48 protein-coding genes and 2 pseudogenes (2 of these 50 cut by a window edge) are annotated in these 56,168 nt (G+C 74.2%); 16 read left to right on the top strand and 34 right to left on the bottom strand.

Annotated features, from left to right (window positions below; genetic code table 11):
* A protein-coding gene (locus ABZ497_RS12525; protein WP_359804561.1) for a hypothetical protein crosses the window boundary here: on the top strand, positions 1-43 show its 3' end. It extends 389 nt beyond the left edge of the window; only the last 43 of its 432 coding nucleotides appear in the window; the start codon falls outside the window, past its left edge; it ends in the stop codon at positions 41-43.
* Here ABZ497_RS12525 and ABZ497_RS12520 read toward each other — a convergent pair.
* Positions 9-845, bottom strand: coding sequence for an S-methyl-5'-thioadenosine phosphorylase (locus ABZ497_RS12520; RefSeq protein ID WP_359804613.1), 837 nt, complete (start codon positions 843-845; stop codon positions 9-11). The genes ABZ497_RS12525 and ABZ497_RS12520 overlap by 35 nt on opposite strands.
* Before the next feature lie 340 nt (positions 846-1,185).
* Between ABZ497_RS12520 and ABZ497_RS12515 the strand changes: the two genes are divergently transcribed.
* Positions 1,186-1,791 (top strand): GDSL-type esterase/lipase family protein, encoded by a 606-nt coding sequence (locus ABZ497_RS12515; RefSeq protein ID WP_359804560.1) that lies wholly within the window; start codon positions 1,186-1,188, stop codon positions 1,789-1,791.
* Positions 1,792-1,824: 33 nt separating this feature from the next.
* Here the strand turns inward: ABZ497_RS12515 and ABZ497_RS12510 are convergent, their stop codons facing one another.
* From ABZ497_RS12510 to ABZ497_RS12500, 3 genes are all read right to left on the bottom strand, one after another.
* A complete protein-coding gene (locus tag ABZ497_RS12510; protein ID WP_359804559.1) occupies positions 1,825-2,253 on the bottom strand; it encodes a DoxX family protein in 429 nt (142 codons plus the stop codon).
* Between the two features lie 195 nt (positions 2,254-2,448).
* Entirely contained in the window at positions 2,449-3,210 is a 762-nt protein-coding gene (locus tag ABZ497_RS12505; protein WP_359804558.1) for a hypothetical protein, read from the bottom strand.
* A 16-nt stretch (positions 3,211-3,226) separates the two neighbouring features.
* On the bottom strand, positions 3,227-4,651 hold the full coding sequence (locus tag ABZ497_RS12500) for a hypothetical protein (RefSeq protein ID WP_359804557.1): 1,425 nt from the start codon (positions 4,649-4,651) through the stop codon (positions 3,227-3,229).
* Between the two features lie 367 nt (positions 4,652-5,018).
* Here ABZ497_RS12500 and ABZ497_RS12495 point away from each other — a divergent pair, with 367 nt between their 5' ends.
* Together ABZ497_RS12495 and ABZ497_RS12490 are read left to right on the top strand one after the other, a co-directional pair.
* Positions 5,019-5,657 (top strand): ATP-dependent Clp protease proteolytic subunit, encoded by a 639-nt coding sequence (locus tag ABZ497_RS12495; protein WP_352294006.1) that lies wholly within the window; start codon positions 5,019-5,021, stop codon positions 5,655-5,657.
* Between the two features lies 1 nt (position 5,658).
* Positions 5,659-6,261 carry an ATP-dependent Clp protease proteolytic subunit gene (locus ABZ497_RS12490; RefSeq protein ID WP_352294008.1) on the top strand — a complete coding sequence of 201 codons (603 nt, stop codon included), beginning with the start codon at positions 5,659-5,661 and terminating at the stop codon, positions 6,259-6,261.
* A 103-nt stretch (positions 6,262-6,364) separates the two neighbouring features.
* Here ABZ497_RS12490 and ABZ497_RS12485 read toward each other — a convergent pair whose 3' ends face one another.
* From ABZ497_RS12485 to ABZ497_RS12475, 3 genes are all read right to left on the bottom strand, one after another.
* Positions 6,365-6,853 carry a helix-turn-helix transcriptional regulator gene (locus tag ABZ497_RS12485; protein ID WP_359804556.1) on the bottom strand — a complete coding sequence of 163 codons (489 nt, stop codon included), beginning with the start codon at positions 6,851-6,853 and terminating at the stop codon, positions 6,365-6,367.
* 253 nt (positions 6,854-7,106) lie between these two features.
* Positions 7,107-8,087: a zinc-binding dehydrogenase gene (locus tag ABZ497_RS12480; protein ID WP_359804555.1), complete on the bottom strand. Its 981-nt coding sequence runs from the start codon at positions 8,085-8,087 to the stop codon at positions 7,107-7,109.
* 87 nt (positions 8,088-8,174) lie between these two features.
* Positions 8,175-8,759, bottom strand: a complete 585-nt coding sequence (locus ABZ497_RS12475; RefSeq protein ID WP_359804554.1) for a helix-turn-helix domain-containing protein — start codon at positions 8,757-8,759, stop codon at positions 8,175-8,177.
* 313 nt (positions 8,760-9,072) lie between these two features.
* Between ABZ497_RS12475 and ABZ497_RS12470 the strand changes: the two genes are divergently transcribed.
* A complete protein-coding gene (locus ABZ497_RS12470) occupies positions 9,073-10,221 on the top strand; it encodes a beta-propeller fold lactonase family protein (protein ID WP_359804553.1) in 1,149 nt (382 codons plus the stop codon).
* A gap of 89 nt (positions 10,222-10,310) precedes the next feature.
* Here the strand turns inward: ABZ497_RS12470 and ABZ497_RS12465 are convergent, their stop codons facing one another.
* The 3 genes from ABZ497_RS12465 to ABZ497_RS12455 form a co-directional block, all read right to left on the bottom strand.
* Positions 10,311-12,164, bottom strand: coding sequence for a S8 family serine peptidase (locus tag ABZ497_RS12465; protein ID WP_359804552.1), 1,854 nt, complete (start codon positions 12,162-12,164; stop codon positions 10,311-10,313).
* Positions 12,165-12,387: 223 nt separating this feature from the next.
* A complete protein-coding gene (locus ABZ497_RS12460; RefSeq protein WP_359804551.1) occupies positions 12,388-13,140 on the bottom strand; it encodes an alpha/beta fold hydrolase in 753 nt (250 codons plus the stop codon).
* 124 nt (positions 13,141-13,264) lie between these two features.
* Positions 13,265-13,948: an AAA family ATPase gene (locus ABZ497_RS12455; protein ID WP_359804550.1), complete on the bottom strand. Its 684-nt coding sequence runs from the start codon at positions 13,946-13,948 to the stop codon at positions 13,265-13,267.
* 178 nt (positions 13,949-14,126) lie between these two features.
* Between ABZ497_RS12455 and ABZ497_RS12450 the strand changes: the two genes are divergently transcribed.
* From ABZ497_RS12450 to ABZ497_RS12430, 5 genes are all read left to right on the top strand, one after another.
* The gene (locus tag ABZ497_RS12450; protein ID WP_359804549.1) at positions 14,127-15,773 is read left to right on the top strand and encodes an AMP-binding protein; all 1,647 of its coding nucleotides are present in this window, start codon (positions 14,127-14,129) and stop codon (positions 15,771-15,773) included.
* Between the two features lie 241 nt (positions 15,774-16,014).
* Positions 16,015-16,200: a hypothetical protein gene (locus ABZ497_RS12445; protein ID WP_359804548.1), complete on the top strand. Its 186-nt coding sequence runs from the start codon at positions 16,015-16,017 to the stop codon at positions 16,198-16,200.
* A 97-nt stretch (positions 16,201-16,297) separates the two neighbouring features.
* On the top strand, positions 16,298-17,359 hold the full coding sequence (locus ABZ497_RS12440; RefSeq protein ID WP_359804547.1) for a TIGR04222 domain-containing membrane protein: 1,062 nt from the start codon (positions 16,298-16,300) through the stop codon (positions 17,357-17,359).
* A 183-nt stretch (positions 17,360-17,542) separates the two neighbouring features.
* Positions 17,543-18,352 carry an aldolase gene (locus ABZ497_RS12435; protein ID WP_359804546.1) on the top strand — a complete coding sequence of 270 codons (810 nt, stop codon included), beginning with the start codon at positions 17,543-17,545 and terminating at the stop codon, positions 18,350-18,352.
* Position 18,353: 1 nt separating this feature from the next.
* Positions 18,354-19,241 carry a dihydrodipicolinate synthase family protein gene (locus ABZ497_RS12430; protein ID WP_359804545.1) on the top strand — a complete coding sequence of 296 codons (888 nt, stop codon included), beginning with the start codon at positions 18,354-18,356 and terminating at the stop codon, positions 19,239-19,241.
* Positions 19,242-19,248: 7 nt separating this feature from the next.
* Here the strand turns inward: ABZ497_RS12430 and ABZ497_RS12425 are convergent, their stop codons facing one another.
* From ABZ497_RS12425 to ABZ497_RS12410, 4 genes are all read right to left on the bottom strand, one after another.
* Positions 19,249-19,812, bottom strand: coding sequence for an XRE family transcriptional regulator (locus tag ABZ497_RS12425; protein WP_359804544.1), 564 nt, complete (start codon positions 19,810-19,812; stop codon positions 19,249-19,251).
* A 124-nt stretch (positions 19,813-19,936) separates the two neighbouring features.
* Positions 19,937-20,872, bottom strand: coding sequence for an ABC transporter ATP-binding protein (locus ABZ497_RS12420; RefSeq protein ID WP_359804611.1), 936 nt, complete (start codon positions 20,870-20,872; stop codon positions 19,937-19,939).
* A 214-nt stretch (positions 20,873-21,086) separates the two neighbouring features.
* Positions 21,087-23,960: a hypothetical protein gene (locus ABZ497_RS12415; protein ID WP_359804543.1), complete on the bottom strand. Its 2,874-nt coding sequence runs from the start codon at positions 23,958-23,960 to the stop codon at positions 21,087-21,089.
* The gene (locus ABZ497_RS12410) at positions 23,957-27,229 is read right to left on the bottom strand and encodes an FtsX-like permease family protein (RefSeq protein ID WP_359804542.1); all 3,273 of its coding nucleotides are present in this window, start codon (positions 27,227-27,229) and stop codon (positions 23,957-23,959) included. Before ABZ497_RS12410 ends, ABZ497_RS12415 begins: the two co-directional genes overlap by 4 nt.
* A 356-nt stretch (positions 27,230-27,585) precedes the next feature.
* On the opposite strand from ABZ497_RS12410, the gene ABZ497_RS12405 reads away from it, so the two are divergent.
* Positions 27,586-28,296, top strand: coding sequence for an ABC transporter ATP-binding protein (locus ABZ497_RS12405; protein ID WP_329485883.1), 711 nt, complete (start codon positions 27,586-27,588; stop codon positions 28,294-28,296).
* Between the two features lie 115 nt (positions 28,297-28,411).
* On the opposite strand, the gene ABZ497_RS12400 is transcribed toward ABZ497_RS12405, so the two are convergent.
* The 3 genes and pseudogenes from ABZ497_RS12400 to ABZ497_RS12390 form a co-directional block, all read right to left on the bottom strand.
* Positions 28,412-28,687 (bottom strand): hypothetical protein, encoded by a 276-nt coding sequence (locus tag ABZ497_RS12400; protein ID WP_329485884.1) that lies wholly within the window; start codon positions 28,685-28,687, stop codon positions 28,412-28,414.
* 597 nt (positions 28,688-29,284) lie between these two features.
* A pseudogene (locus tag ABZ497_RS12395) lies at positions 29,285-29,461 on the bottom strand (LUD domain-containing protein); the annotation flags it as partial.
* A gap of 60 nt (positions 29,462-29,521) precedes the next feature.
* Entirely contained in the window at positions 29,522-30,064 is a 543-nt protein-coding gene (locus tag ABZ497_RS12390; RefSeq protein WP_359804541.1) for an EF-hand domain-containing protein, read from the bottom strand.
* Between the two features lie 260 nt (positions 30,065-30,324).
* On the opposite strand from ABZ497_RS12390, the gene ABZ497_RS12385 reads away from it, so the two are divergent.
* Positions 30,325-31,689, top strand: a complete 1,365-nt coding sequence (locus tag ABZ497_RS12385) for a hypothetical protein (RefSeq protein WP_359804540.1) — start codon at positions 30,325-30,327, stop codon at positions 31,687-31,689.
* A gap of 29 nt (positions 31,690-31,718) precedes the next feature.
* On the opposite strand, the gene rho is transcribed toward ABZ497_RS12385, so the two are convergent.
* Both rho and ABZ497_RS12375 read right to left on the bottom strand, forming a co-directional pair.
* On the bottom strand, positions 31,719-32,996 hold the full coding sequence (gene rho, locus ABZ497_RS12380; RefSeq protein WP_359804609.1) for a transcription termination factor Rho: 1,278 nt from the start codon (positions 32,994-32,996) through the stop codon (positions 31,719-31,721).
* Positions 32,997-32,999: 3 nt separating this feature from the next.
* Positions 33,000-33,506: pseudogene (locus ABZ497_RS12375) on the bottom strand (hypothetical protein); the annotation flags it as partial.
* 225 nt (positions 33,507-33,731) lie between these two features.
* On the opposite strand from ABZ497_RS12375, the gene ABZ497_RS12370 reads away from it, so the two are divergent.
* From ABZ497_RS12370 to ABZ497_RS12360, 3 genes are all read left to right on the top strand, one after another.
* Positions 33,732-34,991 (top strand): phospholipase D-like domain-containing protein, encoded by a 1,260-nt coding sequence (locus ABZ497_RS12370; protein WP_359804539.1) that lies wholly within the window; start codon positions 33,732-33,734, stop codon positions 34,989-34,991.
* A gap of 320 nt (positions 34,992-35,311) precedes the next feature.
* On the top strand, positions 35,312-35,812 hold the full coding sequence (locus ABZ497_RS12365) for a hypothetical protein (protein WP_359804538.1): 501 nt from the start codon (positions 35,312-35,314) through the stop codon (positions 35,810-35,812).
* A complete protein-coding gene (locus ABZ497_RS12360) occupies positions 35,809-40,866 on the top strand; it encodes a tetratricopeptide repeat protein (protein ID WP_359804537.1) in 5,058 nt (1,685 codons plus the stop codon). The genes ABZ497_RS12365 and ABZ497_RS12360 overlap by 4 nt, the downstream gene beginning before the upstream one ends.
* Before the next feature lie 84 nt (positions 40,867-40,950).
* Here the strand turns inward: ABZ497_RS12360 and ABZ497_RS12355 are convergent, their stop codons facing one another.
* From ABZ497_RS12355 to ABZ497_RS12345, 3 genes are all read right to left on the bottom strand, one after another.
* A complete protein-coding gene (locus tag ABZ497_RS12355; protein ID WP_359804536.1) occupies positions 40,951-42,006 on the bottom strand; it encodes an alpha-L-glutamate ligase in 1,056 nt (351 codons plus the stop codon).
* Between the two features lie 206 nt (positions 42,007-42,212).
* Positions 42,213-44,090, bottom strand: coding sequence for an asparagine synthase (glutamine-hydrolyzing) (gene asnB, locus ABZ497_RS12350; RefSeq protein WP_359804535.1), 1,878 nt, complete (start codon positions 44,088-44,090; stop codon positions 42,213-42,215).
* Between the two features lie 36 nt (positions 44,091-44,126).
* Positions 44,127-45,386 carry an MFS transporter gene (locus ABZ497_RS12345; RefSeq protein WP_359804534.1) on the bottom strand — a complete coding sequence of 420 codons (1,260 nt, stop codon included), beginning with the start codon at positions 45,384-45,386 and terminating at the stop codon, positions 44,127-44,129.
* Positions 45,387-45,477: 91 nt separating this feature from the next.
* Here ABZ497_RS12345 and ABZ497_RS12340 point away from each other — a divergent pair, with 91 nt between their 5' ends.
* A complete protein-coding gene (locus ABZ497_RS12340) occupies positions 45,478-46,017 on the top strand; it encodes a TetR family transcriptional regulator (RefSeq protein WP_359804533.1) in 540 nt (179 codons plus the stop codon).
* Between the two features lie 144 nt (positions 46,018-46,161).
* On the opposite strand, the gene ABZ497_RS12335 is transcribed toward ABZ497_RS12340, so the two are convergent.
* From ABZ497_RS12335 to ABZ497_RS12280, 12 genes are all read right to left on the bottom strand, one after another.
* On the bottom strand, positions 46,162-46,584 hold the full coding sequence (locus ABZ497_RS12335; protein WP_359804532.1) for a holo-ACP synthase: 423 nt from the start codon (positions 46,582-46,584) through the stop codon (positions 46,162-46,164).
* 85 nt (positions 46,585-46,669) lie between these two features.
* Entirely contained in the window at positions 46,670-47,830 is a 1,161-nt protein-coding gene (locus ABZ497_RS12330) for an acyl-CoA dehydrogenase family protein (protein ID WP_329485897.1), read from the bottom strand.
* Positions 47,823-48,464: a hypothetical protein gene (locus ABZ497_RS12325; RefSeq protein ID WP_359804531.1), complete on the bottom strand. Its 642-nt coding sequence runs from the start codon at positions 48,462-48,464 to the stop codon at positions 47,823-47,825. The genes ABZ497_RS12330 and ABZ497_RS12325 overlap by 8 nt, the downstream gene beginning before the upstream one ends.
* The gene (locus ABZ497_RS12320) at positions 48,464-49,309 is read right to left on the bottom strand and encodes a hypothetical protein (protein WP_359804530.1); all 846 of its coding nucleotides are present in this window, start codon (positions 49,307-49,309) and stop codon (positions 48,464-48,466) included. Before ABZ497_RS12320 ends, ABZ497_RS12325 begins: the two co-directional genes overlap by 1 nt.
* 11 nt (positions 49,310-49,320) lie before the next feature.
* Entirely contained in the window at positions 49,321-49,575 is a 255-nt protein-coding gene (locus tag ABZ497_RS12315; protein WP_329485900.1) for a phosphopantetheine-binding protein, read from the bottom strand.
* Between the two features lie 187 nt (positions 49,576-49,762).
* The gene (locus ABZ497_RS12310) at positions 49,763-51,037 is read right to left on the bottom strand and encodes a type III PLP-dependent enzyme (RefSeq protein WP_329485901.1); all 1,275 of its coding nucleotides are present in this window, start codon (positions 51,035-51,037) and stop codon (positions 49,763-49,765) included.
* A complete protein-coding gene (locus tag ABZ497_RS12305; protein WP_359804529.1) occupies positions 51,034-52,401 on the bottom strand; it encodes an ATP-grasp domain-containing protein in 1,368 nt (455 codons plus the stop codon). The genes ABZ497_RS12310 and ABZ497_RS12305 overlap by 4 nt, the downstream gene beginning before the upstream one ends.
* Positions 52,398-53,357: a 3-oxoacyl-[acyl-carrier-protein] synthase III C-terminal domain-containing protein gene (locus tag ABZ497_RS12300; RefSeq protein ID WP_359804528.1), complete on the bottom strand. Its 960-nt coding sequence runs from the start codon at positions 53,355-53,357 to the stop codon at positions 52,398-52,400. The genes ABZ497_RS12305 and ABZ497_RS12300 overlap by 4 nt, the downstream gene beginning before the upstream one ends.
* A gap of 58 nt (positions 53,358-53,415) precedes the next feature.
* Complete coding sequence (locus tag ABZ497_RS12295; protein WP_359804527.1) at positions 53,416-54,243, bottom strand: SAM-dependent methyltransferase; 828 nt, start codon at positions 54,241-54,243, stop codon at positions 53,416-53,418.
* A gap of 12 nt (positions 54,244-54,255) precedes the next feature.
* Positions 54,256-54,504 carry a phosphopantetheine-binding protein gene (locus tag ABZ497_RS12290; RefSeq protein WP_329485905.1) on the bottom strand — a complete coding sequence of 83 codons (249 nt, stop codon included), beginning with the start codon at positions 54,502-54,504 and terminating at the stop codon, positions 54,256-54,258.
* Between the two features lie 178 nt (positions 54,505-54,682).
* Positions 54,683-55,528, bottom strand: coding sequence for a hypothetical protein (locus ABZ497_RS12285; RefSeq protein ID WP_359804526.1), 846 nt, complete (start codon positions 55,526-55,528; stop codon positions 54,683-54,685).
* A protein-coding gene (locus tag ABZ497_RS12280) for a diiron oxygenase (RefSeq protein WP_359804525.1) crosses the window boundary here: on the bottom strand, positions 55,528-56,168 show its 3' portion. The gene runs 226 nt beyond the window's last position; only the last 641 of its 867 coding nucleotides appear in the window; its start codon lies off the right edge, out of view; its stop codon occupies positions 55,528-55,530. Before ABZ497_RS12280 ends, ABZ497_RS12285 begins: the two co-directional genes overlap by 1 nt.

Below are 56,168 nucleotides of genomic sequence, written 5' to 3'. Positions count from 1 at the left end.
CCGGCCGGTCAGTCGCCCGGTACGCCGGGAAGACCGGTCGTGAGGCCGTCCAGTGCGTGACCGCACGGGCAGGCGCGCTCGGTGGGCAGCAGGCCGATCGTCTTGAACAGCACCGTGCGCAGCCGCTCGACGTTGCGCGCGAAGACGGCGAGCACCTCCGCGTGGGTGACCCCCTCGCCGCTCTCCACCCCCGCGTCGAGGTCGGTGACCAGGGCCACCGAGGTGTAGCAGAGGCCGAGTTCGCGCGCCAGGACGGCCTCCGGGTGGCCGGTCATCCCGACCACCGACCAGCCGTTGGCGGTGAACCACCGGGACTCGGCGCGGGTCGAGAAGCGGGGGCCCTCGATCACCACCAGGGTGCCGCCGTCCACGGGCTCCCAGGCGGCGCCGGCCGCCGCCGAGAGCGTGGCCCGGCGCCCCTCGGGGCAGTACGGGTCCGCCATCGACACGTGCACCACCTCGGGCACCGAGCCGTCCGGCAGCGGCAGTCCGTCGTAGTAGGTCTGCGCCCGGCCGCTGGTCCGGTCCACGAACTGGTCCGGCACCAGCAGCGTCCCCGGTCCGTACTCGGGCCGCAGCCCGCCCACCGCGCAGGGCCCGAGCACCTGGCGGACGCCGAGCGAGCGCAGCGCCCAGAGGTTGGCCCGGTAGTTGATCCGGTGCGGCGGGAGGCGGTGGCCGCGGCCGTGCCGGGGCAGGAAGGCGACCCGGCGGCCGGCCACCTCGCCGACGAACAGCGCGTCGCTCGGCTCGCCGTACGGGGTACGGGTCCGCACCTCGACCATGTCGTCCAGCAGCTCGTAGAGCCCGGAGCCGCCGATCACCCCCACATCCGCGCGGGGCATGATGATCTGATCGTCCGTCACTGAATCCACCTCTCTCACCTGACTGTGCCGCCACTGTAGGAGCCGGCGCCGGGAGATCCCGCGCGGACGGCCTTACGATCCGCGAACGGCTGCCGGGCGGACCGCGTGAGTGGCGTCGCCGCCCGGTAAGGACGCGCCTCCTCGGGCCCGCGACGGGCGGTTGCTCTTGCGCCCTCCTGCCCTGCTGCCCTGCGCCCTCCTGCCCTGCTCCCTGCTGCCCTGGCTCCGGACCCCTCGGGAACGCCAGCCCATATGATCAACTTCTCGGGGCACCGGCCGAGGGCCGCCGCCCGTACATCGAATACAGGGGGATGATCACATGGTCGAACTGTCCACCGGACCGATGACCTGGGTGATGGCCGGCGACAGCATCACCCAGGCCGTCCTGCACACGCACGGCGCCCGCGGGTGGGTGGAGCACGTGCACGAACGCGTCGGCTGGCAGCTCGACCGGCTGACCGACATCGTGGTCAACACCGGGGTGTCCGCCTGGCGCGCCACCGACGTCCTCGGCGCGTACGACCACCTCATCGGCCGGTTCGCCCCCGACGTGCTGTCCATCTCGCTGGGCACCAACGACGCCCGCGCCGGGCTCGACGGACTCGCCGAGTTCCACGCGTCGATGCGCGCGATCATCGCCAGGACCGACGGTGCCCAGATCGTGCTGCACACGCCCCTCGTGGTCAGCCGGGCCGGACGCGCCGCCCGCGCCGAACTGCCCGCCTACTGCCAGGCGGTGCGCGAGATCGCCGCGGACACCGGGGCCCTGCTGGTCGACCACGAGGCCTACTGGCTCGCCCACTTCCCCGACAGCGACCCGATCGCCTGGCTCGACGACCCGGCGCACCCCAACGCCGTCGGCCACCGGCACATGGCCGACCTCACGCTCCGCACCCTGGGCCTGGGCGAACTCACCGAGCTGTGACGGCCCCGGGCCACCGGGCCACCGGGCGGCCGGTCACGGCCGGTGGGCGAGCAGCCCGACCGTCCCGGCGCGCCGGTTCCAGGCGATGACGGCCAGCGGCACCATGAAGACGAACGGCGTCCCGGCGTTCTCGCCGTGCATCGCGGTGAGCTGGGTGACGAACGCGAACGCCAGGAAGACGATCAGCGCCATGGCGGCCGGCCCGGCCAGGCGGCGGACCAGCAGGCCGACCGCGCCGGCCAGTTCCACCAGCCCGGTCAGGTACATGAACCAGTGGCCCGCACCGATCGCGTCGAAGACCTCCGTCGCGGCGGGCAGTGCGAGCAGCTTCGGGAGCGCGCTGGCCAGGGCGAAGAAGAGGGCGAGCAGCACCCGCAAAGCCAGGACCACACCGGCCATGGCCCTGCTGGACCTCGCGGTGGTCGTCACGTCAGGGGCGGTGAGGGTGGTGATGTCGGACATGTCCGGTCTCCCCGGGTAGCGGGCGATGCTTTCCCAGCTTTGACCGCCGCCACCGCCCGAACTCATCGGTCCCGGAAGAACTGTTTCGTCCGCCGCCCCGGCAGCCCGCTCATGCCCCCTGACGACCCCGGCGACGAGGACGACCGGCTCCGTGCGGCGCGCGCCCGGGCCGTGGCGGCGTCGCCGGAGTGCGGGTCAGACGAACGGGAAGTACCGCGTGAAGGCCTGCGGAGTGACGGCGAGGAAGCCGTCGAAGGGCGCGTCCAGCTGCTGGATCAGCAGGATGGTGAACGCGATCAGCCCGGTCAGACCCATCACCATCACCACGTGGGTGGCGCTGCGCTTGATGCCGAACAGGAACATGAACGCCACCGTGAGTGTGCCGCCGATGACCAGCCCGACCCAGAGCACCGTGGAGAGGCTGCTCATCGCCGACGCCTCCCGGCCCCGGCGGGCGTCGTCGAGGGTGGTGAGGACGGCGAGCATCTCCTGCGAGGCGTTCTGCTGCGTGGGCGTGTCGTCCTGCGAGGAGGCCTGACTGACCGTCCGCAGCTGGTTCAGCAGCCCCCAGCCGTCCGGGCCGAGCGGCTCGCGCGCCGCCATCCGCGGCCACTCGGCGTGCACGACCTGGACGGCGTAGGCGGTGGCCGTGGTGCGCAGCGCGTCGCGGCGGTCCGGCGGCAGGAGGTCGGCGAGCAGGTAGGTCTGGTGGAGCGCACCGGCCTCGTCCTGGGAGTGGTTGAGGGCGCCGCTGTGGATCTCCCAGACCGAGACCATCGAGAGGCCGAGCACCAGCGCGTACAGGACGCCGACCATCATCGCGATGTACTCGGCGACGTCCTCGCGCGGCTCGGCGTCCTCGGGGACGGGGAAGAAGCGCCCCTTCAACAGGACGATGGCGGCGGCCACCAGGGCGACGCCCAGGACGACGGCGAGTGTCTGCAACAGGTTCGACACGGTGGTTCCCGGGGTTTCAGCGGCGGAAGCGGGAGAGCGCCGCGACCGCGGCGGCGGCGGGCAGCAGGACGACCAGCAGGACGGAGGCGACCGGCAGGGCGTCCGGCGAGCGCCCACCCGGGCCCGGGGTGCGACCGGACCCGGCGGCGTGGTGCGGGCCGACCGGGGTGGCGGTGGCGGTGGGGGTGGCGACCTCCACCGAGGGGTTGCCGGTGGCCGCGGGCGACGGGGACGGCTCCGGGGAGGGGGCGGGGACGGTCGGAGCGGAGGGCGCGGGGGTCGCCGCGAGCGCCGCAGGCACCGGGACATCGGCGGGCAGGGCGGGCAGGGCGGGCACCGCAGGCACGGCGGGCGGCTCGGGGGGTGGCGCGGGAGCCCGCGCGGGGGCGGGGGCCGGGGCGGGAGCAGGAGCAGGGGCGGGAGCGGGAGCGGGAGCCGCCGGGGCGGCCGGGGCCGGCACCGCGGCTCCGGGCCCGGGCGGCGGCACGGCGGGGGCATCCGCCGGGGCCGGCTCGCCCGGTGGGGTCGTGCCGGGCGGCGGTACGGCCGGCGCCCCCGGCACCGTGGTCCCGCCCGGTGTGGTCCCGGGCGGGACCACGGGCCCGGGGGCGGTGCCCGGCGGGTTCTCCGGCGGGTTCTGAGACGGGTTCTCCGGCGGGTACTCCGACGGTCCGGCGGCCAGCGTGACGTCCGTCCCGGCGCGCGCGACCAGCAGCGGCGGCGGCACCGGCTCACCGCACGCGCCGACCGTGGTGATGCCGTCCGAGCCCGTCACCTCGGCCGCGCTGCGGTACGTGCCGGGCGGCCGCCGGAGCACCGCCGCGCACCGCACCGTCCGGCCGGGCCCGAGTGCCACCGGCGCCGCCGGGCCGTCGCCGCAGTCGATCCCGTCCGGCACCAGCACGTCACGCAGCCGCAGGTCGTACAACGGCCGGTCACCCAGGTCGGCCACCGTGTAGCGGAGGTCGGCGGTGCCGGATCCGGGCGCACCGGGGGCGGCGTCGACCGCCAGGCCGAGCGCGCTGACCACGCCGGTGTAGCCGGACGGGGCGGTGGCCGCCACCTCCCTGTCGGAGTGTCCGGACCGGCCGCGCGCGGTGGCGGTGGGGTCGTGGACACCGGCCTCGGCGGTGAGCCGGAGCGTGCAGACGACGGTGGCGCCGACCGCCAGCGGTCCGGCTTCGGGGCAGGGCACCGGCCGTCCGGCGTCGGTCACCCGGATCGCCCGCAGGCCGGTCTCCCCGGCGTTGGTGAGCCGGTACTCCTTCACCACGGCCGTGCCGCCCCGGACGGCGGGGCCGGGCGGTCCGGTGACGGTCACGGTGTTCACCCGGACGGCGAGCGCCAGCCCGGCGCAGTCCCCGTCCCCGGCAGGTGTCGCCGCCAGGCTCGGCAGTGCCAGCAGGAGGAGGAGCAGGAGCCGACCGCCGTGGCCACCCATCCGTGCCCCCTCGGTATCCGACGATCCGCCAACCCGTTCATCCTTGGGTCCGACCATCCTCGGAACCGGTCCGGAACACGCGGCCCCCGTCCGACACGCCGCCCGATTCACCCGCCCGGCGCTGCGGGGCGCCCGGGACCGCTCCGCCCTCGGCCGGCGCGGCCGCCGTCCGCCGCACGCCCGCCCCGCGCCCGCACGCCGCCTGAACCGGAGGCGAGCGGGAGGGCGCGGTACCCGGCCGGCGAGCGCGGGCCGTCCCGTCGGCTCTGCCCTCGGCGAATCTGCGGCGGGCAGAGAATCGCCCTGCGGGGATCCTCCGGGGGCAAGAGTGGGGTCGACGGCATCCCGCATCGACAAGGAGATCCCGATGACTCCCCTCACCACGGCCCCGCCCCGCGCGGACGAGGGCTCCCGGCCGCCCACCCGCTTCGACGACCACCTCGCGGCCCAACTGCTCGCCCAGCGGATCGTCCTCCTCGGCACGGAGGTCGACGACGTGTCGGCCAACCGGGTCTGCGCCCAGCTGCTGCTGCTGTCGGCGGAGGACCCGCGCACCGACATCTGCCTCTACATCAACAGCCCCGGCGGCTCGGTCACCGCGGGCCTCGCCATCTACGACACCATGCGGCTCATCCCGAACGACGTCTCCACCCTGGCGATGGGGTTCGCCGCCAGCATGGGCCAGTTCCTGCTCACCGTCGGGACGCCCGGCAAGCGGTTCGCGCTGCCGAACGCGCGGATCATGATGCACCAGCCCTCGGCGGGCATCGGCGGCACCGCCGCGGACATCGAGATCCAGGCGGAGAACCTCCAGTTCACCAAGAAGGCCATCGAGCGGATCATCGCCGAGCACACCGGGCAGAGCGAGGAGACGATCACCCGGGACGGCGACCGGGACCGCTGGTTCACGGCCGAACAGGCCCGGGAGTACGGGATGGTGGACCGGGTCCTGGAGTCGCTCGCCGACGTCCGCCCGGCCTCCTCGCGGCCGCGGATGGGGCTCTGACATGGGGTCGTACACGGTTCCCTACGTCATCGAGCGCACCGCACAGGGCGAGCGGTCCTACGACGTCTTCAGCCGGCTGCTGAACGAGCGGATCATCTTCCTCGGCACCGAGATCGACGACGGCTTCGCCAACGTCGTCATCGCCCAGCTCCTGCACCTGGAGTCGGAGAACCCGGAGCGCGAGATCTCGCTCTACCTCAACTCGCCGGGCGGGTCCTTCACTTCACTGATGGCGATCTACGACACGATGACCTTCGTGCAGGCGCCGATCTCCACGTTCTGCGTCGGGCAGGCCGCGTCGACGGCGGCGGTGCTGCTGGCCGGCGGAGACCCCGGACGGCGGTTCGTGCTCCAGCACGCACGGGTCCTGCTCGGCCAGCCGGCCAGCGGCGGCCGGCAGGGGACCGTCTCCGACCTCAGCCTCGCGGCCAAGGAGATGGTCCGCATCCGCTCCCAGGTCGAGGAGGTCCTCGCCCGGCACACCCGTCACGACGTGGCGACGCTGCGGGCGGACATGGACCGGGACAAGGTGCTCAGCGCCGAGGAGGCCGTCTCCTACGGGCTCGCCGACGAGGTGCTGAGCCGGCGGAACGCGCTCGTCTGACCCCGCCCGGGGCCGTGGGCGCGGGCCGGTCGGACGGCGAGCGCACGGCGGCCGGCCCGGCGGCGTGTGCCGCCGGGCCGGTCCGCGCGACGCGCGGTCGCGGTCAGGCCGCGAGGCAGAGACCGTCATGGCGCGACGGGGACGACACCCGCCCCCGGCCCACCGAGCCGTGACCCACCGAGCCGTGCGCCACCCGGCCGCGCCCGCCCCGGGCCAGCCCGCCCCGGGCCAGCCCGCCCCGGGCCAGCTCGTCCTGGGCGAGCGAGAGCAGGTCGGCGAGGCCGAGGCCCAGGGAGCGGGCGGCGGCCGCGAGCACCTCGGAGGAGGCCTCCTTCCGTCCGCGCTCCAGCTCCGACAGGTACGGCACCGAGATCCGGGCCGCCTCCGCGACGTCCTTCAACGTCCGCTCCTGGGCCAGCCGCTCGCGCCGCAGCGCGTCGCCGACGAGGTCGCGCCACAGGGGTTCCCGGGGCACGGGGGTCGGGGGGACCCCCGCCGGCCGCTGCGGGGGGCGGGCGGCCGCACCGGGGCCGGGTGAGACCGGCGGGCGCAGCGGGATGACGCGGGCTTCGTTCGGCGTAGGAGTGCTCACACCTTCAGCCTAGGGATCCCGGGCGCCGTGGGAAGGGCACGGCGTTCTGCCCTGGGTGAAGCCGCGGGGAACCGCGACCGGGCCGCGGCTCCCGCCCGTTGTCCGGGGCGTGTTCGATCGGCCGTCGACCGCTGAGGCGCCGCGCCGGCGTGGCGGGCCGCCCCGGCGCCGGACCCGCCGGCGGGTCAGCTCCTCGGGGGTGCGTCCGGCCCGCGGTGGCGGCCGGCCCGCCCGGCTCCGGGCCGGGGCCGCGTCAGTCGACGACGACGACCATCTTCCCCAGGGCCTGCCCCGCCTCCATCACCCGATGGGCCTCGACGATCTCACCGAAGCTGAAGACCCGGGTCGGGCGGCCCTTCAGGACGCCCGCCTCGACCTCGGCGCAGATCGCCTCCAGGGGCACGTCGGCGAGCGGGAACGCCGGTGTGCCCAGGACGAAGGCGCTGCCGAAGAAGCTGAGCCCGACCGCACCGGGCAGGTCGGCCATCGGGTCGAAGTCGGCCACCGGTGCGAAGCCGCCGAGGAAGCCGACCTGGCAGACCCGGCCCCGTGGGCGGACCGCGGCCAGCGAATCGCGCAGCACGCTGTTGCCGACGATGTCGAGCAGGGCGTCGACGACGAGGCCCCGGCGGCCGACCTCCGCGGCCAGGTTTCCGTCGTCGATGAGCACGTCGACGGCCCCGAGGTCCTTGAGCAGGGGCCCGTGATCCGGGTTGCGCGTGGTGGCCAGCACGTCGGCGCCGTGCCGGACGGCGAGGTTGACGGCGGCCTGGCCGAGCGAGGAGGTCGCGCCCCGGACCAGCAGCGTCTCCCCCGGCCGGAGGGCGAGGTTGCCGTGCAGGGCGCTGTGGGCCGTGGCGTACACCTCGGGCACGGCGGCCAGATCGGCCCAGGAGAGCCCGGACTCCACGGCCACCACATGGGTGGCCGGGACGGTCACCAGCTCGGCGTAGCTGCCGTTGCGGGTCCGCCCCATCCCGCCGAGGATCGCCACCACCCGGGTGCCGACGGGGAGTTCGCCCGAGGGGTCGGCCTCGACGAGGCCGGCGCACTCGATCCCGGGGACGGCCGCCACCGGGCCCCAGGCCCCGCTGCGCATGTACGCCTCGGCGTGGTTGAGACCGAACGCCTTGACCCGGACGAGGACCTCGCCGTCGGCGGGTACCGGGTCGGGCAGTTCGGTGACGGCGAGCACCTCGGGGCCGCCGTGGGCGGAGATGACGATGGCCTTCATGTCCGAACCTCATTCTTGAGTAGTCATTCAACTATGGGGCCGAAAAAGAGGGCCACCGCGTACGGTGGCCCGGGAACGCCGCGCCCGTCAGGAGAGCGCGACGAAGGCGCTGTCGACGACGGCCCGCAGGACCGCCGCGTCGGGGTTGGCCTTGCCGACGACCATCAGCCCCTGGCAGGTCGCCACCAGCAGCTTGGCGCTGCCGGCCGCGTCGAGCGAGCTCCTGACCTCGCCCCGGCGGACGGCGTTCTCCAGGGCGTGGGTCATGCAGCGCTCCAGGCGCGCCAGGTGGCCGCGCACGACGGCCGCCGCCTCGTCGTCCTCCGCGGCCTTCTCGATGGCGGTGTTGACCAGGAGGCAGCCCTGCCGCCCCTCGGGGCTGAGCAGGTCGCGGACCAGCCCGTCGAAGTAGCCGCGCACCTGCGCCACGGAGGCGCCCGGCGCCTCCAGCTCCCCGAGCTTCTGCGGGACGACCAGCTTCGAATAGCGCTCCAGGGACTTCACGAAGAGCGCGTGCTTGCCCCCGGGGAACGCGCTGTAGATGCTGCCGGGCTTGACCCCGGTCGCCTTCACCAGATCCTCGATGGAGGTCGCCCGGTAGCCGCGCTCCCAGAACCGCCGCATCGCCTGGTCGAGGACGGCGTCGGGGTCGAACTCACGTGGCCTGGGCATGGGGAAAACATACCTGAGCGCTCATTCAAGAACAAGCCCCGCACCACCCGCCGCGCGCGGTGGTCCCGCGGCGCGGCGAGGCCGAACCCGGCAATTCCGTGGTTCCCGACAAACCGTCACCTATCTTGTCAGCGCAGGGCAGTGCCCGGGGCAGCAGCGGGCGAACCGTCGTCGGTCCGCCTCGCGAGGACGCCCGGCGCAGCCCTCGTCCACGTCGTCTCGGCTCGCGGCCACGGTGCCCGGTTCCGGCTCGACCGCAGACGCGGGACCTCCCGTGAGACGTCGCTCCCGATCCGCAAGGAGGCAGTACACCGTGCAGAGAACCACACGTCTCGCCCTGGCCGTCGCGACCGCGCTCGCGACGGCCGTCGCCGGTGCCCCGGCCGTCGCCGCCTCGACCCCCGAGGCCGACCCGCACACCCGAGGCGGCCACCACGCCGTCTTCGTCCAGACCGACGACCCGGCGGGCAACCGGATCATCGCCTACCGGCGCGCGGACGACGGCCGGCTCACCCCGGCGGGCAGCTACGACACCCAGGGGCTCGGCGGCGTGCTGGACGGGTCGGTCGCCGACCACCTCGCCTCGCAGGGGTCCCTCACCTACGACCCGGAGCACGCCCTGCTGTACGCCGTGAACGCCGGGAGCGACACCGTCTCGGTCTTCTCCGTGGACGGCGACCGCCTCGCGCTGCGGCAGGTGGTCGGCTCCGGCGGACGCTTCCCGGTGAGCGTCGCCGTGCACGACGACGCGGTGTTCGTGCTCAACGCCCTGGACGGCGGCTCGGTCCAGGGCTTCACCGTCCACGACGGCCGCCTGCACGAGCGGGCCGACTGGAACCGCTGCCTGGGGCTCGACCCGAACGCCGCGCCGCAGTTCACCAACACCCCCGGCCAGGTGGGCTTCACCGGCGAGGGCGACCAGCTGGTGGTCACCACCAAGGCCAACGGCAGCAACCTGCTGGTGTTCGGCCTCGACCGTTCCGGCACCCCGGCCGACTCCCCCGTGGTGACGCACCTGCCCGGCGCCGTGCCCTTCGCCTTCGTCCCCCACGGCCGGCACGGCCTCCAGCTGGCCGAGGCGGGCACCAACGCCGTGGCCACCTTCGCCGTCCACCCGGACGGCACCGCCTCGCAGCAGGCCTTCGCGACCACCGGCCAGTCGGCGACCTGCTGGATCGTCGCCGTCCGCGACCTGCTGTACGCCTCGAACGCGGGCAGCTCGACCCTCAGCGGCTTCCGGACGGCCGACCACGGGCGGCAGTTGACCGCGCTGGGCAACACGCCCACCCACCCCGGCACCGTCGACGCGGCGGTGTCCTCGGACGGGCGCTACCTCTACGCCCAGACGGGGGTCGACGGCGTCGTGGACGAGTTCGCGATCGACCCCGACGGCTCGCTCACCGCGCTGGGCTCGCAGACCGTGCCCCAGGGGGTCGACGGCGAGGGCATCGTCGCCTTCTGACGGGCGCGCCGGCGGCTCCCGGAACGCCTGTGCTCCGCCGCCCGGTGGGCGGCGGAGCACAGGGCTGTCGGGCGGGACCGGACGCGGGATCAGAAGGTGAGGTTCCAGGCGTCGATCGTGCCGGTGTCGCCGGAGGCGCCGTCCTTGACCCGGAGCTTCCAGGTGCCGTTCGCCGCGCTCGCGGAGGCGTTCACGGTGTACGTCTTGGCGACGTTGTCGGCACTGTCGCCGTTCGCGAAGTCCTCCAGCAGGTAGACCGTGCCGTTCGGGGCGACCAGGGAGATCACCAGGTCACCGCGGTAGGTGTGCTTGATGTCCACGCCGACCTTGAGGGCGGCGGGGGCGTTGCCGGTCACGCCGGTGACGGCGATCGGGCTGTCCACCGTGGCGTTGTCGGCGATCGCCGCGTCGGTCAGGTTCTCGAAGTACGTGCCGGTCGGCGGCGTGGTGGTGCCGCCGACCGCCTTCAGCGCGTCGACCTGGCCCTCGCCGAAGAAGGCGTTGTTCGCGGTGGTGCCGGTGCAGCGGCCGTCCGAGCCGGGGCAGGCCACGTCGTTGGCCTGGGTGGCGAGGCGGGCCCGGATGCCGGCCGGGGTGAGCGTCGGGTCGGCACTGGCGATCAGCGCGGCCACGCCGGTGACGTGCGGGGAGGCCATCGAGGTGCCGCTCTTGGTCCCGTACTTGCCGCCGGGCAGGGTCGAGTAGACGCCGTTGGCGCCGTCGCCGCCGGGGGCCGCGACGTCGATGACGCCCCTGCCGAAGTTGGAGTAGGAGGCCTTGGCGCTGCCGCTGCCCATGGCGGCGACGGTGACCACGCCGGGGAGCTCGGTCGGGATGTCCAGGCAGGCGTTGCTGATGGTCCGGGTGACCGGCGTCGAGTCGTTCGGGCTCTCGCTGTCGGTCGTCTTGTTGGCCAGGTCGTAGTCGGAGTTGCCGGCCGCGGCGACCTGGAGCGAGCCCTTGCCCTCGGCGTACTCCTGGGCGCGCTTGACGCCCTCGATGATGGCCGCCTGGTCGACGTTGTCCGGGCAGTTGAACTGCCACGGGTCGGTGTAGTAGCTGTTGTTGGTCACCTTGAAGCCGTGGTCACCGGCCCAGACGAAGCCGCAGACGGTGTTCTCGGCGTAGAAGAGGGTGCTGGTCGGTTCGGCTATCCGGACCGAGGCTATCTTCACGCCCGGGGCGACGCCGACGACGCCCTTGCCGTTCTTGGCCGCCGCTATGGTGCCCGCGACGTGGGTGCCGTGGGTGTCGACGTCCCGCCAGGCGCCGGTGCGGGTGTCCGCCTTGCCGTAGGCGCAGGAGGCCGAGTCGGCGGCGTCGAAGTTCGGCGCGAGGTCCTGGTGCTGGTCGTCCACCCCGGTGTCGAGGACGCCGACCTTGACGGTGGCGGAGCCGGTGCTGACGGCCCACGCCTGGTCGGCCTTGATCTGGGTCATGTCCCAGCGGTTCGACTCGGTGAGGGTGGTGGCCGCCTGGGCCGGGTTGGCGGGAAGCGCGGGGTTGTAGGCGTCGGCCGGCACGTCGGAGGTGCGGGTCGCGCCGACCTGCTGGACACCGGCGGCGCCGCGCACCGCGGTCGCGAAACCGGCCGAGGTGGAGTGGGCCACGATCACGCCGATCGCGTCGTAGCTCGCGAAGACCGTGCCGCCGTTGGCGGTGACGGCGCTCCTGGCGGCCGCGGTGTCGGCGGGTGCGCTGATCACCAGGTAGGCGCGCGTCCCGGCGGCCCAGCCGGCGGCGACCTGCGGGGCGGTGGCGGCGGCGGGCGCCGCGGCGGCGGTCGGCACACCGGCGGCGGCGGGCACCCCGGCGGCCGTGGGGGCGGCGGCCGCGAGGGGGGCGGCGGTGGCCGTCACGCCGGGGACGGCGAGCGCCAGGGCCGAGAGGACGGCGAGCGCGGCGGCCGGGCGACCGAGCCGCCGGGATATCAGGGGTGACACGTGTGTCCTCCGATCGGCCCGTGCGTGAGGGGTTCGCACGGAGTTTGAACGCAACATGCCAGATCAGTGAGCACTTGGGGAAGGCTTTACGCGTGACGGCTTGTCACAAGCGTGTCAACTTTTGATGTCGCCCCGGGGCCGCCGCCCGCGCCCGCGTCGCCCGGCGCCCCCGCCGCCGAGCTCGTTCGCGCACGAGCCCGACTCCCCCCGCCCCCGCGGCCGTTCACCCCCGGAGCCGCGCGGTCACCACCTCCAGCACCGCGTCCCGCTGTTCGGCCAAGTAGAAGTGGCCGCCCGGGAACACCTCCAGCTCGAAGGCGCCGGTGGTGTGGCGGGCCCAGCCGCCGGCCTCGTCCAGCGAGACCCGCGGGTCCGCGTCCCCGGTCAGCGCGGTCACCGGCGGCGACACCACGGCGTCCGGCGCGCACCGGTACGTCTCGATCGCGGTGTAGTCGCTGCGCAGCGCCGGCAGGATGACGGCCCGCAGCTCCGGGTCGGCGAGGACCCGTGCGTCGGTGCCGCCGAGCTCGGACACCTCCGCGAGCAGCTCGTCGTCCGGGAGCCGGTACACCGCCGACTCCCGGGGCCGGGAGGGCGCGCGGCTGCCGGAGACGAACAGGTGGGCCGGGCCGGCCGCGCCGTCCGCTTCGAAGCGGCGCGCCACCTCGAAGCAGACGGCCGCGCCCATGCTGTGTCCGAAGAAGGTCAGCGGCAGGTCGGTCCAGGGCAGCAGCGCCTCGTACACCCGGTCGGCGAGACCGGTGACGGAGTCGATCCCGGGCTCGCCGAAGCGGTCCTGCCGGCCGGGGTACTGGACGGCGAGCACGTCGGCGTACGGCGCGAGGGCGGTCGCGTAGTCGAGGAAGTAGCTCGCCGACCCGCCCGCGTGCGGGAAGCAGACGACCCGGGCGGGCGCCGTGTCGTGGGAGTGGAACCGGCGGAACCACGGGCTCTCGGTGGCGGTACTGCGGGCCATGCGGGACGACCTCCCTGAAGACGGGTCAGCTGCTGCGCTACCTCCCCAGTGTCCCCTGCCGCCCCGCCGCGCACCACGGGCCACCCGGCACCCGCGACCGGCCCGTCGCCGCGGCGGAGCCGCGCTACCGGGCCGGCTCGGCCGGGCCGAAGCGGACGGCCTCCGCGCGTTCCCGGGAGACCCGGTCCAGCAGCAGCACCGAGGCGGCCTCCGGGGTGGGCGTGCCGGCCGCGCCCGCGGCGTGCCGGGTGAAGGCCGCCAGCAGCCGGTCGAGGCCCCGGCGGTGGCGGGCGAAGGCCCGGCGCGGGGCCCAGCGCCCGCGCTCCCGCTGACCGGCGAGCGCGGTGACGGCGCCGACGTCCAGCAGGACGAGGTGCAGTTCACGGCCCTGACGGGCGGCGACGCCGGACAGCCAGCGGCGCATCCAGGCCCGGCTGCCGCAGTCGTGCACCAGCAGCGGACCGCCCCGGCGGACGGAGGCGCGCAGCAGGCGGAAGTGCTCGATCCGGGCCCACGGCCGGTAGACCGCGTACGGCAGGGCGGCCGGCATCACCGCCGCGCAGGCCTCGTGCACGGCCCGGGGGTCGACGGTGGCGGCCGCCCCGCTCCGGTCCGACCAGCGGCGCAGCAGGGTGCTCTTGCCGCTGCCGGGGAGTCCGGAGACCACCACGACCGCGCCCGGCGGGTAGCGGACGGTGAAGGACTCACCGTCCGCGCCCCTGAGATCGACCAGGCCCCGCGGTTCCATCGCTGTCTGCGCCCCCTGCCGTACCGCGGTCCGCCCGCCCGGCGTGGTCGGCCTGTCCATGGTGCTCACTCATCCCCGTCGGTGCCCGACCTGGAACGATAACAACACCGACCGCCCTCCGGACCGCACGGTCCCCGGCCCGGCCCCCCGGCCGCTCCCCCGACCCGGCCGCCGGACGGCGGGGTGATGTGATGGACTGTCAGATCCTACGCGGGTATCGGGAGTCGGGAGACGGCGCGTGACGAGGACGCGGACGGCGCGGACGGCGGGGCCGGCGCGGCCGGCGGGGCCGGCGGGGCCGGCGGGGCCGGCGGCGGGCACCGGGAGGGCCACGCACACCGGGCTGGTCCTCGACGGGCTGGCCCGCGATCCGGCCCGGGTCGCGCTGCGGTACGGCGAGTCGTCGCTGACGGCGCAGGAGTGCCTGGACGACGTGCACCGGTTCGCCCACGCGCTGGCCGCCACCGGTCTCGGGCGCGGCGACGGCGTCACCGTGCTGGCCGGGAACCGGCCGGAGGCGGTGCTGGTGCGCCTGGCGGCGAACCTGATCGGCTGCCGGGTCGCGATGCTGCCCACCGACCGGTCGGTGGGGGACCAGGTCGCGATGGCCGAGGAGGCGCGGACCGCCGCCTTCGTCTTCGCCCCGGAGCGGTTCACCGCGGCCGCGCGCCAGCTCGCCGGGGCGCTCCCCGCCGCGCTGCCGCTGGCCCTCGGCCCCACCCCGGTCGGGGCGGACCTCACCGCCCTGGCCGCGCCGCTCCCGCCCGTCCCGCCGGCACCCCGCTGGCGGCCGGACGACGTGATGGCGATCCGGTTCACCGGCGGCTCGACCGGCCGGCCGAAGGGGGTGCTGCGCCGCTTCGCCCGGCCGCCCCGGCCGGAGCTGGTGGCGGCGTCCACCTTCCTGCTCTGCACGGCCCTGTGCCACGGCGGCGGCACCACGGCCGACCTGGCCCTCGCGGCGGGCGGCACGGTGGTGCTCCAGGACGGCTTCGAGGCCGAGGCGGTCCTGGCGGCCGTCGAGCGGTACCGGGTGTCACGGGTGTACCTGCCGCCGCACCTGCTCTACCGGGTGCTCGACCACCCCGCACTCGCCCGGACCGACACCGGCAGCCTGCGCCGGGTGACGTACACCGGGTCCCCGGCCGCCCCGGAACGGCTGGCGGAGGCGACCCGCCGGATCGGCCGGGTGCTGCACCAGACGTACAGCCTGACGGAGTGCGGGCCGGTCACCCGGCTCACCCCGGACGAGCACCTCGATCCGAGGCTGCTGACCACCGCCGGGCGGCCGCTCCCGGACACCGAGGTCCGGATCGTGGACGAGGCGGGCGCGCCACTGCCGGCCGGCCGGACCGGGGAGATCTGCGTGCGGACGCCGACGGTGATGTCCGGCTACTGGCGTGATCCGGCGCTGACGGCCCGGGTGCTGCGCGGCGGCTGGCTGCACACCGGGGACCTGGGCAGCCTGGACGCGGCCGGGTACCTGACGGTGGCCGGGCGGCTGGGGCCGATGGCGATCGTGGACGCGCACAACGTCTTCCCGCGCGATGTCGAGCGGCCGCTGCTGGCGCATCCGGCGGTGCGGGAGGCGGTGATGTTCGCGACCACCGGCCCGGACCGGCTGGAGCGGGTGCACGCCGCGGTCACCACCCGGCCCGGGGCGGGGGTGACGGCGCGGCAGCTGCACCGGTGGGCGCGGGAGCGCGGCGGTCCGCACGGTGATCCGTCGACGATCCTGGTGCTGCCGGAGCTGCCGCTGAGCGCGACCGGGAAGCCGGACTTCGACGCCCTGCGGACCCTGCTGGCGCAGGCGGGACCGGAGGAGGGACGGGAGGCCCCGGGGGCGGACGACGGGGTGACGGGCGGCGGGGCCGCGGGCGGCTGACGGGGTCGCGGGGGCGGGGTCACGGGCGGCGAGGCCGCGGGGGGCTGACGGGGGCGCGCAAAGGCTCCGGGGGCGCGTGGCGAGGAACACCGCGCGCCGCCGACGCTTCGAGTGCCCGCGCGTGCTCCCGGTGCTGCGGCGGATGTCCCACGGAACCGCCCGTGGACACTCGATCCTACGGCGCGTCCTGCCGATATCCCCGGCACAACTCCCGTCGCACCGCCCACCGGAGGCATCTGCCGTGACCTGGCTCCGCGTCCTCACCGCGCTCGGCATCCTCGCCGTGGCGGCCAGCGCCGTACTCGTCTTCGCGCTCTGCACCGCCGCCGCCCGGGGCGACCGCGGCAGGCGCGGCGAGCCGGAGCGGGACCTCCGCTCCGAGGCCGAGCGCAGCGGGCTGATCCGACGCATCGGCGACGACGGCTGACCTCGCCTCGCCACTTCCAAAGCCCTTGCCCGGCAGACCAGTTGGCAGGACCCTCAAGCCATGGGCGCGCGCGGCGCCGCGGCAGGGGGGCCGAGCGATGGGGTGGGACGCGTACTTCTGGATCTCGGCCGGGCTGACGCTCGCGGCCTGGCTCGTCGGCCTGGGTGGCGCGATCGCGAGGGACCACGCGGTCGAGCGGGCGGTCCGCCTCGACCGGCAACTGCCGCTGCTCGACGTGGCCTTCCTGGCCGGCGGCCCCGGCCGGGTGGTGGACACCGCCCTGGTCGCCCTGGAGGGCGGGGGACGGCTGGTGGTCTCCCGGGCGGGGCAGGTCACCCTGACCGGCACCGGCACCACCGCCGACGACCCGGTCGAGCAGGCCGTGATCGACGCCACCGGCCCGCTGCGGCGCGCGGAACTCGCCACCCTGCGGGCCGAGGTCGCCCGGAGCGCCGCCGTCCAGAGCATCGGCGACCGACTGGAGGCGGATCGGCTGCTGATCAGCCGCAAGCTGCGGCGCCGCTACGCCCGCAGCCGGCTGGTGCTGCTGGCCGCACCGCTCGGCCCGCTCCCGGTGGCGGCCGTAGCGGGCGCGGTCGTCCTCCTCGACGGCTCCGCGCACCGGCCGAACTGGCCGGGCATGCTGATCGTGACGGGGGCCGCGGTGCAGATGACGGTGATCGTCCGACTGGTCGACCCCGGAGGCGACCGGGTACCGCGCTGGGTGCGCCACAAGCTCCGCGAGATCGGCGCCTCGACCAGCCGCTCGACCCAGTTCAACCGCGAGTACGTCGTTCCGGAGGTCCTGTTGGCCACGGGCCTGACGGTGCTGGGCGCGGTCGCGGTCAACGGGGTGCTGTCGGTGAAGGACGAGGCGCTGCAGACGGCCCTGGTGGCCGCTGCCGCCCAGCAGGCGGCCGTGCCGGGCCAGATGGCGTCCGGCACCGGCCGGCAGGGCGGCGACGGCGGGGCCGGTGTCGGCGGATGGTGCGGCGCCTCCGGCGGCGACGCGGGCTCGGGGCACGGGTGCGGGGCGTCCGCCTGCGGCGGGTCCTCGGGGTGCGGCGGCTCCTCCGGCTGCGGGGGGGAGCGGCTGCGGAGGCTGTGGCGGCTGCGGGGGCGGCATCTGACGTCGCGTCGAGCGGCCGGAAGCGGGTAGCGGGTAGCGGGTAGCTGCTTCGGGCCCACCCGTAGCGGGCACGCTATCGACGCCAGGACACAAGGTGTCCTAGGGTGAACGATGTGTCCTCGCCCGTCGCTCCCGGCGGGCGGCACGGCGGCCACGCCTGCCCAACGGCCGCGCCGTGCCCGGGCGTTCCCCTACGAAGGAGAAGCACAGCCGATGGCAGAGACCCTCACGGCCACCAAGGCGGAGCTGGTGGACCTCGCCCACCGCAGAATGCAGAGCGCCATCCCCGACAACGGCTGGACCACCCGGCAGAAGCTCGCGCTCACCTGCCGGATCCTGTTCGACGCCGGACACGACTCCGGCCTGGCCGGCCAGATCACCGCCCGCGCCGAGGAACCCGGCACCTACTACACCCAGCGGCTCGGCCTGGGCTTCGACGAGATCACCGAGTCCAACCTGCTGCTGGTGGACGAGGACCTCAACGTCCTGGCGGGCGAGGGGATGGCCAACCCCGCCAACCGCTTCCACAGCTGGGTCTACCGGGCCCGCCCGGACGTCGAGTGCATCATCCACACCCACCCGCTGCACATCTCCGCGCTGTCGATGCTGGAGAAGCCGCTGATCGTCTCGCACATGGACCTCTGCCCGCTCTACGACGACTGCGCGTTCCTGGAGAAGTGGCCCGGCATCCCGGTCGGCAACGAGGAGGGCGAGATCATCACGGCCGCGCTCGGCGACAAGCGCGCCCTGCTCCTCGCCCACCACGGACAGCTGGTGGCCACCGGCACCGTCGAGGAGTCCTGCGTCCTCGCGGTGCTGTTCGAGCGGGCCGCCCGGCTCCAGCTGCTGGCCTCGGCCGCCGGACGGATCCAGTTGATCCCCGAGCTGCTGGCCCGCGAGGCGCACGACTGGATCTCCACCCCCAAGCGCGGCCAGGCGTCCTTCGCCTACTACGCCCGCCGCGCCCTGCGGGCCGGCCACGGCGACGCGCTCGACTCCCTCGCCCCGGAAGGCGGTCGCTGACATGGCCGGTCCGACCCTGGAAGGGATCATCGCCTACCCGGTGACCCCGTTCTCCCCCACCGACGGCGGTCTCGACACCGCACGCCTGGGCACCCTGATCGACCGGCTGGTCGAGGCCGGCTGCCACGCCGTCGCCCCGCTCGGCTCGACCGGGGAGAGCGCCTACCTCGACGACCAGGAGTGGTTCACCGCCGCCGAGGCCTCGGTGGCGGCGGTGGCCGGGCGGGTGCCCACCGTGGTGGGCATCGCGGACCTCACCACCCGCAAGGCCGTCCGCCGGGCCCGGTTCGCCGAACAGGTCGGCGCCGACGCCGTGATGGTCCTGCCGCTGTCGTACTGGAAGCTGGACGAACGCGAGATCGTCCGCCACTTCACCGAGGTCGCGGGCGCCGTCTCCGTCCCCGTGATGATCTACAACAACCCGGCCACCAGCGGCGTCGACCTCTCCCCCGAGCTGATGGTCTCGCTGGTCGAACGGGTCGAGAACATCACCATGGTGAAGGAGAGCAGCGGCGACGTGCAGCGGATGCACCGGCTCAGCCAGCTCACCGGCGGCGAGCTGCCGTTCTTCAACGGCAGCAACCCGCTGGCCCTGGAGGCGTTCGCCGCCGGCGCCGCCGGCTGGTGCACCGCCGCGCCCTGCCTGATACCCGAGGCGGTGCTCGAACTCCACCGGGCGGTGCGGGTCGGCGACCTGGACGCCGCCCGGCGGTCCTTCTACCGCCAGCTGCCGCTCCTGCAGTTCATCCTGCGGGGCGGCCTGCCCACCACCGTGAAGGCCGGCCTGGCCCTGCGCGGGCTGGACGTCGGCGTGCCACGCCAGCCGCTGCTACCGCTGGACGACGAACGCACCAGCCACCTCAGCGAGTTGCTCGCCGCACTGGACTGACGACGCGTCAGGGCAGGCTGGGCACCCGGTCCGACGGGCCGGCCGGGTCGTCGTGGATCACCACGAGGATCGCGGCCGGCTCCGGACCGGTGCTCCGGCAGCGGTGCGGCAGCGACGAGTTGAAGTAGACGCTGTCCCCCGGGGCGAGCCGGACCGTCCGCTCGGGGAACTCCAGCTCGACCGCCCCGGCATGGACGAAGAAGAACTCCTCACCCGCGTGCGACTTGAAGGGCGAGTCGCCCAGCTCCAGCGGCGGGTACATCATGAACGGCACCATCCGCTTGCCGCTGAGACCGGTCGCGATGCCCTCGTAGTGCGGGGCGCCGGGGCCCGTGCCGTCGGCCATCGGCGTCCGCTCGCCGGCCCGGACCACCGTGATCAGCTCGGGCTCCACGTCCTCCGCGAACAGGCGGCCGACGTCGACCTTCAGCGCGTGTGCCAGCTTGAGCGCGGTCGAGATGGAGGGGTCGCTGAGCCCCCGCTCCACCTTGGAGAGGTAGCTCTTGGTCACCCCGACCTGGGCCGCCAGCGCCTCCAGGCTCAGCCGGTTCTGCTTTCTCAGCACTCTCACGCGGCTGCTCATGCGGTACCTCTCGCCCCGGAACGTCCGGTCCAGTATCCCATCGCGCCCGGCCCGCCGCCCCGGGGCCGGGCGTCGGGGGCGGCCGGGCGGCGGGTGCGGCCGGGCGGACGCGTCAGTGGCCCGCGATGTCGTCCGGGCGGACGGCGATGTGGTCGGTGCCCAGGTCCACCGCGACCCGGTGCTCCATCCCCAGCGCCTCCAGGAACTTGACCGGCAGCTGCACCCGGCCGGTCCGGTCCAGCATCACGTACTCGGTCTCGTTCACCGACTCCTCGCCGTACTCGTCGGTCACCGTCCGCCGCAGCACCTCACTGCTGGTACGGCCGTCCCGGATCGCGACCGTACGGCGCACCTCACCGGCGACCATCGGGTCGTGGGTGACGATGACGACGGTGGCACCCAGCTCGCGGTTGACGGTGCGGAAGGTCTCGAAGATCCCCGCCGCGGTCTCGGAGTCGAGCTCACCGGTCGGCTCGTCGGCGAGCAGGACGGGCGGGTTGTTGGCCATGCCGACGGCGATCGCCACCCGCTGCTGCTGGCCGCCGGAGAGCTCACCCGGGCGCCGGTGCGCGAGGTCGCCCAGGTCCATCGCCTCCAGGAGCTCGGCGACCCGGGCCGCCTGCTGCCGGGAGCGGGCCGCGCCGCCGCCGCGGCCCCGCAGCTGCATCGGCAGCGCGATGTTCTCGGCCGCGGTGAGGAACGGCAGCAGGTTGCGGGCGGTCTGCTGCCAGATGAACCCCACCACCTCGCGCCGGTAGCGCAGCCGCTCCCGCGCCGACATCTCCAGCAGGTCGCAGCCCGCCACGGTGGCCGTCCCCGCGGTCGGCACGTCCAGCCCCGCCAGGATCGTCAGCAGCGTCGACTTCCCGCTGCCCGACGCGCCCACCAGGGCCACCAGGTCGCCCTGACGGATCGTCAGCTCAAGGCCCTGGAGCGCCTGCACCTCCACGCCCTCGGCGCTGAAGATCCGCACCAGGCGCTCGCAGACGATCGCCGCGTCCCCCGCGACCACCCGCGGCGCCGAGGCCGCCAGCGCCCGCTCCCGCAACTCGTCGAGCGTCGGGCCCTCGACGACCGCCCCGCCCTCGGACACACTGCTCACCACTGATCTCCTGTCGCCGCTGCGCCTGGGTGCGCTCCTGGTCGCGATTGCCACGCGTTGGTCCCCCTGCCGAACGCCCGGCCGGGGGCCCCGCCACCGCCGGACGCCCCGCCGCCGAACGCCCCGCCGCCGGCCGGTGGCCGCGCGGGCCGGGTGCCGGTCATCGCTGGTCCCCCGCCCGCAGTTCGGTGCTGATCTGGCGCCGGCCGGAGATCAGCGCCTCGGCCAGCACACCCGCGGTGACCAGCGCCGCCAGACCGAGGACCTGGAACAGCACCGGCAGCAGCGCCGGCCGCAGCCCGGTCGGAACCGGTGCGCCGACCAACGCGGACAGGTCGATCGCCGGACCGAGCAGGGCGACCGCGATCCACGCCACCGCGCCGCCGCCGACGGCCGCGACCAGGGTCTGCGGCAGCGTCTCGGCCACGATCAACGCCAGCCCCTGCCGGGGCCGCAGCCCCATGGTGCGCAGCCGTGCCAGCACGGCCGCCCGTTCCGGAGCCGCCCGGAGCAGCGTCAGCAGGACGGCGAGCAGCGCGAACCCGGCAGCACCGATCACCGCCGCCCAGAACAGCCGGGCCGCCGAGTGCTGCAACGGGTCGTTCGCCAGCTCGGCGGAGCGGGCGGCACTGGTGCGGACCAGGTACCCGGTCGGCACCGCGTCGACGTCCGACTCGGCCGGTGCCTGGGCCGCCGGGGCGGCCCCGGACGGCGAAGGCGCGGCGGTCGGCCCGGGCGTCGACGCCGAGGCCGAGGCCGACACCGCGGCGCCCTCCGGGGAGCCGTCGCGCAGCCCCACCGGTGCCAGCTCGCGCATCAGCCCCTTCAGCTGCCGCTCGTCGATGTCGCCGGTGGCGAACCACAGGTTGGCACGCTTGAGTTCGGGAAAGCGCGCGGTCGAGGGGCCGGCCGGGAGCACCACGAAGCGTCGGGTGGAGCTCTCCAGTGCCGGGGTGCCGTCGAGGGTACCGGCCGATTTGGCGAGCAGCTCCCACCCGTTGGGCATCCGCAGCCGGTAGCCCCCGTCACCGATCCTCCGCGCGAGTTCGGTGCTGAACAGGGCCGGTACGGGGGTGTCGATCCCGCCGTCGTCACCCGCGAGGACGGCCGGGTCGAAGGCGCCGCGACCGACGGACCGGGACAGCTCGGCGTACGTCCGCGGGTCCACGACCAGGGTGCTGACCCGGATCGGCCCGGCGTCGCTGCCCAGCAGGAACACGTCGTTGTCCCACCACACGGCGGTGGCCGTCCGCACCCCGGGCAGCGCGCCGGCCGCCGTGAGGAAGCCGGGCGGGAGCACGGCGCCGGTCGGTGCCCCGACGACCGCGTCGCCACCGACCGCGCTCCGGACGGCCTGCGCCCGGCCACGGTCGACGGCGTCCAGCACGGTGGCGCCGAACCCGGCCGTCGTGACCGCCAGCATCAGCGCGAACACCGGCAGCACCGACGGACGCGGCCGGCCGCCCGATCCCCGCGCGGCCCGCGCCAGGCCCAGGAAGCCGACCACCCCCGAACCCCGGCCCGCCGCCCGCGCCAACAGGCCCACCAGCACGGGCTGCACCCGGGCCAGCACCAGCCCACCCGTCAGCGCCAACAGCAACGGCGCCGCCACCAGCAACGGGTCCAGCCCGTCGCCGGGCGGCACCACACCCCGGCGCCGGACCTCCAGCACCGCCGCGACCGTCACCGCCCCGACCACCAGCTCACCCACCAGCCGGCGCCAGCCACCCGGCGCACGCCGCGCCGACCACAGCAGCGCCGCCCGGACCGGCAGACCCAGCGCCGCGAGCAGCAGCACCACCAGCGCCGCGACCATCGATCCCCACCACCGGGGGGTCGGCAGCCACCACCACACCAGTCCGGTCGCCACCACCGCGGCCGGCACCACGGTCACCGCGCCCTCGCCGAGCAACCGCCGCACCACCCCGCCCCGCGAACCGCCGCGGGCCTGCAGCAGCGCCAGCTCACCGTGCCGCCGGTCCCCGGCCAGCCCCGCCGCCAGGCAGAGCACCACCACGGCCACCCCGGCCAGCCCGGCCGGACCGACCGCCGCCAACGGCGCCGCCGCGTCCCGGCGCGCCACCGCCTGCCCGAACAGCTCGGGCAGCTCCGAGCCGACCCGCAGGTCCTCGCGGCCGGTCAGCGCGGTGAGTCGCAGCGCCGTGGAGCCGGCGAGGTAGGAGGAGATCTCCTCCTTGGTCCGGTCCAGCTGGTCGGCGCGCAGGGCGGCGGTGTCGACCGGCAGCCGCCAGAAGTCCGTCGCGCCGCCGCCCCACGGGGCGATCCGGTCCGTCGCGTCGGGGGAGACCACACCGCCGGTGCGCCATTTGACCTTGGCGGTGGCCTCCCGACAGGCCCGCTCGGGGCACGGCAGGCCCACCCAGTACGGGTCGTCGGGGTCGTTGGCCACGTAGACGCCGACCACATCGGCCCGGACCGGCTCGCCGGTGAGCGAGGATCCGGCGTCGACGAGGTCGCCGAGGTGCATGCCGATGGTGTCGGCGGCGGCCTTGCTGATCGCGATCGGCACCGGGCCGTCGCCACCGCCGGCGCCGGGCCACTGGCCGGCCACCAGGGTGACCCGGTCGGTGAGGCCGTGCAGCGAGACCAGGTCGAGCTGGGGCGGCACCTCGTCGGGGCGTGCGTACCCGGTGTTGAGCATCGGGCGCGACTTGTTGCTGCGCGTTCCGTAGACCGGGCCGCTCGCCGCGAACCGGAAGGTCTCGTTCGGGTAGGAGGCGAGCTTCGCCGCCACCCTGTCCAGGTCGGCGGCGTCGTACTGGTGGCGCCCGGTGGCCAGCAGGCTGGTCCAGGACGGGCCTCGGTCGTGCAGGAACTCGCGCAGCGCGTCGTCGGTGCCCCGGTCGACGGCGCGCGGGAAGGCGGCGGCCAGCAGGACGGTGACGAAGGCCAGCGCGGCCATCAGCGCGGCGGCCAGCGGCGCCGTCCGCAGCCTGGTCCGCACCCAGGGCGCGGGGCGGTGCTCCGGCCTCGGCGCGGGGCGAGGGGTACCGGTGTCGGCCGGGGTGGTCACATCTCCTCCACGTACCGCAGCCGGGCGGCCACGTCTCGACGGCGGCGGCGCCCACTCAGGGAGGCCGACAGCAGGGCAACGGCCGTGATCGCGGCCGCGAGCAGCAGGGCCGGGCCCAACGGCAGGTCGACCAGCACCTCGGGCACCGGCCGGTGGGCGGACGGGGTGAGCACCACCAGCGGCACCACCAGGTGGACGGTCAGGGCGCCCAGGGCCAGCCCGACCAGGCTGCCCAGCGCGACCAGCACGCCCTGCTCGGCGGCGACCGTCCGGCTCAGCCGGCGCCGCGGGGTGCCGAGCGCGAGCAGCACGGTGAACTCCCCCGCGCGTTCGCGGGCCGAGGCCGCCGCCGCCGCGGCGAAGCCGATCGCCGCCAGCACGGCGCTGACCAGGGCGATCGCGGCGAGCGCGTTCTGCGGCGCGGCACCGACCGGGTCCGCGAGCAGCTCAGCCGCCACCTCGTCGCGGACCACCAGCTGCTGCCCCCCCGGTTCGGCGCGCAGCTTCGCGGCCGCCGCCGCCGGCACCCCGTCCCCCGGCCCGGTGGCGGGCAGCCACCACTCGGAGACGGCCGGCAGCTGCCGGCCGCCCGCGCCGATCTGCCGCGCGACGGTGGCCAGGTCGACGACGACCGCCCGGTCCCCGACCACCGGCAGCGACTCGACCACGCCCGTCACCTCGACCTGAAGCGTGACGCTCGCGAACGGCACCTGGACGAGGTCGCCGACCGCCGCTCCCACCGCGGTCAGATAGGCGCGGGTGGCGACCCCGGAGATCCCCTTCGGAGCCGGGGCGCCGGCGGGGGCGACGATGGCCTCCGCGCTGTTCCTGCCGCCGTGCCCCTTCTCGTAGTGGAGCTTGAGCAGCTGCCGCTCGCCCTCGCCCTCCGCCACCGGTAGGACCGCGGAGGAGGACAGCTCGTCGTCCGAGGCGGCGACGGTGGTCCAGGCGAGGCCGGCCGGGGCGGCGACGGGGGTGGCCGGTCCGGTGGCGCTGTCGGCGAGGCCGATCCGCCCGACGGTCAGCGTGCCGCTGAGCGGGACGACGCGGTCCGAGCCGAACACCACGACCAGCCCGGCCATCGTGAGCGGCGCGGCGGCGGAGCCGACCGGCGCGCCGGTCAGCGCCGAGAGGTCGGCGGTGGCCACCGCGCCGCCCTGCTCGGGGACCCCGGCCAGCGGGGCCCGGAAAGTGGCGCCGAACCGGTCGCGCAGCATCAGCCAGACCTCGGGGCGCGCGTCTGCCTGGGCGGCCGGCACATTGGTGAGCTCGACGTCGATGCGCCGGGGGCTGCCCGGCAGCGGGAGCCCGGCCTGCGCCCCGGTCGGGGCCGGCCCGGCCAGCGGCGCGAACACCTCCCGGGCGCTCTGCCCGCCCAGCAGGTCCGCCCGCACCGGCACCCGGTCCGCGAACCCGGCGGCGTCCAGCGCCAGCAGCTGACCCGCCGCACCGCCCGGCAGCGAACTCTCCTGCCGGACCACCGGAACCAGCCGCTCACCGCCCGGCAGCGCCCCGTACCGGCCGCCCTGCCCCATCGACGCCGTCGCCGACCCGAAGATCCGCAGACCGCCCGCCGACACGAAGTCCGCCTGGTCCCGCTGCGATCCCGACCAGCTGGCATGCTGACCCAGCGCCAGCACCCCCGTCGACACCGCCAGCACCAGCAGCAGCACCGGCCCCGCGGCGCGCCCGGGCCGGCGTGCCAGCTGCCACCCCGCCAGGGCCGGCGCCAGGCCCCGGCCCCGCGCCGCCAGCCTGCCGCCCAGCCGGGCGGCGAACGGCAGCAGCCGCAGCACCAGCAGGGTGCCGGCGCACAGCAGCAGCGTCGGAGCCGCCACCAGCACCGGGTCCAGGCCCAGCTTGCCGTCGGAATCCGCCGACAGCCCGCCGCTGTAACGCGCCAGCTGGAAGTAGGCCAGCACCGCCAGCGCCACCACCGCGAGGTCGGCACCCGAGCGCACCGCGCCCGCCACCAGCGCCTGCCGGCGCCCCGCCCGGCGCAGCACCGCGCCACCCGCGCCGCGGAACACCGCCGGAGCCGCCGTCAGCACCACACAGGCCAGCGCGCACACACCCGCGACCGGCCACAAGGTCCAGCTCAGACCGGTGTCCAACGGTACCCGGGACAACGCGCCGAACCGAGTCAGCGCCCGCAGCAGCACCGGGACCAGCAACGGCGCCAGCACCGCCGCCGGCAGCGCCAGCAGCACCGACTCCGCCGCCGAGAACGCGCCCAGCCGCACACCCGAGGCACCGCGCGCCGCGAGCAGGGCGTTCTCCCCCACCTGCCGGGCCGCCATCAGGTGCACCACCAGCAGGAGCACCGCGGCGGCGAGCACCACCAGTTGCAGCGCGCCGATCAGCAGGGTGGACCGGGCGACCAGCGCGCTGGAGTCCAGTTCCTGGAGGAACAGCGGCAGTTCGGTCGAGACCTGGAGGCCGGCCGAGGTGCCGAGCTCCGCGGCGAGGCCCGCGGCACGGTCCCGGACGGCGGCGGCCTCGGCGGCGCGGACGGTGGAGAAGTCGGCGCCGAGCAGCCAGCTCCGGCCGTTCTGCGGAACGCCGGCGGCGGTGAAGGCGCTGTCGTCGACCAGCAGCGGCCCGTAGGTGGTGAAGCCGCCGACCAGGATCTCGCGGCCGCCCACCGGGTCCAACCGCCAGTACGGGTCGGCGAGATCGGTGGCGCGGTAGACGCCCGTGAGCCGGACGGTGAGCGGCGCGCCGCTCAGGCGGTCGTCCAGCCGGACCTCGGCGGGCAGCGCCCCGGCGCTCAGGCCCAGCCTCGCGAGCGCCGCCTGTGGCACGGCCGCCTGGACCGGCCCGGCCCCGGCCGCGGCCGCCGCCGGCCACGCGCCCGCCACCAGGGTGACCCGCTCGTGGTCGAGCGTGGCGAGGAGGGTGAGATCGGTCTGCTTCACGGCGGCCTGGCCGGCGGCGGGAGCGGTGGCGGCGGCCGGAAGGCCGTAGGAGCGGCTGCGGGTCAGGCTCTCGTGGTGCACGGGCAGTCCGCCGAAGAGCCGGCCGACGTAGCCGGCGACCGCCGCGTCGTCGGCGGCCCGCTTGTCCTGGCCGTGCTCGGCCTTGACCAGAACGGTGGTCCGGGCGGCCTGGCCGGGTGCCTGAAGCGCCTGCCGCAGCCCCGCCTCCCCCACGGTGCGGTTGAAGGCCACCAGCGCGGTGAGCACCGCCGTGGTGATCAGCACCGTGAGCAGGACGGCGCCGGCCAACGGCAACCGCCCGCGCAGACGGCGCACGACGAAGCCGAGCATCCTGTTGCCTCCCCCGGAACATCCCGGTCGCGCCCGGCGCCGCCGTCCGGGCACTCTCCAGCCACGGGATGGACGCCTGTTACGCACCGCTACGGTGATCACCGGCGCTTGATCACCGGATAGCGGACGATGCTGTCAGATTCGCTCTCCAAACGGAAGGGACTTGCGCGAATCATGTAACTAGTGAGCAAATTCTCCGCGTTGGCAGTACATCGGACCCCCACCCGGCGGGACAGGGACAACGGGCCGGCCGTGGCACGCGGTTCGACGTTCGATCAAAATGCCATGCACACCTCAGCTTGAACGCCCGTCATCAGTACTTCACTTCAGTCGAGGAACACCCAGGGGGACGCCCAATGACGCAGCAACCGGCCGCCACCGTCACCACCGACATGGTCACCGTCACCGACCTCACCCACAGCTTCGGCACCGGCGACCGCACCGTCCACGCCCTGCGCGGCGTCTCCTTCACCGCCCGGCGCGGCGAACTCACCGCCCTCAAGGGCCGCTCCGGCTCCGGGAAGACCACCCTCCTGAACCTGGTCGGCGGCCTCGACACCCCCACCGGCGGCACCATCACCCTCGACGGCACCGACCTCGCCGGCCTCGACGAGAACCAGCGGCTCGCCCTGCGCCGCGACCGCATCGGCTTCGTGTTCCAGTCCTTCGGCCTCATCCCCGTCCTCACCGCGAGCGAGAACGTCGGGATCCCGATGCGCCTGCGCAACGTCCCGACCCCCCAGCGCGAGGAGCGCGCCCGCACCCTCCTCGCCCTCGTCGGCCTGAGCGACCACGCCAACCAGCGCCCCGCCGAACTCTCCGGCGGACAGCAGCAACGCGTCGCCATCGCCCGGGCCCTGGCCAACCAGCCCGACCTCATCATCGCCGACGAACCCACCGGCCAACTCGACTCCGAGACCGGCCGCGCCATCATGGAACTGCTGCGCGCCGTCGTGCGCAGCGAAGGCGTCACCGCCCTCGTCGCCACCCACGACCCCACCCTCATGGAACTCGCCGACCACGTGATCGAACTCCATGACGGCCGGATCACCGAACCCACCCCCTGACCCGGCGGGTCGGCCCTTTCGGGGCAGCGGACCGTGCCCGGAGAGGCACGGCCCGCTGCCCGGCCGGCCCCGGTCCACCAGCTCAGAGCGTCCTGAACGTCAGAGCACCCTGAACTCAGAGCACCCTGAGCGCGGACTCGCAGGCGCGGCACCGACGGGTCCGCTGGGACGGCGGGTACCAGGGCTGCCCCGGCCCGGACGGCCGGTAGTTCTCGCGCTCCAGGTCGCCCGTGCCGATCCCGCAGAACGTGACCGGCCCCGGGTCCTCCGGCACCTCCGGGTCGGCCGGGGCCGCGTGCACCCAGCGGATCCGGGCGCCCACGTCGACCTCTCCCGCGTCCAGCACCTCCGTGGACGGCTCCAGCTCGACCAGTACGATCACTCCGCTCATACCTCGACCCTGCCCCCGCCCCGCACCGGCCGCATCCCGACCGCCGGGGCGGCGCCCGGAATCCCCGCCGGAGCGAATACCCGAATCCGGAGCCGGACCCGCCGGAATCCGCCCCGCACCGGAATTCCCGCGGGCCCGGACAAGGCGGAGCGCATTCCGAAGTACGGCGGCTTGCAATTCCCGGACCGCACCGCCGAGCGGCCGAAATCCCCCGCCACCAGGGCCTCACCGCGGAACACCCGGTCCGTCGCCGGGAATCACCCCCGCCCCGGGAAAACGCTCTCCCCGGACGGGAGCGCGGGGCGCCGGACGGCGGCGGACCGGGCATTCCTCAGGCGCGCTGCCGGTCGATCTCGGCCTGGGCCTGCCTGGCCGCGTCGGCGAGGATCTGCGCCGCGTCTCCCCCGCCGACGACCTTCACGGCGGCCGCCGCGAACAGGGTGTTCACCGTGCTGTTCCACAGGGCGGGGCTGTACCTGCCGCACTTGGCGGCCAGGTCGACGGCCTCCTGCGCCGTACCCCCGCGCAGTTTGTCCGTGCTCGCGGCCGGCCAGCCACCGGCTGGCCGGCTGGGACAGCGTGTTCAGCCGTTCGGCCCACGACGACGTGCAGGGTGCGCGGGCCATGGACGCCTTCGACGCGGTCGAGTTCGATGCCGCTGGTCGCGGAGGGGCCGCTGATCCAGGCGGTCGGCCGCACCGGGTCGAGCAGACCCATCGCGTCGGGGACGTCGGGAACGATCTGGTCGGCACCGACCACGCAGACGTGCGGGTCGGCGTCGTCCTCCCGGACGGGCCCCGCGGGTGACGCCCGCCCGCTCGCTCGGCGGCGGCATCACCGCTCCGGGATGCGGCCGCACATCACGTTGCCGGGCTCCGCCGGGTCGGCGCTGATCCAGAACTGCGCCCACAGGAGCGCGAACTCGGCCCGGCTGAGGTACCCGTCACCGTCCAGGTCGAGCAGTTCGAAGACGTCGTCGGTCGCCACGCTCCGGCCGTGCCAGATGTCGACCAGACTGCGGTGCTCGGCGCGCGAGATGCGGCCGTCCCCGTTCTCGTCCACGGCGTCGAAGACGGTGTCGGCCGTCGCCGTGACGACCTCGCGCAGGGCGGGGAGCCGGTCGACGAGCGCCAGGAACTCGTCCATGTCGACCGTGCCGTCGTGGTCGGTGTCGGCGACCGTGCGCAGGTGGTCCCACCAGCCCGTCATGAGCGCCTCGACCCTGGCCCTCAGCCCCGCGTCCCGCTGGACGGCCGGCAGTCGGCTCCACCGTTCCGCCAGGGCCCCGAAGACGCTCTGCCGCAGGCAGCCGTCCCCGTCCGTGTCGAACGCGGCGAAGACGTTGCGGAGCTTGCGCTGCTGGAACTCGCTGGCCATCGACGGACCTCCCCTGTGCCGAACCGCTGCCGTACCGAAACCGCTGCCGTACCGAACCGCTGCGCCACCACGCGTGGCGGCAGGATGGTGACGATAAGCGGCCGCAGCGGGCACCCGCCGGACTTCGGCGAAGAACCGGAGAATCCCGGCAGATCCATCGCCACCTGTGCTAGAAGCCGCCCCGCCCGGGGAGTTGAGCGACCCTTGGGCCGGGGTACGTGCCGGGGACGGCGCTCGGCCGGGCGGGGAAGGAGCAGACTGTGTCGGAGCAACGGCGGTCCGTCCTGCGGTACACCTGGCGCGGGAGCGAACGGCTGGCGACCGAGGTCGTCGCCTACGGCGTCGAGGGCGAGCCGCTGCCCGGCCGCCCGGGTGTGCCCCCGTGGGAGGCCGTCGGGGGGCGCACCACCGACCGGGTGCGCGTGACGGTGACGGACGACGAGGTGCGCCGCTGGCAGGACGCGCTCGCCGCCTACGTCCACGCGGTCGATTCGGCCTCCGCCCGGCTCAGGGAGGTCTGGGCGAAGGTTTCCCGCCGGGGCGCGCTCAGGAGGGTTCCGGGAGCCCGTCGGCGCGGGGCGGCGCGCCTGGGCCGCGCCGAGGAGGTGTACACCGCCCACCTGGCGGCCGCCACCCTGGCCTACCGTCCGGTGCGTCAGGAGGTCGAGGCACGCGTCGCGGTGGCGCGGGAGGAGGAACGGGCGGTCCGCGCTCGCGAGCGGGACCGCGCGGAGGCCGCACGGCTGGCCCACATCGCCGCTCTGCGGCAGTGGAAGCAGCGGTGGACCGACCTCGCCCGGGCGGCGGACCTCCGGACGTGGACCTGGCGCTACGAGGAGCAGACCCTCCTCGTCCTTCCCCAGGACGCCGGCCGGCCCGGGCAAGCGGCGCTGACCGCGCGCGAGGTGGCGAAGCTCCTCGTCGTACTGGCCGGACGCGGGTGCACCCGGGTGGAGTGGGAGCGGGAGGCCCGCCGCTCGGTGGAGGAGATCGTCGGCCCCGGGCAGTTCCCCGCATGGTGGCGGGACGTGCTGAGCGCGACGGTGAACACCCGGACCCGGGAGGCGGCGGAGCAGGAGATCACGTCCACGGCCGAACGGCTGGGCGCCGCCCTCGACACGGCCGGCCGACCCGGCATGCGGGTCTTCACCGTGGGCAGCCGGCAGTCCGTGTCCGGCTGGCACCTCGCCCTCGACCGGCCGCCGCGCCTCACCCGGCCGGGCGTCGAGCTGCCGGTCGTCCCCTCGGAGCCCGCCAATCGCGGCTGGAGACTCTGGAACTACGACGGCAGGGTCCTCCCCTACGACACGCTGACCCTGACGCTCGACCGGTCGCGGCGCGATCCGGTCGGCTTCGCCGAGGTGACGAAGGAGACCGTCTACAGCACCTTCACGCGCTCGGTGTGGTACCGCCGGACCCCGGCTCAGTTCGCCCGGTCGTTCCTCGACGACGAGGCCAGGCACTACAGCCCCTGGCACGAGAACGACCTGAGGTTCCGCCTCGCCGACCACGCGGACGCCCGCGAGTTCGTGCCCTACGTCATGGCGCTCGCAGGCATGGTGACGTCCGCCCTCCTCGGCGTCGCCCAGCACCACGGTGTGGTGGAGGGTGTTCGACAGCGGTAGGCCGTCAGCGGTCCGCGGGTGCCTTCGGTTCAGACCGTGCGGGCCGGGGAGCCGATCGCCACCTGGCGCAGGAGTTCGTCGTTGCCGCCGGTCCGCTTCAGCCGGTCCAGGAGCAGCTCGGCGGCCTGCTGGACGTCGAGAGCGCTCAGCGCCCGGCGCAGGGTCCACGCCGCGGGCGTGCGGGCGTGGCCGAGGAGGAGCTCCTCGCGGCGGGTGCCGGAGGCCTTGACGTCGACTGCCGGGAAGACGCGCTTGTCGGCGAGACGGCGGTCGAGTCGGAGTTCCATGTTCCCGGTGCTCTTGAACTCCTCGAAGATCAGGTCGTCCATCCGGGAGCCGGTCTCGACCAGGGCGGTGGCCAGGATGGTGAGCGAGCCGCCGTTCTCGGTGTTGCGGGCCGCGCCGAAGAGCTTCTTCGGGAGCTGGAGGGCCGCGGCGTCGATGCCGCCGGTGAGGGTGCGGCCGTTGGCGGGGGCGGCGGAGTTGTGGGCGCGGGCGAGGCGGGTGAGGGAGTCGAGCAGCACGACGACGTCGTGGCCGAGTTCGACCAGCCGCTTGGCGCGCTCGACGGCGAGTTCGGCGAGCGCGATGTGCTCGCGGGCGGGCCGGTCGAAGGTCGAGGCGATGACCTCGCCCCGGACCGAGCGCCGCATGTCGGTGACCTCCTCCGGACGCTCGTCGACCAGGACGACCATCAGGTGCGCCTCGGGGTGGTTCCGGGCGATCGCCGCCGCTATCGACTGCACGACCATCGTCTTGCCCGCCTTCGGAGGTGCCACGATCAGACCGCGCTGGCCCTTGCCGATCGGGGCCACCAGGTCGACGGCCCGGCCGATCAGCTCCCGCGGACCGGTCTCCAGGCGCAGCTGCTCCTGCGGGTACAGCGGCGTCAGTTCGTGGAACGCGGGCCGGTGCCCGGCCCCGTCGACGGTGCGGCCGTTGACGGTGTCGATGCGGGTCGATGCCGGGCGGACGGTGCCGCCCCCGCGCGGGGCGGGCGTGCGCGGGGCGGTCGCGCCGGTCAGCACGTCGCCGGTCCGCAGGCCGAGTGCGCGGACCTGGTTGGCGGGCAGGTGCACGTCGGTGGGCCCGGGGAGGTAGCCGGAGGTGCGCAGGACGGCTTTCCCCTCGCGGATGTCCAGCACGCCGGCGACCGGTACGAGGTCGCTGTCCGCGGCGGCGGCCGGCTGCGCGGGCCGGCTGCCCCGGCGTTCGGTGGCCGCGGGCCGGGAACCGGACGCCGGCACGGGTGGCCGGCCGGGAGAGCGCTTGGCGATGATCGCCTCGACGAGTTCGTCCTTGCGCAGCCGAGCGGCGCCCGGAACGCCCAGGGCGGAGGCGAGTTGGTGGAGGTCGGTCTTCAGCAGGCCGTCCAGCGGCGCGGGGGTCGACGGTTCGGTGGTGGTGGTCACGAGAAGGTACTCCTGTGCTGTCGGATGATGGCGAAGGGTGAGGGGCGCCGGGCGGCCCCGGTGGGGCGGCAGGAACCGGCGACGAGCTGGTCGGCCCGGCGGGGCGCCGGAGCGGGCTGCGGCGGTGCTCGGGCGGGACACGCAACCCCGGCGCGGCCACGAAGGGGCCGGGTACACGAAGGGGCTGGGCAGGGGAAGTTGGCTGCCTGCCGGGCGGGCACCAGTCGGGTGCCGGCGATGCGTCGGGCAGGAGACCGCCGGAAGAAGCGGTTGGTATGACGGGATCCGGGCCGCTACGGCGGGGACTCCGGTGTGCAGTGGCGCCTGGTTCCCGCACCCTGAGGGTGGGCTTCCAGCATCGCCATAGGCAGGGTAACACCTCGGGGCCTCGGCGTGACGCGGCATTCCGTGCCACCCGGCCACGGCGGCGGCACCGGGGTACCCGCTGCCGCCCGCCCCGGCCCGGCGTACCAGCTGCCCCCCGCCCCTGCGCGGACGGGTGCGGTGAGCTGGGCGCGCCGGCGTACCACCCACCCCTCGCCCCTCTGTTGACCGGCCCATGATCACTCTTAATGATCATGGGCGGTACAGTGACCTCCTGTATCGATGTGTCGACAGAGGGGGATACAGATGAAGGTCCGTACGACGGCGGGGCTGGCGGCGCTGGTCGTGGGCGCGTCGCTGCTCGGGGTGCCGATGGCAGCGGCCGAGGACACGCCGGTGGCGCTCACCACCACGTTCAACAACCCGGCAGGGCCGGCCGCCTCCCAGGACGCCATCCGCAACCAGCTGATCTCCCTGATCAAGCGCACGCCGACCGGAGCCGAGATCAACGGCTCGATGTACCTGTTCACCGACGGCGGTGTCAGCGCCGCGCTGATCGCGGCCAAGCAGCGCGGCGTGAAGGTCAGGCTCGTCGTGGACGGGGACGCCGTGCCGGCCTACGAGCCCGGCAGCAACCCGCCCAAGGCCACCGGGTCCGAGTACGCGACGCTCGCCGCGCCGACCGGCCTGGGCACCGACCAGAACGCCGACTCCTGGGTGCTGGCCTGTCCGGACACCCGCGGCTGCATCGGCAACCGGGCGCTGAACGACGACGACGACGGCGCGATCAACCACAACAAGTTCTTCCTGTTCTCCAAGGTCGGCAGCACCGAGAACGTGGTGTTCCAGACCTCTGCGAACCTCACCACCAGCCAGCGCAAGAACCTCTTCAACAACGCCGTCACCATCCCCGACGCCGGCTCCGGCCTCTACGCCGCCTACCGGACGTACTGGCAGGACCTCGTGACGTACGGCTCCGCCGGCAACGGCCTGGCGACGAACTACCTGAGCCAGCAGGCCGGCCCGTACAAGACGTACTTCTTCCCCCGCCAGGAGAGCGCGGGGACGGCCTACAACGACGACGCGTCCACCGACACCGTCGTCTCCCTGCTCGGCAACACGGACTGCGCGGGCGGCGCCACCCGGATCCGGATCGCCATGTACGCCTTCACCCGGGTCCAGGTCGCCGACAAGCTGGTCGAGCTGAAGAAGGCCGGCTGCCAGGTGGAGCTGCTGCACAACGGGGAGAGCGGCAACCTCGGCACCACCGTGAAGAACGCGCTGGCCGGCAAGCTCGACCTGGCCGCCCGCTGCTGGGGCACCGCGCCGAACGGCGACGGCACCACCCGGTCGATCGGCATCCACTCCAAGTACCTGCTGATCGAGGGCACCTACCTGGGCGCCGCCAACCGCAAGCTGGTGTTCACCGGGAGCCACAACTACACCTACCCGAACCTGCGGTCCCACGACGAGACCCTGCTGAAGATCGACGACCCGGCCGTCCACGACGCCTTCAAGGCGAACTTCGAGGCGATCAGGACGAGCGGAGCCTGCACCGCCTGGTGACCTGCCGCCGCACCGGCCGGCCGCGGGCAGCCAGGAGCGGCCGAGCCGACCGGTGCGGCCGGGTCTGCTGAGCGGTCGGCAGACCCCCGGCCGCACCGCGAAGGCAGCCGACCGGAATCTCCGACGGTGGGTCGACCGCGAACCTCGGTGCTCGGCGAAGAGCTCCGCCGAGGTGGGACAGCCCACGCACGGACGGCTTCGGCCAGGGTGATGCCAGGACCCCTGTGACCGCGCTCACCCCGCTCGTTCCGCCTCCACCGCCCGCCGCTGATAAGCCGTCACTTGTACGCTGTCGGCACCGGAAGTCAACGGAGGGGGCAATGATGACCAATCTGCCGACCACGGTCGACGGACTCGGAGGTCTTGCCGAGGAGGGCGCCATCGTTCTCGCCGGTGCCCTGGCCACGGGTGCGTTCGGTGTGGCCCGCGCGAGGATCGCCGCGATGTTCGGACGGCTGGGCCCGAACCACGAGGCGGGCGCGGAGACACAGTTGGACTCCGACCAGGAGCTCGTCCGTGACGCGGCCCCGGAGGAGCAGGACGAGGTCCGCCAGGACATCGCGCCCGTCTGGCGGCGCAGGCTCGCCCGTCTGCTCAGGGACTGCCCCGAGGTCGAGCCCGAGTTGCGCGACCTGCTCGCCGCGCTCCGCGAGGCGCTGCCCGAGGAGCGCCGGGGCTGGGTGCAGACGATCGTGGCCCGCGACAACGCCACGGTCTACGGCGCGCAGGGCGGGAACGTCATCCACTACCAGGGCGCCCACGCCCGTGAGGTGCCACCCCCGGACGGCGCTGCCGCGGACGGCGGGCAGGCCGAGGCGTGAGCGACGCCCGTACGGGACGCGCCGACGGGACCCCGCCCGACCGACAACATGCCACACCGCCCGGGCCGGCCCCACAGGCCCTGCCCGCCCAGCGGGTCCAGGGGGCCCGGCACGTCCAACACGTCCGTGCCGAGGGCGGCTTCGCCTACGGTGCCGTCGGCGCCGACATCCACGTGTTCGGTGACGGTACGCCGGTCTACCTGCTGCTGCGCCACCGGCGCCCGGCCGGTCCCGACCCGGCCTGGCTCAGGTCGCAGCCCAGCCGACTGCTGGACGCGCGGGCCGAGGTCGTCGACTTCACCGGCCGCGACACCGAGCTGGCGGAGCTACTGGCCTGGCGTGACGCCGAACCGAGGTTCGCGGTGCGGTGGCTGCACGGGGAAGGCGGCCAGGGCAAGACCCGGCTGGCCGGGCGGCTGGCCGAGGAGTCCGAGCGGGCCGGCTGGGTGGTCGCGGAGGCCGTCCACGGGACGGACACCCATCCGCCGGCCGACGGCAGCCAGGATCTGCGTCTCGACGGGAGCGCCGGGGTGCTGGTGCTGGTCGACTACGCCGACCGGTGGCCGCTGTCCGACCTGAGCTGGCTGTTCCACAACATGATGCTCCGGCAGCCGGTCCCCGCGCGGGTGCTGCTCATCGGCCGGTCGGCGGGCCAGTGGCCCGCGCTGCGGGGCAAGCTGGACCGGCTGCGGGAGAGCGTCCACACCTCCGACCAGCTGCTGCGGCCGCTCGCCGACGACGGACAGCTCCGGGGCGCGATGTTCGACGCGGCCAGGGACTGCTTCGTCCGCCACTACCCCGAACTCGGCGCCCCGGCCCCGATCCGGCCGCCCCGGGACCTGCGTCACGCCGACTTCGGGCTGACGCTGGCCCTGCACATGGCCGCCCTCGTCGCGGTGGACGCGGCGGCCTGCGGCCGCACGCCACCGACGGACATGATCGGCCTCACCACCTACCTGCTGGACCGCGAGCGCGAGAACTGGAGCCAGCTCCAGGAGAACAGCGGCCGGGGCCTGGACTACGGCACGCCCGACGAGGTGATGGCGCGGACGGTGTTCACGGCGATCCTCTCCGGGCCGGTCGCCCGCACGCGAGCCGTGACCGTCCTGGAGCGGGTCATGCCCGGCGTGCCCGTCGACCGGGCCCTGGCCGACCACGCCGTCTGCTACCCGCCGTCCGACCGCGGCACCGCGCTGGAGCCGCTGTTACCCGACCGGCTGGCCGAGGACTTCCTCGCCCTGCTCCTGCCGGGCCACCCCGTCACCGGCTTTCCCACGGACGCCTGGGCCACCGCTGTCCCCGCACGGCTGCTCACCGACGAACGCACGGCCTTCTGCGCGCCCCGCGCCGTCGCCTTCCTGGCCGCCGCGGCCGACCGGTGGCCGCATGTGGGCGGTACCGTGCTCTACCCCGTGCTGCGGGACCGGCCCGACCTCGCGCTCCGAGCGGGCAGCGCGGCCCTGAGCGGCCTCTCCGCCATCGGCGCCGACAGCGCCGACGGCGCCCACGGCCGCCCGATCGACCCGGAGCTGCTCACGGTGCTGGAGCGCGTGGAGCCGCTGCTGCCCGAGGGCGAGCACATCGACCTGGACGCCGGCGCCCTGGCCGTGGTCGAGCGGCTGACCGCGCACCGCCTGGACGGCCGCACGGACCCGGCCGAACGGGCCGGGCTGTACGGGACGTTGGGCAGGCGCCGGACCAACGCCGGCAAGTGGGGGCCCGCCCTGGCGGCGGCGGAGGAGGCCGCCAGGCTCAACCGGTGGCAGCAGGCCGGGAACGACCCCCGGCACCGGGCCCGGCTGGCGGACTCGCTGACCGAACTCGGCAACGCCCTCGCCCGGCACGGGCGCTGGAGCGAGGCGCTGTCGCAGTCCCAGGGCGCCACCGCCCTCCTGCGCGAGCTGGCCGAGCACGACCCGGGCCACCGCCCCGCCCTGGCCCGGTCGTTGACGGACCTCGGAGGACGGTTCGCCGACTGCGGCCGGGCGCGCGAAGCCCTCGACGTCGCCGAGGAGGCGACGGCCCTGCGCCGGCGACTCGCGGCCGAGGACCCCGAGCGACAGTCGGCCCAGCTGGCCCGGGCCCTCAGCGGCCTGGGCGCCCTGCGCCTGCGACAGGGCCACCGGGACGAGGCCGTGGCGGCGGCGGAGGAGGCGGTCGCCGTGCTGCGCGGGCTGGCCGCGGTCCGGCCGGGCGACCACCTCGGGGATCTGGCACGGGCGCTGGGCAGCCTGGGGCGGGTGCGGCTGGAGGCCGGACGCCGCGAGCGGGCCGTCGAGGCGGCGCAGGAGGCGGTCGGCCTGTTCCGGCGCCTGGCCGAGGCCAATCCGGCCGTGCACCGGCCGCATCTGGTGACCTCCCTGGTCCACCTGAGCGCGACGCTCCCCCGCCGGACCGAACACGGCGACCGGACCTCCGGGCCTGCCCTGACCGCGGCCGAGGAGGCCGTGGTCCTGGCGAGGGAACTCGCCGAGGTCGATCCCGCGATCCACCGGCGCGGCCTGGGCCGAGCCCTGGAGGCGCACGGCGACCGGCTGGCCGAACTCGGCCGACGGGACGAGGCCGTCACGGTGCTGCGCGAAGCCGCCGACCTCTATCAGGCACTGGGCTCCGGCGGCAGCACGGCTCCCTGGGAACTCACCGGCCTGCTGCGGCGGTTGGCGGCCCTGTACGGCGAGTCCGGGGCACCCGGCGACAAGGCGCACATGCTCCTCAACCTGAGCGCCCTGCCCTTCGGCGCGCCCGAGGAGCGCGTCGAGGCGGCCCGGCAGGCCGTCGAGCTGTACGCCGGGACGGACGAACGCGCCGCCGAGGCCGCCGCGCTGCTCAATCTGGGCACGGCGCTGGCCCGGGCCCGGCGGTACGCGGAGGCCGTGTCCGTCGGCCGGCGCGCCCTCGGGACCTCCCGCGAGCTGGGCTTCCGGGAGTTCGAGGCCGTGTCGCTCAGCAACCTGGCGGACCACCTGCGGCGCGCCGGGCGGTACGGGGAGGCGGTCGAGGCCGCCGACGCCGCCTGCACCCTCGACGAGGAGCTCGGCCGGGAGCACGGCCACCCCTTCTACACCCGCGGTGAGGCCCTCCTCCAACTGGGCCGGAACGAGGAGGCGGTGGTCGCCCTGGAACGGGCCGCCGACCTCTACGAGCGCACGGGCAGGCGGGAGTACGACGACAGCGGCGATCCCCTGGAAGAGGTCGACGCCCGGCACAGCCTCGGGACGGCGCTGTCGCGGAGCGGGCGACTCGCCGAGGCGACCACCGCGCTGCGACGTGCGGTGGCGCTCTACGAGGCCGCCGGAGAGCCCCGCCGGGCCAGGCAGGCCTCGCTCACCCTCTGCGCCAACCTGATCGGTTCGGGGCAACTGGACCAGGCCCTCCCCCTCGCCGAGCGACTGCTCGCCCGCTGCCGGGCGGCGGGCGACCGGGAGCAGGAGGCCGTGGCGCTCTCCCAGTACGGCGCCGTCCTCCTGGAAGCGGGCCGGGTCGACGAAGCCCTCCCGCTGTGCCGCGAGGCGGCGGCGGCGCTGAACGGCCCGACCAGGCCGGACGATCCCCGCCACCCGGCGGCGGCCTGGCACAACCTGGGCCGGGCCCTGGAGCGCTCCGGGCGGCCGTCGGAGGCCGTCGCACCGTGGCGCGAGGCCGCGCGGATGTGGGCGGAGCTCGGCGACCGCCGGTACGAGCGGGACGCCTGCTACGGGCTCGGCGTCGCCTGCTTCGCCCTCCACGACAACGCGGAGGCCGTCGACGCCTTCGAGCGGGCCGTGCGGCTGAGCCGGCGGACGGCCGACCGGTCGAGCGAGGCCGGGGCCCTGCTCGGCCTCACCGGCGCGCTGGTGGACGCGGAGGAGTTCGCCGAAGCGGTCGACGCCGGGCGCCTTGCCGTCGAACTGCTGCGGGAGTTGGGCCAACACGGCAGCGAAGGACTGGCGCTCGGTCAGCTGCACGACGCACTCACCCGGCTCGGCCGACCGGACGAGGCCACCGCCGCACTGGAGCAGGCGGCCGCCGCCCACCGCGCCGATCGCGACGCACGTGGCGAGGCCGCGGCACTCGTGCGGCTGAGCAACAGCCGGATTCGGGCGGGCCGTCCCGACGAGGCGATCAGCGGTGCCCGGCGTGCCGTCGATCTCTACGCGGCGGCCGGCGACCGGCTGGGCGAGGGGTCGGCGCTCTACAGTCTCGGCACCGCGCTGTCGGACGGCCGGCGCTTCGAGGAGGCCGCGGCGGTCAACGGCCGCTGCGCCGACCTGATGCGGGACCTCGGTGAGCTCTGGCGCGAGGGGTCGGCCCTGCTCAATCAGTGCTCCGCGCTCCAGGAGACGCAGCGGTTCGCCGCCGTGGCCGACGTGGCGGACCGGGCTGCGGCCGTCCATCGGACGATCGGCGACCGGCCCGGGGAGGTCAAGGCGCTGATCCTGCTGGCCATGGCGTCGCGGGAGACCGGCCGGGCCGAGGAGCGCCTCGCCGCCGCCGGCCGGGCCACGACGGTGCCGCTGGAGCTCGGCGACCCGCTCCGGGCGATGGCCTGGTTCGAGTTCGGCGCGGCGCTCCACCAGGCCGGGCAGCAGGAGCGGGCGGCCGGAGCCTTCACCGAGGCCGCCGCGTCGTACCGGGCCTCGGGCAACCCGCGCTCGGCCGCGACAGCGTGGCTGAACGCGGGCGAGATGCATCTGCGGATCGAGCAGTGGCCCCGGGCGGTCGAACCCTGCCGACAGGCCGCCATCCTCTTCGCGGCTCCCCCCGCCGACCACGGGAACGAGCTCACCGCCCAGGTCTCGCTCGGCAAAGCCCTGCTGGGAGCCGGTCACTACGTCGAGTCGACCCCGGTGTGGCGGCGGGCGGTCGATCTCGCTCGGACCCTGGGAGCGCGCGAGACCGAGGGCACCGCCCTGTTCATGCTCGGCGCGGTCCTGGTCGACCTCGGAGAACTGCAGGAGGGCATCACCGTCAGCCGCGAGGCCGCGGCGCTCCTCCAGGCCTGCGGTCTGCGCTCCCAGGCCGAAGGGGCGATCCGCAACATGCGGGTGGGACTGGGGAAGCTGCGCGGCGGGTGACCGGATCAGCTGGCCACGGCCTGCGGGCCCGGCGGTGTCGGTGAGCCGCGGCGTTGGGGAGCCGCGGCGGCAACGCGGCGGGGCTCACGCCGGTCGGCGGGCGCCTCGTCGGCCGGCGCCGTTGGACGTCAGGTCCGGGTCTGCCGACAGGTGGGCGCGGACGTAGGGGATGGCGACAGTCTCCACGGGCCGGTCGGGGTTGAAGGCAGGGTGGACGTTCACTTCGAAGACGACACCGCCGCTCTGCGCGGCGAGGTCGACGCCGGCGAAGGGCAGTCCGACGGAAGCGGTGGCGGCCACCGCGAGTTCGGCGAGCCTCGGGGGAAGCCGGTCGGGGCCCAACACGGTGGTGCCGGCCCCCTGGGAGACGTTGCACGGCCGGTCCGGATCACTCTGGTGGCGTTCGAAGGCGTGGACGACCTTTCCGTTCAGCACGATCACACGGTGCTGGTTGCGGCGGCCGTCGGCCGTGAAGTTCCCCGCATCGCGGGAGATGAGCCAGCCCTGCCCGGTGCTCCGGTAGAAGGCAGCGGCGGCCTTCAGCTGCTCGGTGCCGGTTACGTGGAAGACGTCCGCTCCGCCCATGCCGAGTACGGGCCGTGCCCACACGTCCCGGCCCAGGCGGCGGAACGCGCTCAGCATGTCGTGCCAGGAGCCGTTCATTCGCAGAGTCTCCATCTGCGCGACGGAGTCCCGGCTGAACCGCTCGACCATCAGGGACTTGTCCGTCGCGACCCGCCACGCCTCGGGATCCGCCGCGAGCGTCCGCGCTCCGAACCGGCGCAGCAGGTCCTGGAATCCTTCGAGGTGGCGTCTGCGGTGGGGAGGTATCTCGAAGACCACGACCACCGGTTCGACGGCCACCGGGGCGCGGCCCGGCCGGCGGACCGTGAGGAGGCCTCCGGCCCGCTCAAGGCTTGCCGTCACGGGCCCGTCGTCGTACAGGAGCCGTGCGTCCAGCCGCACCGGACCCTGGCCCGTCACGCGGGCGATGGCGTCGGCGAGGATCTCGCGGCTGCCCTCCTTGGACCCGTGGTCGGTCACCAACAACAACGGCATCATCGTCTCAGTCAACACCATCGCGGCGCCAATTCCGAGTGAGAGAACACGAATTGGGCGGCGATCGGTTCCTGGTGGCACCCCTGTCCGGGTCTTCGGCCCGAGGCGTTCGTCGTTCGCGGACCGCCGGGGACCGCGACCGCCCAGAGACCGGGGAGAGCGGGTACCCGGTGTCCCGAGTACCCGCTCTCACGGACGGCTCGACGGTCGCCGATGGTCCCGGCGGCGCCCTGGCCGGGTACCGGTGCCGGACGGTCGGGCGGTCAGACGGTCAGGCGGTCACGCGGTCACGCGGTCAGGAGGCCGTCGTCGAGCCGGACGTCGTGGAGCCTGAGCCAGGCGTCCAGCCGGACCGGGGGCTCGGTGTACACCGATCGCTGCATCATGGAGTAGGCGTTCTCGACCGGCGCGGCGAGGTGGGACCGGACGGCGTCGAGGTTCAGCAGCGGCCGCGCCGGGGCGTCCCGGTCGCCGGCGATCCGGGCGAGTTCGCGGTTGATGGCCCGGTCGTAGCCGAGGTCCTGGGTCGAGGGGTAGGGGGCCTTTCGGCGCTGTGCGATCGACCGCGGCAGCAGGTCCTTGGTGGCGTGGCGCAGCAGGCTCTTCTCCCGCCCGTCGAAGGTCTTGAACGCCCACGGCGTGTTGTAGACGTACTCGACGAGCCGGTGGTCGCAGAACGGCACCCGGACCTCCAGGCCGGTCGCCATGCTCATCCGGTCCTTGCGGTCGAGCATCATCTGGAGGAAGCGGGTGATGTTGAGGTGGCTGGCGAGGCGCATCCGGCGTTCGAGGTCGCTGTCCCCGGGCAGGTGGGTGACCTGGCCGACGGCCGTGCGGTACTCGTCGGCGACGTACTCGGCCAGGTTGAGGGACTTGACCAGGCCGGGGTCGAGGAAGCTGGTCGCCTGCTCGCTCACCGGGACCCGGTTGATGGCGTGCCACGGGAAGGTTTCGGCCTGCGAGGCCACCGGGTCGTGGAACCAGAGGTACCCGCCGAAGACCTCGTCGGCCGACTCGCCGGAGAGGGCGACGGTCGAGCTCTCGCGGACCGCCTTGAACAGCAGGTAGAGCGAGGGGTCGTGGTCGCCGATGCCGTAGGGCAGGTCCCAGGCCCGCAGCACGGTGTCGCGGACGCCGGGGTCGACGAGCTGGGCGGTGTCGAGGAGGATCTCGCGGTGCTCGGTGCCGACGTGACGGACGAGTTCGGCGGCGAACGGGGCGTCCGGCGCGTCCCGGAACTGCTCGGGCTTGAACTCCCCGGCCAGTCCGACGAAGTCGACGGAGAAGGTCCGGACCCGGCTGCCGTCCTTGGCGTCGAGCGAGCGCTGGGCCAGCGCGGTGAGGGCGCTGGAGTCGAGGCCGCCCGAGAGCAGCGCGCAGAGCGGTACGTCGGAGACCATCTGCCGGCTCACCGCGTCCTCGATGAGCTCGCGGACGGTGGCGACGGTGGTGTCGAGGTCGTCGGTGTGCGGGCGGGTCTCCAGCGACCAGTAGCGCTCCTCGCGCAGCCCGTCGCGGCCGACCCGCAGGATGTGGCCCGGCCGTACCTCGTAGAGGTTCTTCAACGGGGTCCGGCCGGGCACCCGGGCGAGGGCGAGGGCATCGCGCAGCCCGTCCAGGTCGAGCGTCGCGGTGCTCCGCGGGTTGGCGAGGATGGCCTTGGGCTCGGACCCGAAGAGCACGCCGCCGTCGATCGGGTAGTAGAAGAGCGGCTTGACGCCGAGGCGGTCGCGGACCAGGAGCAGCTCCTGCGTCCGGGTGTCCCAGATCGCCAGGCCGAACATGCCGTTGAAGCGGTGGACGAACTCGCTCCCCCACTGGAGGTACGAGCGCAGCACCACCTCGGTGTCGCTCCGGGTGAGGAAGCGGTGGCCGAGCAGGACCAGTTCCTCGCGGATCTCCTGGAAGTTGTAGACCTCGCCGCTGTAGCTCAGGACCACGAGCGGCCGGCCGTCCGGACCGGTCTCCGGGGTGGTCATCGGCTGGGCGCCGCCCTCGATGTCGATCACCGCGAGCCTGCGGTGGCCGAGCATCGCGTGCGGGGCGGTCCAGACGCCTTCGGCGTCGGGCCCCCGGCAGGCCATGGTGTCCGTCATGGCCTGCGCGGTCGCTCCCTCCCTGGTCAGGTCGCGACCGAAGTCCACCCAGCCGACTATTCCGCACATCTCGGACATCCCTTTCGTCGAGTGATCGAGCGCGTTTCAGTGGTACGTATCGACCTTCGACGGCTCCGCCGCCGGGGTACGCGAGGACAACCGGTGCGCCAGCTCGGACAGGCCGAGGGCGGCCACCGCCAGCCCCGCTCCGATGAAGCTGATCCGGTCCGCGCCGATCGAGCTCATGCCGACCGCCCCGATGACGCCGGAGAAGGCGATGGCGAGGTAGAGGAAGGCCGCGTTGAGCGAGATCAGCAGGGGCGCGGACTCGGGTTCGAGGGTGATCAGACGGGTCTGCTGGGGGGCCGTGATGGCCCAGGCCGCGACACCGTACGCCACGATGACGACCAGCGCGGCCGGGTAGGAGCCCGTGGTCAGCGGGAGGACGACGAGGCTGAGGGCCAGCAGCACGATGGCGCCGCCCACCACCGGCCGGGCACCGATCCGGTCGACCAGCGCGCCGGCGTAGAAGTTGCCGACCGTCCCGGTCAGGCCGAAGGCGAACATCAGGACCGCCAGCCTGGTGCCGCTGCCGCCGGTCGCGTCGGAGAACACCTCGGCCATGTAGGTGTAGACGATGTAGGCGGCGGTGAAGGCGACCAGCGTGGTCGCGAGCACGGTGACCACCCGGCGGTCGCCGAGCGGGGCGAGCCGCTGGCGCAGCCCGCCGGGGGCCGGCACGGACACCCGGGGCACCATGGCCAGCACGCCGATCAGGCCCAGCGCCGTCAGCGCCGTGATGAACCACATCGTCGCCCGCCAGCCGAGGACGCTGCCGACCACGGTGCCGATCGGCGCGCCCAGGGCCGTCGCCGCCGTCAGCCCGGTGGTCACCGCGGCGATGGCCCGGCCCCGGCGTTCGGGTTCGACCAGACTGGCGGCCGTGACGCTGGCCGCGGGGATGTAGAGGCCGGCGCCCGCCGCGGCGATCATCTGCGCGACCAGGACGACCGCGAAGGACGGGGCGAGCCCGGTCGCGATCACGCCCGCCATGTAGAGCAGGACGGCGAGCTTGAGCACCCGGTGGCGGGGCCAGCCGGCGGTCAGGGTGCCGAGGACCGGCGACATCACGGCGCAGGTCAGCGCGAACACCGTGACGGTCTGGCCGGCGGTGGCGATCGAGACGTCCAGGGACTTGCTGAACTCGGGCAGCACCCCGGCGAGCACGAACTCGTCGGTACCGAGCGCGAAGGTGCCGAAGCCGAGCATCAGGACGGCTCGCCACGCACTCCTCGCCGATACCGCCTCGGGGTCGTCCTCGGCCATCAGCGCTGTTCCCGTGCCGGAATCGGTCAGCCGGGCCATGGGCCCTCCTTCATTCGGTACCGATCGGTTCTGTTTATGAGGACGGTACCGCTCGGTGCCGTTTGGGGTCAAGATCCGCTACCGTGGACCCATGGCGACCCATGCACGCGACCGCCTCCTCCAGACCGCGGAGGAGCTCTTCTACGCCGAGGGGATCCACGCCGTCGGCGTGGAGAGACTGCTGGCCGTCTCCGGGGTCGGCCGGGCGTCCTTCTACCGGCACTTCACCGGCAAGGACGCCCTGGTGGCGGCCGTCCTGACCCGTCGGGACGAGAGCTGGCGCGCCTGGCTCGAAGACGCCGTGGACGCCCGCGGGGGCGGACCGCTCGCGGTCTTCGACGCCCTCGCGGAGGGGGCGGCGGACGTCAACTTCCACGGCTGCGCGTTCATCAACGCCATGGCGGAGGTGTCCGACCCCGCCAGCGAGGTGTACCGGCTGGCGGCAGCGCACAAACAGGCGGTGACCGACTTCCTCGACCGCCTGCTCGAAGCCGCCGGGCACAGCCGGCACTCCGAACTCGCGCCGCAGTTCGCCCTGCTGATGGACGGCGCCATCGTCACCGCGATGCGCGAGCGCAACGCCGCACCGACCCTGCTGGCCCGCCGGATGGCGGAGCGGCTCCTCGACTGAGCGCCGCCCCCGTCCCGGGAGGACCGGCGCGGCCCCGGCGGCCCCCGCGTCGGTCGGGCGGGCGGCGCACCGGCCCGGGGCGGGCGGCGTCTGCGGCGGTGGTGGCACGGGCTCTCCCCCTCTCTCGACTGTCCGGTTCGTCGGTCAGGGCCGGTGCCCGGCCCGGGCCACCGGCGGGGCGTCCGCCGCGGCCCGGCCCGGTGTCCCGATGGCGGCGGCGATGACCAGACCCCGCTTGTGCGTGATCGAGACCCCGATGGCCGCGATGCCGCGCTCCCGGGCCCTCAGCGCGGCCTCGCCGCCGAGCCGGACCACCGGCGCCCCGCCGTCGGCGCGCAGAACGCTCACCTGCCGGGGGGTCACTCCCCCGCCGAAGCCCGTGCCGATCACCTTCAGCACGGCCTCCTTGGCCGCGAACCGGCCGGTGAGGAACTCCCGGGCCCGCTCCGCCCCGTAGGAGTCCGCGATCTCCAGCTCCGCCGGCGCGTAGGCGTACACCCGGAACCAGGGCCGGCCGAGCAGCGCCGCCAGCTCGCCCTCCTGGAGGACGTCGACACCGATCCACACGGTCAGCGCACCCCTCGCCGAGGAGGCCGGACGACGCCGGCCCGGACGGCGGGCACGGCGCGGACGACGCCGGCGCGGACCGGGCTCACCGGAGGAACGTGCCCTTGAGCACGCCCTGGAAGACGGCCAGCCGCTGGATGTGCCCGGTGCCCTCCATGAACTCGAAGGCCCGCGCGTCCCGGTACAGCTTGTCGAGCAGCGGATCCGCCAGCAGGGCGCCCGGGCCCAGCAGTTCGGCGGCGGCCAGGGTGCTGCGCTCGGCGAGCTCGGCGGCACGCGTCTTGACCCCGGCGATCCGGTCCGCTCCCGTCCGGCCCGCGTCGATCGCGGCGGCCACCTCGTAGTTCCGGTGCCGCAGCGCGGCGAGGGCGTCCACCAGCTCGTCCAGCCGCAGCCGGTCCGTACCGGTGAGCCCCGGACGCTCCTCCCGCACGTGGTCCAGCACCGCGCGGACCAGCCCCAGCGCCGTCCCGGCGAGCACCGGACGGAACCGCTGCAAGGTCCGGATGGCGCCGACCAGCCCGCGCCGGCTGGGCTTGAGCGTCTCGTAGCCGAGGATCTGCTCGCGCTCCACCCGGACGTCCTCGAACCGGATCGCGGAGATCCGCGCGCCGCGCAGGCCGACGGTCGGGATCAGCTCGGCCCGCAGGCCGGGCGCCGTGGTGTCCAGCAGCACCGCCTCGATGCCGAGCGGTCCCGGTGCCCGGCGGCAGAACACCACGCCCAGCTGGGCGAAGGCGGCGTTGCCCACGTAGCGCTTGGCGCCGTTCAGCCGGAAGCCGTCCCCGTCCGGGGTGAGCGCCGTCTCCAGTTCGGCGGCGGCGGACCCCTTCTCGGGCTCGGTCAGTCCGAAGAAGGTCCAGGTCGATCCGGGGGCCGCCACCCGCTCGTAGTAGGCCTGCCGCTGCTTGTCGTCACCCAGCGCGGCGACCGCCACGCCGGACATCAGCGGGCCGGGGCAGGCGAGCATGAAGCCCGCGTCTCCATAGCTCAACTCCTCGATGGCAATCGAGTGTTCGAGACAGGAGCTCATGTCGTAGGTGTGTCCGTCGATGCGCAGCGGCCGCTCCAGGTACTCCACCGGGACGGTGGCCTTGCGCATGATGTCCACCACGGGGAGGTGCAGCCAGCGGTCGATCGCCTCCGGGTCGCGGTCGATCTCCAGACCGATCCCGCGCAGCTCTCCCGCGGACTCGCGGATGTGGGACCTGAGCGCGGCTGTCCGGTGCGGGTCCGGCTCACTCATTCCCGTCCTCGTCTCGTTCTCGGCGGTCCGGCAGGAGGTAGGTGTTGCCCAGCAGTTCGGCGAGGTACAGCAGCCGGCCGGGGCCGTCGGCCACGAAGCCGCTCGCGCCGTACAGCTTGATCGCGACGCGGCCCGCGTCCACCAGCCCGCGGTGGATCCGGTGGCGGCGCGCGGCGGTGCGGTCGGGGATCGCCAGCAGGTCGGCCGCCTCGGTGAGGGCCAGCGCTACGTCGGCCACCGCGCTCCGCACCAGCTGACGGTTGAGCAGGGTGGCGCCCTCCGAGGTGCGGTCGTTGAGCCGGACCACGACGGCGTCGAGCAGTCCGCGGAGCAGCTCCCGGTGGAGCCGGAGCAGCCCGTCGGCGAACAGCTCCCGGGCCCCGTCCGGCGACGGCACCCCGGGGCCGGTCACGGCGAGCGTGTCGAAGCCGCCCGGCACCGGGGCGCCCTCCGGCAGGCGCCCGGCCGAGGCGACGGCCCAGCCGCCGGCCGAGCTGACCAGCGCGCCCGGGCCTGCCAGCTCGTGGCAGGCGTCGAGCGCGGCGGCGAAGTCCCGCAGGGCCGCCGCGGCCCCGGCGCTACCGGTGCCGGCGCCGCCGGGCGCCGTCCGGGGCGGGGTGTCGACCGGCGGCATCAGAGCGCTCCCTCACCGGAGGCCGCGGTCCCGGCGGAGTCCGAGGCCAGCACGGCCAGGTGGCTCTCGCCGGAGCGCGGGTCGGTGTCGCAGAGCAGCACCGTGGCGTACCGGTGCTGCCAGGAGCGCCAGTTCCGGGCCAGTGCCAGCCAGACGCTGGTGCAGTAGCTGCCGGGCTCCACCCGGTGCCGGGGGCCGTCCTGGTCCAGCCCCCGCCGGTCGAACCAGGGCCCGGTGACCACCAGCGTGCCCGCCGGGTCCTTGGCGGCGAGCTCCCCGAGGCGGTCGAGGGGCGACTCGGTGGCGGGGATCGTCTCGACCCCCGCCACCCGGGGTCCGCCGGTGGTGCCGAGGACCAGCACCACCCCGGAGTCGACCAGGCCGTTGTCGTGGACCAGGGGGAACCGGGTCGGCAGGGTGGTCTGTTCGAGGACGGCGAGCACCGCCGTGCGGCTCCGGCCGGCCCGCTGGAAGGCGGAGACGACCCGCAGCGCGGTGAACGGTGCGGCCAGGCCCTGCTGGCCGATGCCGAGGTTGTTGGCGGACCCGCCGCCGAGCAGCCGGTCGAGGTAGGGCGCGATGGCGACGAACGGCGTCACGTCCGGCAGTGCCTGCGCCACGATCACCAGGTCGGGCGCACTGTCCCGGACGCCCTCGATCGCCGCGAGCCGGTCGACCAGGTCGCGGTGGGTGACGTTCGGCGCGGAGCGCAGCAGGTCCGGCGCCACCTCCAGGCCGAAGGGCTCGACCAGGTCGCGGTAGTAGGAGAGCGTCGCCGGGTCCTCGTCGTACGGCCGGTGCGGCGGGGAGACCACCGCGCCGGCGCCCTGGAGGGTCGTGGACATCGCGGCCTCCCTCATGCGCCGTCGGCCTGGGCCAGGACGTAGTCGGTGAGGGTGCCCACCGACTTGAAGTCGTCCATGTCCAGGGCTTCCGGGTCCACCGAGATCTCGACCGTGTCCTCCAGGACCATCAGCAGTTCCAGGACGGAGGTGGAGTCCAGGTGCAGGTCCTCGAAGAGCCGGGCGTCCTCGGTGATACCGGTGACGGCCCGCTCCAGGACCTCGCTGAGAGCGGCCTCCACCGCGGACACCACGTTCTGACGTTCCATGTTCCGGTTCACTCCTCTGTGCCGGGGCTGTCGGGGCCGGTCTGGGCTTGGTTGGGCTGTCTGGGCTGTCTGGGCTGTCAGGGTTGTCGGGGCTGTCGGGGCTGGCGGTGGCTCTGCCACGTTCGCGCGGTCGGGGACTTCGCGGCTGCCGGGGCTGCCGCGGCTGCCGGGAACGGCCGCCGACCGGTCAGTCGAAGTCGACGAGGTGCTGCTTGGCGAGGATCTCCTCGCGGCGGTCCCGCTCCCGGACCAGGTGCGCGGCACCGTTGTGGACCAGGACCTCGGCGGGGAATCCGTGGCTGAGGAAGAGCCCGGGGGAGGCGGTCGGCCCGTAGGCGCCGGAGCGCTCGACGCCCAGCAGGTCGCCGGCCTCGACCGGCGGCAGGGCGACCTTCTTGCCGATGACGTCGTTGGGCGTGCAGAGCGGCCCGGTGACGGTGTACGTGTCGCTGGGCTCGTCCCGGTACCTGGTCAGCGAGCGGATCGGGAAGTTGCGCTTGACGAAGCTGCCGACGCCGACCGCCGCCATGTGGTGGTTGGTGCCGCCGTCGGCGACCACGAAGCGTTCGCCGAGGGACTCCTTCACGTACAGCGCGCGCACCACGTAGGTACCGGCGTGCGCGGTCAGGTAGCGGCCGAGCTCGTTGATCAGCCGGCAACCGGGGTGCGCCCGGACGAAGGGCTCGACGACCTCGTTGATGCCGGCGAGGACGGCCCCCAGGTCGAGGTCCTTCTCGTTGTCGAAGTAGGCGACGCCGAAGCCGCCGCCGAAGTCGACGGTCTCCAGCGGGATGCCGAGCGTCTGCGACAGCTCCTCGGCGATCACCAGGATCTGCCGGGTGTTGTGCACCAGGTCGTCGGCGTTCAGGAACCGGGTGCCCATGTAGGCGTGGAAGCCGCGGACCCGGACCCGGCGCAGTGCGTCGATCACCGGGCGGGAGCGGCGCAGCAGTTCCGCGTCGATGCCGAACTGGCGCGGCTTGCCGCTCATGGCGAGGCCCGAGCCCTTGGTGTGGAAGTCGGGGTTGACCCGGAGCAGCACCGGCACCTCCGCCCGCCCGGCCTGTTCGGCGATCTCCTCCAGGAGGCGCAGCTCGTCCAGCGACTCGCAGACGATGGCGTGCAGGTTCGCCGCGACGCACGCCTCCAGTTCGGCGCGGGTCTTGCCCGGCCCCAGGAAGATCACGTTCTCCGGCGCGATGCCGGCCCGCTGGACGGTCATCAGCTCGACCAGGGAGGAGATCTCGGCGCCGGCGCCGAGCGAGCCGAGGTAGCCGCAGACGGCGACGTTGGGGTTGGCCTTGAGCGAGAGGAAGACGTCCACCGCGGGGTGGAGCCCCTCGCGCAGCGACTGGTAGACGGTGCGCAGCACCTCGGCGTCGTAGACGAACAGCGGGGTGCCGAACTGCTCGGCGATCCGCGAGACCGGTACCCCCTGCACCCTCAGTTCGCTGGTGTTCATGGCGTCCTTTCGGTGGTGCCGAGACGGTGGAGCGCCTCGGTGGTCCGGCGGTCGAGGTCGCCGAGGCCGTGCCGGTCGGCGGCGAAGAGCAGGGTGTAGAGCCGCCCGTCGAACGGGAGGGAGGTGCCGGCCTGCGCGTTGACCGTGCCGAAACAGGTGACGACCAGCCCGTTGCCGTCGACGGGCGGCCGGGCGAGGTCCCCGAGGGCGTGGGCCACCTCGTCGAAGGAGACCGGGGCGGAGATCCGCAGGGCGTAGTGCTTCGCCAGCGCGGCCCCGCCCGGGGCGAGGAAGCGCTCGGTGACCTGCCCCTGGTAACTGGACATGTTCAGACGGGCGTTGATCTCCAGGACGGGGTACACCAGATCGTCCTGCCCGAGCAGCGCGTCCACGCCGACCACGCCGAAGAAGCCGTCCTCGAAGAGCCGGGCACCCAGCCGCTCGGCGGCGGCGACGAGGCTCTCGTGCTGGACGGGCGAGAGCGCGGCGGGCATGACGTGCCCGAGGTGGACGCCGCCCGAGGTCAGGGCCTCCTTCGCGAAGTCGAACCTCACCCGGCCGTCCCGGGCGATGGTGAACTGGTAGTTGAGATCGAACCGCTTGGGCAGGAACCGCTCGACGACGACGTGGATCGCGTCGTCCCCGCTGCTTCGCGCGCGGCGGTCGACCATGCGCAGCAGCCGGTCGGCCTTCTTGCGGGTGTCGAGCACGATCAGGCCCTTGCCGGAGACGCCGTAGGCGTCCTTGACGATCACCGGCCCGCCGTCGCCCAGCGAGTCGTCGAGCGCCCGGTGGAGCTCGCCCACCGTCTCGCAGGTGAAGCCGGGGATCGCCCGCAGGCCGAGCTCCTCGGTCAGCCGGCGGCTGTAGATCTTGCTGTTGACCCGCGCCGAGGTCTCCGGACCGGGCCCCGCGGGGCGCAGCCCGGTCCGCCGGCAGATCTCCTGCTCCAGGGGGGAGTTGCCCATCGGCATCAGGTAGGCGCCGCCGCCCGCGAGCACCCGCAGCCGGTCCAGCAGCTCCGGGGAGTCGAGGACGGCCCCGCTGGTGCCGTCCTCGCCGGCCGGCGCCCGGGTGATCAGTTCGGTGGGCGCGCCGAGCCCGGTCTTCTCCGCGTACGCGCGGTAGCCGGGATCGAGCGGGCGGTCGAGCAGCAGGTGGTCGGTCGGCTCGGCGAGCAGGGCGCCGAGCTCCTCCATCCGCTGCACGGTCGCGGCGGTGGTGGTGATCCGCGCCGCCGGGAGCCCGGTGTGGCCGCGCGCCCACTGGTTCTCCACCTCGAAGTTGCAGAGCCAGACGAAACGCGCTTCGCGGTCGCCGGTCAGCGCCTCCTTGAGGTCCGCCGTGTAGGCGGTGCCGGTCATGGGGTGCCTCCCTCACGGTGGGTGATGACCATGGCGCCGAAGGTGGCGCCCAGGCCGACCGAGACCAGGACGTAGTGGCCGCCGTCGACCAGCCGGCCCCGCTCGCGCAGGGTGGTGTAGTTGAGGAACACGTCCGAGGCGAAGCAGTGGCTGTAGAGCGGGATGTTGTCCAGGAAGAAGCGGTCCGGGTCGGCGCCCATCCGCTGGATGGTGTGGCGCCAGGAGACGGCGTTGACGTTGTGCGGGATGACCAGGTCGATCTCGTCGAAGCTCAGGCCGGCCCGGCGGACGGACTCCTCGATCACCTCGCCGAGCACGGTGGCGTAGTCCTGGCCGAAGGCGCTGATCTCCTGCGGGGTCATCTCCAGGCCCGCCGCGTAGGCGCCGAGGGTGCGGGTCAGGTACGAGCGCACTTCGTCGCCGGGGCCGCCGACGGTCAGCAGGCAGGCGGAGGCCGCGTCCGCCATCACCGCGCTGTTCGGGATCAGCTGGACCTTCGGGGAGTACGCCCGCTCCCCCGTGACCATCAGCGCGTACGCGCCCTCGGGCGCCTCGGCCCGCAGCAGCTCGCCGGCCAGGTCGATGGCGCCGAGGCTGCTGACGCACGCCTGCTGGGTGAGGGCGAAGGCCTCGGCGTCGTGCAGCCCCAGCTTCGCCCGGATGACCCGGGCGGCGTCGATGTGCGGCGGGGCGAGCGTCTGCATGGTGTGCGCGTAGATGACGTAGTCGACCCGCCGTCCTGCGGGAAGCGCCGCCAGGGCACGGCGGGCCGCGGGAAGCACCAGGTCGAAGAGGCCGGTCCCGGGATCGAACCGCAGCCGGTCGAGGCCGTAGATCTTCCGGAACACGCCCACTTCGGCGCGGCGCAGCCCCAGGCTCTCGGCGAGGTCGTCGATCCGCACGCTCCGTTCGGGGAGGAACGACTCGATCCTCTCCAGTGTGGTCACGCCACCCATCCGGGTACTCCCCTCATCCGCCCGCTCCTCATCCGCTCCCTCCTCATCCGCCCGCTCCTCAGCGGCCGGCGAACTCGGCGCGGACCAGCCAGCTGCGCGCCACGCCCCGGCGGTCGCGGGGCTGCACCTCGTACGGCCAGCGCCCCTGGCCCGCGCCGGGCTCGCCGGGCTCGCGCAGCTCGCGGACCTTCCAGCCGGTACCGGCCAGGAACTCCTCCGGCTCGTCGGTGCCGAAGAGCCAGGGCGTGCCGTCCTCGCGCAGGCCGGCCAGGAAGGCCCTGGAGAAGGGGCTGCGCAGCAGCGCCCGGCTGGCGAAGTCGACGGCCAGCCGGCTGCCGGGGGCCGAGACCGAGCCGAGCACGCCGAGCAGGTGGGAGGCCTGCTCCTCGGTGAGGAAGAACATCAGCCCTTCCGCGACCCAGAGCGTGGGCAGCTCCGGGTCGAAGCCGGCGCGGTGCAGCGCGGGCAGCCACTCCGTGGCGAGGTCGGCCGACACCTCGCGGCGCTCCACCGTGGGCTCCGCCCCGAGCGCGGCCAGCCGGGCACGTTTCTCGTCGATGAGGCCGCCGTGGTCGACCTCGTACACCGTGCTGCCGGGCGGCCAGGCCAGCCGGAACGCCCGGGTGTCCATCCCCGCGGCGACCAGGACCACCTGCCGGATGCCGCTGTCCGCCAGCAGCGCCTCGATGCTGTCGTCGAGGTACTTGGTGCGGATGGCGATGAACGGGATCAGGCCGCCGCCGCCGTACTTGTCGAGGAGCTCGAAGCCGCGCGGGGCCGCGAGATCGCGCGCGAACCTGTCCTGGAACAGGGCGTCGCCGGGGCGCTCGGACTCGACGGCGCGGGCCGCGGCGGTCCACTGGGCCGTGTACGAGACAGCTTCCATGGGGATGGCCTCCTACGGGAGTCGGGCCGGGGTGAAGAAGGCCTTCTCGATCGACGAGAGGGTCTGGAGGTCCTGCATGTCGATGCTGTCGAAGTCGATCTCGACGCCGCTGGCGCTCTCGATCGTGTAGACCAGCTCCACGAAGGAGAGCGAGTCGACGAGGCGGCTCTCGATGAGGTTCTCGTCGGGCTCGATGGATTCCCGGTCCGGGTGCCTGGCCAGGATCCACTCGCGGACCTGGTCGATTCCTGCCGAAGCCATTGCCACTCCTCGGGTGTTGGGGCGATAGGGGGATAGGGCGATAGGGCGATACGGGCATGCTCGGGCCGTGCGGGATGCGCTCGGGACGTACGGGATCCACGCTGCCCGTGCCGGGCCCACGCGGGCCGGTGCGGGATCCAGGCGGCCCGGTGCGGGATCTACGCGGAGGCTCCGCGGCTCAGGCGAGCTGCCGGGCCGCGGTCCGCACCGCGTCCAGGGCCTCGACCGCGTCGCCGTGGTGCAGGTCGACCAGGACGGAGAGCCATCGCTCCAGGCCGAACGCCACGCAGCTGGTGAAGACGAACTCGTTCTCCGGCCCGCGGATGTCGCAGCGCTCGCCGAAGAAGTTGCGGTGCGTGTTGACGGAGGAGACGGCCAGGTCGCCGACCTGGAACTCGTACTTGACGGGGCTGAGCTTCTGGAGCAGGGCGCGGGCGCCGTCGGCCCGGAAGAACGGGTCGAAGGCGGGCACCTTCTCCAGCCGAAGGGACAGCGCGTCGGCGAACGCGGCGATCCGCTCGGCGAAGGACCCGAGGACCTGCTGCGTGTGCTCGTACGAGCCGAGTGCGACGACCTCGCGCATCTGGAAGCTGAGCAGCCGCCGCAGGCCCTCGTACCGCTCCTCGTTGCGGAAGCAGCGGTTGACCAGGGTGATCAGCGCGTCCGCCGCCACGACGGAGTTCTCGTAGTACAGGAAGGCGCTGTAGCAGGTCGCGTGGGGCAGGCCGACCTGTGCGCCGCGCAGGGCGGCGGGCGCGAACCGGCCGTCGACGGGCTTGTTCTCGCCGCTCTCCAGGTCGAGTCCGGCACCGACGAGGGCGAGGTGCGGGAAGTTGACGTAGACGTCGAACTTCTCCAGGTCCGACACCGGGTACAGCGGCGGCGGGAGGATCTCGCGGGCTCCGGCGGAGCGGCCCCAGCCGGCGAACGTCCGGTCGAGTTCGAGGAGCAGGTCGGTCTGGTCCGGGTCGAGGATGACCAGTCCGCCGGCGGGGCCGGTGGTTCGGGGGGCGGTGCCGGTCATCAGATGAGCCCCGTCTTCTCTAGGTACTTGGCGGTCTTGCGGTAGACGCTCTGCTCGAACTCGGCGCGCTGCGGGGATTCGAGGAGCTGCCGGCGCAGGCCGTGCGGGTCCTTGATGCCCGCGTCCCGGTACACCTGCGGGCTGTAGAGCGTCTCGAAGCTGTAGGTCATGTAGCGCCGGATGTAGCCGGCGATGTCCCGCATCTCCTCCTCGGTGGAGGTCTGCCGGACGTCGGCGGCCAGCGCGGTGACCAGTTCACGGCCGAAGGCGATGTGCCGCGACTCGTCCTGGTGGTGGATCCGGTTGATCCCGCGGACCGTCTCGTGCAGGCGGTCGTCCAGCGCCATCCGGGAGTTGAAGTGGTCCACCAGCTCCTCGAAGATCAGGATCCGGGCGAAGACCAGCAGGCTCTCCACGTTCGAGCGGGGGATCTCGGCGTTCGCACCGGCCGGCTGCCGGTAGATCTTCCTGCCGTAGCGCAGGCAGAACTCGGCGAAGAACCACATGTGCTCGTTCTCCTCACCGATGAAGTGGTGGAAGAAGTCCGAGGGCGTCTCGAAGCCGGTGGTGTGAATCCGCTTGGTGACCTCGATGAGAAGTTCCCGGATTCCGTGCACATTGAGACTGTAGAAGTTGATGC

This window comes from Kitasatospora sp. NPDC005751 (genome assembly GCF_040630835.1).
Taxonomy (GTDB): Bacteria; Actinomycetota; Actinomycetes; order Streptomycetales; family Streptomycetaceae; genus Kitasatospora.
The sequence above is the reverse complement of the archived record's forward strand: the minus strand, read 5'-3'. Positions and strand labels throughout refer to the sequence as shown.

Excerpts from the sequence above, each read along its gene's own strand:
- ABZ497_RS12520 (WP_359804613.1), bottom strand. The coding sequence starts at position 845 with ATGCCCCGCGCGGATGTGGGGGTGATCGGCGGCTCCGGGCTCTACGAG.
- ABZ497_RS12515 (WP_359804560.1), top strand. The coding sequence starts at position 1,186 with ATGGTCGAACTGTCCACCGGACCGATGACCTGGGTGATGGCCGGCGAC.
- ABZ497_RS12510 (WP_359804559.1), bottom strand. The coding sequence starts at position 2,253 with ATGTCCGACATCACCACCCTCACCGCCCCTGACGTGACGACCACCGCG.
- ABZ497_RS12500 (WP_359804557.1), bottom strand. The coding sequence starts at position 4,651 with ATGGGTGGCCACGGCGGTCGGCTCCTGCTCCTCCTCCTGCTGGCACTG.
- ABZ497_RS12495 (WP_352294006.1), top strand. The coding sequence starts at position 5,019 with ATGACTCCCCTCACCACGGCCCCGCCCCGCGCGGACGAGGGCTCCCGG.
- ABZ497_RS12490 (WP_352294008.1), top strand. The coding sequence starts at position 5,659 with ATGGGGTCGTACACGGTTCCCTACGTCATCGAGCGCACCGCACAGGGC.
- ABZ497_RS12480 (WP_359804555.1), bottom strand. The coding sequence starts at position 8,087 with ATGAAGGCCATCGTCATCTCCGCCCACGGCGGCCCCGAGGTGCTCGCC.
- ABZ497_RS12475 (WP_359804554.1), bottom strand. The coding sequence starts at position 8,759 with ATGCCCAGGCCACGTGAGTTCGACCCCGACGCCGTCCTCGACCAGGCG.
- ABZ497_RS12460 (WP_359804551.1), bottom strand. The coding sequence starts at position 13,140 with ATGGCCCGCAGTACCGCCACCGAGAGCCCGTGGTTCCGCCGGTTCCAC.
- ABZ497_RS12455 (WP_359804550.1), bottom strand. The coding sequence starts at position 13,948 with ATGGACAGGCCGACCACGCCGGGCGGGCGGACCGCGGTACGGCAGGGG.
- ABZ497_RS12440 (WP_359804547.1), top strand. The coding sequence starts at position 16,298 with ATGGGGTGGGACGCGTACTTCTGGATCTCGGCCGGGCTGACGCTCGCG.
- ABZ497_RS12435 (WP_359804546.1), top strand. The coding sequence starts at position 17,543 with ATGGCAGAGACCCTCACGGCCACCAAGGCGGAGCTGGTGGACCTCGCC.
- ABZ497_RS12430 (WP_359804545.1), top strand. The coding sequence starts at position 18,354 with ATGGCCGGTCCGACCCTGGAAGGGATCATCGCCTACCCGGTGACCCCG.
- ABZ497_RS12410 (WP_359804542.1), bottom strand. The coding sequence starts at position 27,229 with ATGCTCGGCTTCGTCGTGCGCCGTCTGCGCGGGCGGTTGCCGTTGGCC.
- ABZ497_RS12405 (WP_329485883.1), top strand. The coding sequence starts at position 27,586 with ATGACGCAGCAACCGGCCGCCACCGTCACCACCGACATGGTCACCGTC.
- ABZ497_RS12400 (WP_329485884.1), bottom strand. The coding sequence starts at position 28,687 with ATGAGCGGAGTGATCGTACTGGTCGAGCTGGAGCCGTCCACGGAGGTG.
- ABZ497_RS12390 (WP_359804541.1), bottom strand. The coding sequence starts at position 30,064 with ATGGCCAGCGAGTTCCAGCAGCGCAAGCTCCGCAACGTCTTCGCCGCG.
- ABZ497_RS12370 (WP_359804539.1), top strand. The coding sequence starts at position 33,732 with ATGAAGGTCCGTACGACGGCGGGGCTGGCGGCGCTGGTCGTGGGCGCG.
- ABZ497_RS12365 (WP_359804538.1), top strand. The coding sequence starts at position 35,312 with ATGATGACCAATCTGCCGACCACGGTCGACGGACTCGGAGGTCTTGCC.
- asnB (WP_359804535.1), bottom strand. The coding sequence starts at position 44,090 with ATGTGCGGAATAGTCGGCTGGGTGGACTTCGGTCGCGACCTGACCAGG.
- ABZ497_RS12345 (WP_359804534.1), bottom strand. The coding sequence starts at position 45,386 with ATGGCCCGGCTGACCGATTCCGGCACGGGAACAGCGCTGATGGCCGAG.
- ABZ497_RS12340 (WP_359804533.1), top strand. The coding sequence starts at position 45,478 with ATGGCGACCCATGCACGCGACCGCCTCCTCCAGACCGCGGAGGAGCTC.
- ABZ497_RS12330 (WP_329485897.1), bottom strand. The coding sequence starts at position 47,830 with ATGAGTGAGCCGGACCCGCACCGGACAGCCGCGCTCAGGTCCCACATC.
- ABZ497_RS12325 (WP_359804531.1), bottom strand. The coding sequence starts at position 48,464 with ATGCCGCCGGTCGACACCCCGCCCCGGACGGCGCCCGGCGGCGCCGGC.
- ABZ497_RS12320 (WP_359804530.1), bottom strand. The coding sequence starts at position 49,309 with ATGTCCACGACCCTCCAGGGCGCCGGCGCGGTGGTCTCCCCGCCGCAC.
- ABZ497_RS12315 (WP_329485900.1), bottom strand. The coding sequence starts at position 49,575 with ATGGAACGTCAGAACGTGGTGTCCGCGGTGGAGGCCGCTCTCAGCGAG.
- ABZ497_RS12310 (WP_329485901.1), bottom strand. The coding sequence starts at position 51,037 with ATGAACACCAGCGAACTGAGGGTGCAGGGGGTACCGGTCTCGCGGATC.
- ABZ497_RS12305 (WP_359804529.1), bottom strand. The coding sequence starts at position 52,401 with ATGACCGGCACCGCCTACACGGCGGACCTCAAGGAGGCGCTGACCGGC.
- ABZ497_RS12300 (WP_359804528.1), bottom strand. The coding sequence starts at position 53,357 with ATGGGTGGCGTGACCACACTGGAGAGGATCGAGTCGTTCCTCCCCGAA.
- ABZ497_RS12295 (WP_359804527.1), bottom strand. The coding sequence starts at position 54,243 with ATGGAAGCTGTCTCGTACACGGCCCAGTGGACCGCCGCGGCCCGCGCC.
- ABZ497_RS12290 (WP_329485905.1), bottom strand. The coding sequence starts at position 54,504 with ATGGCTTCGGCAGGAATCGACCAGGTCCGCGAGTGGATCCTGGCCAGG.
- ABZ497_RS12285 (WP_359804526.1), bottom strand. The coding sequence starts at position 55,528 with ATGACCGGCACCGCCCCCCGAACCACCGGCCCCGCCGGCGGACTGGTC.